56 protein-coding genes (2 of these 56 cut by a window edge) are annotated in these 55,473 nt (G+C 71.4%); 22 read left to right on the top strand and 34 right to left on the bottom strand.

All coding sequences use genetic code 11. The features are described from left to right. Positions 1-1,075: the 5' portion of an MDR family MFS transporter gene (locus tag IE244_RS24975; protein WP_191875787.1), read on the bottom strand. Its footprint begins 494 nt before the window's first position; only the first 1,075 of its 1,569 coding nucleotides appear in the window; the start codon lies at positions 1,073-1,075; its stop codon lies beyond the left edge, outside the window. 125 nt (positions 1,076-1,200) lie between these two features. On the opposite strand from IE244_RS24975, the gene IE244_RS24970 reads away from it, so the two are divergent. Then, positions 1,201-1,812 (top strand): TetR/AcrR family transcriptional regulator, encoded by a 612-nt coding sequence (locus IE244_RS24970; RefSeq protein WP_191875786.1) that lies wholly within the window; start codon positions 1,201-1,203, stop codon positions 1,810-1,812. Here IE244_RS24970 and IE244_RS24965 read toward each other — a convergent pair. Next, the gene (locus IE244_RS24965; RefSeq protein WP_191875785.1) at positions 1,802-2,353 is read right to left on the bottom strand and encodes a M23 family metallopeptidase; all 552 of its coding nucleotides are present in this window, start codon (positions 2,351-2,353) and stop codon (positions 1,802-1,804) included. The two genes, IE244_RS24970 and IE244_RS24965, sit on opposite strands and share 11 nt — an antisense overlap. Before the next feature lie 373 nt (positions 2,354-2,726). On the opposite strand from IE244_RS24965, the gene IE244_RS24960 reads away from it, so the two are divergent. Continuing rightward, complete coding sequence (locus IE244_RS24960; RefSeq protein WP_191875784.1) at positions 2,727-3,365, top strand: HAD family acid phosphatase; 639 nt, start codon at positions 2,727-2,729, stop codon at positions 3,363-3,365. Between the two features lie 90 nt (positions 3,366-3,455). Here IE244_RS24960 and IE244_RS24955 read toward each other — a convergent pair whose 3' ends face one another. Then, entirely contained in the window at positions 3,456-5,981 is a 2,526-nt protein-coding gene (locus IE244_RS24955) for an ATP-dependent Clp protease ATP-binding subunit (protein ID WP_191875783.1), read from the bottom strand. 430 nt (positions 5,982-6,411) lie between these two features. Here IE244_RS24955 and IE244_RS24950 point away from each other — a divergent pair, with 430 nt between their 5' ends. Beyond that, entirely contained in the window at positions 6,412-7,080 is a 669-nt protein-coding gene (locus IE244_RS24950; protein ID WP_191875782.1) for an SCO3374 family protein, read from the top strand. On the opposite strand, the gene IE244_RS24945 is transcribed toward IE244_RS24950, so the two are convergent. The 10 genes from IE244_RS24945 to IE244_RS24900 form a co-directional block, all read right to left on the bottom strand. Further along, a complete protein-coding gene (locus IE244_RS24945) occupies positions 7,059-7,394 on the bottom strand; it encodes a histone-like nucleoid-structuring protein Lsr2 (RefSeq protein WP_191875781.1) in 336 nt (111 codons plus the stop codon). The genes IE244_RS24950 and IE244_RS24945 overlap by 22 nt on opposite strands. Before the next feature lie 204 nt (positions 7,395-7,598). Then, positions 7,599-8,132, bottom strand: a complete 534-nt coding sequence (locus IE244_RS24940) for an amino-acid N-acetyltransferase (RefSeq protein WP_191875780.1) — start codon at positions 8,130-8,132, stop codon at positions 7,599-7,601. Positions 8,133-8,141: 9 nt separating this feature from the next. Continuing rightward, entirely contained in the window at positions 8,142-8,606 is a 465-nt protein-coding gene (locus IE244_RS24935; protein ID WP_191875779.1) for a BlaI/MecI/CopY family transcriptional regulator, read from the bottom strand. A gap of 160 nt (positions 8,607-8,766) precedes the next feature. Then, positions 8,767-8,946 (bottom strand): hypothetical protein, encoded by a 180-nt coding sequence (locus tag IE244_RS24930; protein ID WP_031165094.1) that lies wholly within the window; start codon positions 8,944-8,946, stop codon positions 8,767-8,769. A gap of 81 nt (positions 8,947-9,027) precedes the next feature. Continuing rightward, positions 9,028-9,702, bottom strand: a complete 675-nt coding sequence (locus tag IE244_RS24925; protein ID WP_191875830.1) for a hypothetical protein — start codon at positions 9,700-9,702, stop codon at positions 9,028-9,030. A 202-nt stretch (positions 9,703-9,904) separates the two neighbouring features. Beyond that, positions 9,905-10,702 (bottom strand): type III pantothenate kinase, encoded by a 798-nt coding sequence (locus tag IE244_RS24920; RefSeq protein ID WP_031165090.1) that lies wholly within the window; start codon positions 10,700-10,702, stop codon positions 9,905-9,907. A gap of 5 nt (positions 10,703-10,707) precedes the next feature. Beyond that, the gene (nadC, locus tag IE244_RS24915; protein WP_031165088.1) at positions 10,708-11,685 is read right to left on the bottom strand and encodes a carboxylating nicotinate-nucleotide diphosphorylase; all 978 of its coding nucleotides are present in this window, start codon (positions 11,683-11,685) and stop codon (positions 10,708-10,710) included. A gap of 28 nt (positions 11,686-11,713) precedes the next feature. After that, positions 11,714-13,411, bottom strand: coding sequence for an L-aspartate oxidase (locus tag IE244_RS24910; RefSeq protein WP_191875778.1), 1,698 nt, complete (start codon positions 13,409-13,411; stop codon positions 11,714-11,716). Further along, complete coding sequence (gene panC / locus IE244_RS24905) at positions 13,408-14,400, bottom strand: pantoate--beta-alanine ligase (RefSeq protein WP_191875777.1); 993 nt, start codon at positions 14,398-14,400, stop codon at positions 13,408-13,410. The genes IE244_RS24910 and panC overlap by 4 nt, the downstream gene beginning before the upstream one ends. After that, positions 14,397-15,344, bottom strand: a complete 948-nt coding sequence (locus IE244_RS24900; RefSeq protein WP_031165082.1) for a Rossmann-like and DUF2520 domain-containing protein — start codon at positions 15,342-15,344, stop codon at positions 14,397-14,399. The genes panC and IE244_RS24900 overlap by 4 nt, the downstream gene beginning before the upstream one ends. 182 nt (positions 15,345-15,526) lie before the next feature. Between IE244_RS24900 and IE244_RS24895 the strand changes: the two genes are divergently transcribed. Continuing rightward, complete coding sequence (locus IE244_RS24895) at positions 15,527-16,708, top strand: threonine aldolase family protein (protein WP_191875776.1); 1,182 nt, start codon at positions 15,527-15,529, stop codon at positions 16,706-16,708. 260 nt (positions 16,709-16,968) lie between these two features. Here IE244_RS24895 and IE244_RS24890 read toward each other — a convergent pair whose 3' ends face one another. Next, positions 16,969-17,175, bottom strand: a complete 207-nt coding sequence (locus tag IE244_RS24890) for a hypothetical protein (protein ID WP_031165078.1) — start codon at positions 17,173-17,175, stop codon at positions 16,969-16,971. A 185-nt stretch (positions 17,176-17,360) separates the two neighbouring features. Here IE244_RS24890 and IE244_RS24885 point away from each other — a divergent pair, with 185 nt between their 5' ends. After that, positions 17,361-18,464, top strand: a complete 1,104-nt coding sequence (locus tag IE244_RS24885) for a DUF5937 family protein (RefSeq protein WP_191875775.1) — start codon at positions 17,361-17,363, stop codon at positions 18,462-18,464. A 92-nt stretch (positions 18,465-18,556) separates the two neighbouring features. On the opposite strand, the gene IE244_RS24880 is transcribed toward IE244_RS24885, so the two are convergent. Next, complete coding sequence (locus IE244_RS24880; protein WP_191875774.1) at positions 18,557-19,228, bottom strand: response regulator; 672 nt, start codon at positions 19,226-19,228, stop codon at positions 18,557-18,559. Positions 19,229-19,324: 96 nt separating this feature from the next. Further along, positions 19,325-20,530, bottom strand: a complete 1,206-nt coding sequence (locus tag IE244_RS24875) for a sensor histidine kinase (RefSeq protein WP_191875773.1) — start codon at positions 20,528-20,530, stop codon at positions 19,325-19,327. A 118-nt stretch (positions 20,531-20,648) separates the two neighbouring features. Between IE244_RS24875 and IE244_RS42175 the strand changes: the two genes are divergently transcribed. Then, positions 20,649-21,944, top strand: a complete 1,296-nt coding sequence (locus IE244_RS42175; RefSeq protein WP_308436284.1) for an SAM-dependent methyltransferase — start codon at positions 20,649-20,651, stop codon at positions 21,942-21,944. Between the two features lie 59 nt (positions 21,945-22,003). Here the strand turns inward: IE244_RS42175 and IE244_RS24860 are convergent, their stop codons facing one another. After that, positions 22,004-23,155 (bottom strand): NADH-quinone oxidoreductase subunit D, encoded by a 1,152-nt coding sequence (locus tag IE244_RS24860; RefSeq protein WP_191875772.1) that lies wholly within the window; start codon positions 23,153-23,155, stop codon positions 22,004-22,006. A gap of 31 nt (positions 23,156-23,186) precedes the next feature. Between IE244_RS24860 and IE244_RS24855 the strand changes: the two genes are divergently transcribed. Continuing rightward, positions 23,187-23,690, top strand: coding sequence for a PH domain-containing protein (locus tag IE244_RS24855; protein WP_191875771.1), 504 nt, complete (start codon positions 23,187-23,189; stop codon positions 23,688-23,690). Beyond that, complete coding sequence (locus tag IE244_RS24850; RefSeq protein WP_191875770.1) at positions 23,687-25,066, top strand: PH domain-containing protein; 1,380 nt, start codon at positions 23,687-23,689, stop codon at positions 25,064-25,066. The genes IE244_RS24855 and IE244_RS24850 overlap by 4 nt, the downstream gene beginning before the upstream one ends. 55 nt (positions 25,067-25,121) lie before the next feature. On the opposite strand, the gene IE244_RS24845 is transcribed toward IE244_RS24850, so the two are convergent. Next, positions 25,122-26,744 (bottom strand): hypothetical protein, encoded by a 1,623-nt coding sequence (locus IE244_RS24845; RefSeq protein ID WP_191875769.1) that lies wholly within the window; start codon positions 26,742-26,744, stop codon positions 25,122-25,124. Between the two features lie 97 nt (positions 26,745-26,841). After that, positions 26,842-27,969 carry an alpha/beta hydrolase gene (locus IE244_RS24840; RefSeq protein WP_191875768.1) on the bottom strand — a complete coding sequence of 376 codons (1,128 nt, stop codon included), beginning with the start codon at positions 27,967-27,969 and terminating at the stop codon, positions 26,842-26,844. A gap of 227 nt (positions 27,970-28,196) precedes the next feature. Between IE244_RS24840 and IE244_RS24835 the strand changes: the two genes are divergently transcribed. The 6 genes from IE244_RS24835 to IE244_RS24810 all read left to right on the top strand — a co-directional run bounded on the left by IE244_RS24835 (position 28,197) and on the right by IE244_RS24810 (position 33,437). Further along, the gene (locus tag IE244_RS24835) at positions 28,197-30,014 is read left to right on the top strand and encodes a phosphatidylglycerol lysyltransferase domain-containing protein (protein WP_191875767.1); all 1,818 of its coding nucleotides are present in this window, start codon (positions 28,197-28,199) and stop codon (positions 30,012-30,014) included. 144 nt (positions 30,015-30,158) lie between these two features. After that, complete coding sequence (gene folP / locus IE244_RS24830) at positions 30,159-31,130, top strand: dihydropteroate synthase (protein ID WP_191875766.1); 972 nt, start codon at positions 30,159-30,161, stop codon at positions 31,128-31,130. Then, positions 31,127-31,660, top strand: coding sequence for a nuclear transport factor 2 family protein (locus IE244_RS24825; protein ID WP_191875765.1), 534 nt, complete (start codon positions 31,127-31,129; stop codon positions 31,658-31,660). Before folP ends, IE244_RS24825 begins: the two co-directional genes overlap by 4 nt. A 248-nt stretch (positions 31,661-31,908) precedes the next feature. After that, complete coding sequence (folB, locus tag IE244_RS24820) at positions 31,909-32,268, top strand: dihydroneopterin aldolase (protein ID WP_031165050.1); 360 nt, start codon at positions 31,909-31,911, stop codon at positions 32,266-32,268. Then, entirely contained in the window at positions 32,265-32,876 is a 612-nt protein-coding gene (gene folK, locus IE244_RS24815; RefSeq protein ID WP_191875764.1) for a 2-amino-4-hydroxy-6-hydroxymethyldihydropteridine diphosphokinase, read from the top strand. Before folB ends, folK begins: the two co-directional genes overlap by 4 nt. A gap of 72 nt (positions 32,877-32,948) precedes the next feature. Further along, complete coding sequence (locus IE244_RS24810) at positions 32,949-33,437, top strand: DUF3180 domain-containing protein (RefSeq protein ID WP_031165046.1); 489 nt, start codon at positions 32,949-32,951, stop codon at positions 33,435-33,437. A 37-nt stretch (positions 33,438-33,474) separates the two neighbouring features. Here IE244_RS24810 and folE read toward each other — a convergent pair whose 3' ends face one another. The 6 genes from folE to dacB all read right to left on the bottom strand — a co-directional run bounded on the left by folE (position 33,475) and on the right by dacB (position 41,287). After that, positions 33,475-34,080, bottom strand: coding sequence for a GTP cyclohydrolase I FolE (folE, locus tag IE244_RS24805; protein ID WP_191875763.1), 606 nt, complete (start codon positions 34,078-34,080; stop codon positions 33,475-33,477). A 131-nt stretch (positions 34,081-34,211) separates the two neighbouring features. Continuing rightward, positions 34,212-36,251 (bottom strand): ATP-dependent zinc metalloprotease FtsH, encoded by a 2,040-nt coding sequence (gene ftsH, locus IE244_RS24800; RefSeq protein ID WP_191875762.1) that lies wholly within the window; start codon positions 36,249-36,251, stop codon positions 34,212-34,214. A gap of 216 nt (positions 36,252-36,467) precedes the next feature. Beyond that, the gene (gene hpt, locus IE244_RS24795; RefSeq protein ID WP_031165039.1) at positions 36,468-37,028 is read right to left on the bottom strand and encodes a hypoxanthine phosphoribosyltransferase; all 561 of its coding nucleotides are present in this window, start codon (positions 37,026-37,028) and stop codon (positions 36,468-36,470) included. Positions 37,029-37,143: 115 nt separating this feature from the next. After that, positions 37,144-38,202, bottom strand: coding sequence for a tRNA lysidine(34) synthetase TilS (gene tilS, locus IE244_RS24790; RefSeq protein ID WP_191875761.1), 1,059 nt, complete (start codon positions 38,200-38,202; stop codon positions 37,144-37,146). A 191-nt stretch (positions 38,203-38,393) separates the two neighbouring features. Next, positions 38,394-39,527 (bottom strand): Rv3626c family coenzyme F420 biosynthesis-associated protein, encoded by a 1,134-nt coding sequence (locus IE244_RS24785; protein WP_191875760.1) that lies wholly within the window; start codon positions 39,525-39,527, stop codon positions 38,394-38,396. A 140-nt stretch (positions 39,528-39,667) separates the two neighbouring features. After that, positions 39,668-41,287: a D-alanyl-D-alanine carboxypeptidase/D-alanyl-D-alanine endopeptidase gene (gene dacB, locus IE244_RS24780; RefSeq protein ID WP_191875759.1), complete on the bottom strand. Its 1,620-nt coding sequence runs from the start codon at positions 41,285-41,287 to the stop codon at positions 39,668-39,670. Between the two features lie 79 nt (positions 41,288-41,366). On the opposite strand from dacB, the gene IE244_RS24775 reads away from it, so the two are divergent. Further along, positions 41,367-41,858 (top strand): inorganic diphosphatase, encoded by a 492-nt coding sequence (locus IE244_RS24775; protein ID WP_030342671.1) that lies wholly within the window; start codon positions 41,367-41,369, stop codon positions 41,856-41,858. Positions 41,859-41,988: 130 nt separating this feature from the next. After that, positions 41,989-43,644, top strand: coding sequence for a threonine/serine exporter family protein (locus tag IE244_RS24770; RefSeq protein WP_191875758.1), 1,656 nt, complete (start codon positions 41,989-41,991; stop codon positions 43,642-43,644). Between the two features lie 3 nt (positions 43,645-43,647). Here the strand turns inward: IE244_RS24770 and IE244_RS24765 are convergent, their stop codons facing one another. After that, the gene (locus IE244_RS24765) at positions 43,648-44,601 is read right to left on the bottom strand and encodes a DedA family protein (protein WP_373305772.1); all 954 of its coding nucleotides are present in this window, start codon (positions 44,599-44,601) and stop codon (positions 43,648-43,650) included. A gap of 150 nt (positions 44,602-44,751) precedes the next feature. On the opposite strand from IE244_RS24765, the gene IE244_RS24760 reads away from it, so the two are divergent. Next, entirely contained in the window at positions 44,752-45,117 is a 366-nt protein-coding gene (locus tag IE244_RS24760; protein WP_191875756.1) for a YbjQ family protein, read from the top strand. A gap of 28 nt (positions 45,118-45,145) precedes the next feature. On the opposite strand, the gene IE244_RS24755 is transcribed toward IE244_RS24760, so the two are convergent. Next, positions 45,146-45,907 carry a MerR family transcriptional regulator gene (locus IE244_RS24755; RefSeq protein ID WP_191875829.1) on the bottom strand — a complete coding sequence of 254 codons (762 nt, stop codon included), beginning with the start codon at positions 45,905-45,907 and terminating at the stop codon, positions 45,146-45,148. Between the two features lie 158 nt (positions 45,908-46,065). On the opposite strand from IE244_RS24755, the gene IE244_RS24750 reads away from it, so the two are divergent. After that, complete coding sequence (locus IE244_RS24750) at positions 46,066-47,355, top strand: ion channel protein (protein ID WP_191875755.1); 1,290 nt, start codon at positions 46,066-46,068, stop codon at positions 47,353-47,355. Between the two features lie 23 nt (positions 47,356-47,378). Beyond that, entirely contained in the window at positions 47,379-48,788 is a 1,410-nt protein-coding gene (gene gad, locus IE244_RS24745) for a glutamate decarboxylase (RefSeq protein ID WP_191875754.1), read from the top strand. 94 nt (positions 48,789-48,882) lie between these two features. On the opposite strand, the gene IE244_RS24740 is transcribed toward gad, so the two are convergent. The 3 genes from IE244_RS24740 to IE244_RS24730 all read right to left on the bottom strand — a co-directional run bounded on the left by IE244_RS24740 (position 48,883) and on the right by IE244_RS24730 (position 51,936). Then, entirely contained in the window at positions 48,883-49,440 is a 558-nt protein-coding gene (locus tag IE244_RS24740; protein WP_191875753.1) for a DinB family protein, read from the bottom strand. Between the two features lie 108 nt (positions 49,441-49,548). After that, positions 49,549-51,009 carry an aldehyde dehydrogenase family protein gene (locus IE244_RS24735; RefSeq protein ID WP_191875752.1) on the bottom strand — a complete coding sequence of 487 codons (1,461 nt, stop codon included), beginning with the start codon at positions 51,007-51,009 and terminating at the stop codon, positions 49,549-49,551. Between the two features lie 90 nt (positions 51,010-51,099). Further along, a complete protein-coding gene (locus tag IE244_RS24730) occupies positions 51,100-51,936 on the bottom strand; it encodes a Sco1979 family transcriptional regulator (RefSeq protein WP_506005172.1) in 837 nt (278 codons plus the stop codon). A 352-nt stretch (positions 51,937-52,288) separates the two neighbouring features. Between IE244_RS24730 and IE244_RS24725 the strand changes: the two genes are divergently transcribed. Further along, a complete protein-coding gene (locus tag IE244_RS24725) occupies positions 52,289-52,759 on the top strand; it encodes an ATP-binding protein (protein WP_031165011.1) in 471 nt (156 codons plus the stop codon). 113 nt (positions 52,760-52,872) lie between these two features. Here IE244_RS24725 and IE244_RS24720 read toward each other — a convergent pair whose 3' ends face one another. The 4 genes from IE244_RS24720 to IE244_RS24705 form a co-directional block, all read right to left on the bottom strand. Beyond that, positions 52,873-53,142 (bottom strand): DUF397 domain-containing protein, encoded by a 270-nt coding sequence (locus IE244_RS24720; RefSeq protein WP_191875751.1) that lies wholly within the window; start codon positions 53,140-53,142, stop codon positions 52,873-52,875. A gap of 146 nt (positions 53,143-53,288) precedes the next feature. After that, a complete protein-coding gene (locus tag IE244_RS24715) occupies positions 53,289-53,762 on the bottom strand; it encodes an SRPBCC family protein (RefSeq protein ID WP_191875750.1) in 474 nt (157 codons plus the stop codon). Continuing rightward, positions 53,759-54,106: an ArsR/SmtB family transcription factor gene (locus IE244_RS24710; RefSeq protein ID WP_191875749.1), complete on the bottom strand. Its 348-nt coding sequence runs from the start codon at positions 54,104-54,106 to the stop codon at positions 53,759-53,761. Before IE244_RS24710 ends, IE244_RS24715 begins: the two co-directional genes overlap by 4 nt. A gap of 7 nt (positions 54,107-54,113) precedes the next feature. After that, the gene (locus IE244_RS24705) at positions 54,114-54,488 is read right to left on the bottom strand and encodes a VOC family protein (protein ID WP_191875748.1); all 375 of its coding nucleotides are present in this window, start codon (positions 54,486-54,488) and stop codon (positions 54,114-54,116) included. Between the two features lie 275 nt (positions 54,489-54,763). On the opposite strand from IE244_RS24705, the gene IE244_RS24700 reads away from it, so the two are divergent. Continuing rightward, entirely contained in the window at positions 54,764-55,249 is a 486-nt protein-coding gene (locus tag IE244_RS24700) for a hypothetical protein (RefSeq protein ID WP_229854316.1), read from the top strand. A gap of 112 nt (positions 55,250-55,361) precedes the next feature. Further along, positions 55,362-55,473, top strand: the 5' end (the start) of a protein-coding gene (locus IE244_RS24695) for a DUF4232 domain-containing protein (protein WP_191875747.1). The gene runs 404 nt beyond the window's last position; 112 of the gene's 516 nt are visible here — the first part of the coding sequence; the start codon lies at positions 55,362-55,364; its stop codon lies off the right edge, out of view.

Here is a 55,473-nt window from a genome sequence, read left to right as displayed (position 1 = left end):
CCATCAGCGACAGCAGGTACAGCCCGACGATCATCAGCGCGCCGCCGGCGACCGGGAAGATCTTGTAGCGGCCGCTGTTGGTGGTCACCCGGCCCGCGACCATCGAGGTCACCAGCATCGCGCCGAGCATCGGCAGGAGCAGCAGACCGGAGTTGGTCGCGGAGGCGCCCTGCACCGACTGCTGGTACAGCGGCAGGTAGAGCGTGGCGCCGAACATCACGAAGCCGGTGATGAAGCCGATGAGGGACATCAGCGTGAAGTTGCGGCTCCCGAACATGTGCAGCGGCACCACCGGCTCGGCGGCCTTGGTCTGCCAGAACACGAACCCGATCAGAGCGGCGACACCGATGCCGATCAGCTCCATGATCCGCGCGGAGGTCCAGGCGTACTCGCTGCCGCCCCAGGTGGTGACCAGCACGATCGCGGTGATGCCGACGGTGAGCAGGGCGACGCCCAGGTAGTCGATGCGCGCCTGCGCCCGCTTCTTGGGCAGGTGCAGCACGGCGCTGACCAGCGCGAGGGCGACGGCACCGAGCGGCAGGTTGATGTAGAAGGACCAGCGCCAGCCCCAGTTGTCGGTGATGGTGCCGCCGACCAGCGGGCCGCCGATCATCGCCAGCGCCATGACGCCGGCCATCATGCCGGTGTACTTGCCGCGCTCCCGCGGCGGGATCAGGTCACCGATGATCGCCATGACGCCGACCATCAGACCGCCGGCGCCGAGGCCCTGCACGGCCCGGAAGCCGATCAGCTCGCCCATGTTCTGGGCCATGCCGCTGAGCGCCGAGCCGATCAGGAAGATCACGATCGAGCTGAGGAAGGCGCCCTTGCGCCCGTACATGTCGCCGACCTTGCCCCAGATCGGGGTCGAGGCCGCGGTGGCCAGGGTGTACCCGGTGACCACCCAGGACAGGTGCTCCAGGCCGCCCAGCTCGCCCACGATCGTCGGCATCGCGGTGCCCACGATCATGTTGTCGAGCATCGCGAGCATCATCGCGATCATGAGCGCGAGCAGGACCACCCGTACGCTCCTGGGCCGTTTGCCCTCCGTGCCGCTTTCCACCGTGTCCGCCATCTCTTCCACTTCCCCCTACCGCGGCCACTTACTTGCCGCCCGGCTAGTTGACTACACTGGGAAAAGTAGACCCGCTACTAGCCGGGCGTCAAGTAAGTTTCCGCGGAAGCGCGAGGAGTACGAGGATGGGCGTCACCATGGACGGCACCAAGCAGCAGCGCCGCGGCAACACCCGCCAGCGCATCCAGGACGTGGCGCTCGAACTCTTCGCGGAGCAGGGCTACGAGAAGACCTCCCTGCGCGAGATCGCCGAGCGTCTCGACGTCACGAAGGCGGCCCTGTACTACCACTTCAAGACGAAGGAAGAGATCATCGTCAGCCTCTTCGAGGACCTGACGAAACCGATCGAGGACCTGATCGAGTGGGGCCGCAGCCAGCCGCACACCCTTCAGACCAAGCAGGAGATCATACGGCGCTACAGCGAGGCGCTGGCCGGCGCGGAGCCGCTGTTCCGCTTCATGCAGGAGAACCAGGCGACAGTACGGGAACTGCGCATCGGCGAGGCCTTCAAGGACCGGATGCGGGGCCTCAGGGACATCCTGATCGACCCCCGGGCCGAACTCGTGGACCAGGTGCGCTCCGTCAGCGCGATGTTCACGCTGCACGCGGGGATGTTCGTGATGCAGGACCTGGAAGGCGACCCCGGGAAGAAGCGCGAGGCCGTTCTCGAGGTCGCCCTGGACCTGGTCACACAGGCGCACGAACACGCCTGCGAGAAGGACCAGGTCAGAGACTGACGCCCTTGGCGCGCAGGAACGCGACCGGGTCGACGGCGGAGCCGTAGTCCGGGGTCGTACGGATCTCGAAGTGCAGGTGCGGGCCGGTGGAGTTGCCGGTGGAGCCCGAGAGGCCGATGTGCTGGCCGGTCCTGACGATCTGACCGGCCCTGACGTCGATCCGGGACAGGTGCGCGTACTGCGAGAAGGCGCCGTTGGCGTGCTTGATGACGACGGCGTTGCCGTACGCGGGGCCGTCACCGGCGCCGTCCGGGCCGGCCTTGACGACGGTGCCGCCGTGCGCGGCCACGACCTCGGTGCCGGTGGGCACGGCGAAGTCCTGCCCGCTGTGCTTGGCGACCCAGTGGCTGCCGGCCTGCATGAAGCCGGCGGACAGCGTGTACGACCTCACCGGGTCGACCCAGGCGGCGGCCGACGGGGCGGCGGCGCTCGCGACCCCGGTCCCCAGCACGGCCGCGGCACCGATACCGGCAGCCAGGGCGGCCACGCGGGTGCGGAGCGGGGACGTACGGGAAGAACGGGACGTGGCGCGCGGGGACATCGAAACCTCGTGGACTCGGGGACAAAACCGCCACCCCGCGAACAGACGTCCGGCGAGGTGGCCGTTCTTTGGTAACCGATCACCTCATCCAGCCCAAAACGCCTTGTCTACGACGCGACACCGTTCTCTTCCGCGCGGTTCCGGGACGAAAGTCCTTTTCGCGCTGATGACCAGTCCCACTATCGCGGCTAGTAAGGGATATTTCGCCTGTGCCGCTTATCACCGGCCGGCCAACCCGACGATCACAGAAATGTGACGCACACCCCTAGGCGCCTACCGTCCAGTAACCCTACGGTTCCTCTCGCGCCACCCTCACCTCAGATCATGCCCCTGACATTCAGGCACGTGTACGAACGTGAGAGGACCCCCACCGATGACCAGACGCCCCTGGGCGCGCCGCATATCCGCGACCGCCGTCTCCGTGGCCGCCCTGGCCGCGCTGGCCGCCCCGGCCGAGGCCGCGACCGCGAGCAGCACCGCCGGCGGCACCGCCCCCGCGACCACGGCCTCCGCCGCCAAGGTCGACTACGCCACCTGGCAGAAGGACTGCCAGGTGGTGATGGACCAGGCCCTGCCGTACCTGAAGGAGCGCATCGCCGCCGCCCGGCCGGGCGAGAAGCAGGCGATCGTCTTCGACATCGACAACACCACACTGGAGACCGACTTCGGCTTCAGCTACCCGCAGCCGGCCAACAGGCCCGTGCTGAGCGTCGCCAAGTACGCCCAGGAACACGGCGTCTCGCTGTTCTTCGTGACGGCCCGCCCGGGCATCATCTACCTGCCCACCGAGTACAACCTCGCGTACGACGGCTACGACGTCTCCGGCCTCTACGTCCGCGGCCTGTTCGACCTTTTCAAGGACGTCGCCGCCTACAAGACCGCCCAGCGCGTCGACATCGAGAACAAGGGCTACTCGATCATCGCGAACATCGGCAACAGCGCCACCGACCTGTCCGGCGGCCACGCCGAGAAGACCTTCAAGCTGCCGGACTACAACGGTCAGTTGTCGTAACCGCGGTCGTCACCGGGGATTCCCGGGCATGCGGAAGGGGCCGGTGCCCAAAGGCACCGGCCCCTTCCGTTCGGTCGGTCCGCAGGAGGCTTACGCGTCCTTGCTCAGGTTCGGTCCGGCACCGCCGGCCGCCTGCTCGATCGGCGGGACGTCGGGCAGCGCCGACTTCTCCTCACCCCGGAAGGTGAAGGTCTGGGTCTCGCCCTCGCCCTCGGTGTCCACGACCACGATGTGACCGGGGCGCAGCTCGCCGAAGAGGATCTTCTCCGACAGCGTGTCCTCGACCTCGCGCTGGATCGTGCGACGCAGCGGACGCGCGCCCAGCACCGGGTCGTAGCCCTTCTTGGACAGCAGTTCCTTGGCGGACTGGGACAGTTCGATGCCCATGTCCCGGTCCTTCAGGCGCTCGTCCACCTTGCTGATCATCAGGTCGACGATCCGCAGGATGTCCTCCTGCGTCAGCTGCGGGAAGACGACCACGTCGTCGACGCGGTTGAGGAACTCGGGGCGGAAGTGCTGCTTGAGCTCGTCCGACACCTTGTTCTTCATGCGCTCGTAGTTGGTCTTCGTGTCACCCGCGGCGGCGAAGCCCAGGTTGAAGCCCTTGGAGATGTCCCGGGTGCCGAGGTTGGTCGTCATGATGATGACCGTGTTCTTGAAGTCCACGACCCGGCCCTGGGAGTCGGTCAGGCGACCGTCCTCCAGGATCTGCAGCAGCGAGTTGAAGATGTCCGGGTGGGCCTTCTCGACCTCGTCGAAGAGGACGACGGAGAACGGCTTGCGGCGGACCTTCTCGGTCAGCTGGCCGCCCTCTTCGTAACCCACGTATCCGGGCGGGGAACCGAAGAGACGCGAGACCGTGTGCTTCTCGCTGAACTCCGACATGTCGAGGGAGATCAGGGCGTCCTCGTCGCCGAAGAGGAACTCGGCGAGCGCCTTGGACAGTTCGGTCTTACCGACACCGGACGGGCCGGCGAAGATGAACGAACCACCCGGACGCTTCGGGTCCTTCAGGCCCGCGCGCGTACGACGGATCGCCTTCGACAGCGCCTTGACGGCGTCGTTCTGGCCGATGACCCGCTTGTGCAGCTCCTCCTCCATGCGGAGCAGGCGGCTGGACTCCTCCTCGGTCAGCTTGAAGACCGGGATGCCGGTGGCCGTGGCGAGGACCTCGGCGATCAGCTCGCCGTCGACCTCGGCGACGACGTCCATGTCGCCGGCCTTCCACTCCTTCTCCCGCTTGGCCTTGGCGGCCAGGAGCTGCTTCTCCTTGTCGCGCAGGGAGGCGGCCTTCTCGAAGTCCTGCGAGTCGATCGCGGACTCCTTGTCCCGGCGGACGGCGGCGATCTTCTCGTCGAACTCGCGCAGGTCCGGCGGAGCGGTCATCCGGCGGATGCGCATCCGCGAGCCGGCCTCGTCGATCAGGTCGATCGCCTTGTCCGGCAGGAAGCGGTCGGAGATGTACCGGTCGGCCAGGGTGGCGGCCTGGACCAGCGCCTCGTCCGTGATGGAGACGCGGTGGTGCGCCTCGTAGCGGTCGCGCAGACCCTTGAGGATCTCGATCGTGTGCGGCAGGGACGGCTCGGCGACCTGGATGGGCTGGAAGCGGCGCTCCAGGGCCGCGTCCTTCTCCAGGTGCTTGCGGTACTCGTCCAGGGTGGTCGCACCGATGGTCTGCAGCTCGCCGCGGGCCAGCATCGGCTTGAGGATGCTCGCCGCGTCGATGGCGCCCTCGGCGGCACCCGCACCGACCAGCGTGTGCAGCTCGTCGATGAACAGGATGATGTCGCCGCGGGTGCGGATCTCCTTGAGGACCTTCTTCAGGCGCTCCTCGAAGTCACCGCGGTAGCGGGAGCCGGCGACCAGGGCGCCGAGGTCCAGCGTGTAGAGGTGCTTGTCCTTGAGCGTCTCGGGCACCTCGCCCTTGACGATGGCCTGGGCGAGGCCCTCGACGACGGCGGTCTTGCCGACGCCGGGCTCACCGATCAGCACCGGGTTGTTCTTGGTACGGCGGGACAGCACCTGCATGACCCGCTCGATCTCCTTCTCGCGCCCGATGACCGGGTCGAGCTTGGACTCACGAGCGGCCTGGGTGAGGTTCCGGCCGAACTGGTCCAGGACGAGGGAGGTCGAGGGGGTGCCCTCGGCCGGTCCGCCGGCGGTGGCGGTCTCCTTGCCCTGGTAACCGGAGAGCAGCTGGATGACCTGCTGCCGCACCCGGTTGAGGTCTGCACCCAGCTTGACCAGGACCTGGGCGGCGACGCCCTCGCCCTCACGGATCAGGCCGAGCAGGATGTGCTCCGTGCCGATGTAGTTGTGGCCCAGCTGAAGGGCCTCGCGGAGCGACAGCTCCAGGACCTTCTTGGCACGGGGGGTGAAGGGGATGTGCCCGGACGGGGCCTGCTGGCCCTGGCCGATGATCTCCTCCACCTGCTGGCGGACCGCCTCAAGCGAAATGCCGAGGCTCTCCAGGGCCTTAGCGGCGACACCTTCGCCCTCGTGGATGAGACCCAGGAGGATGTGCTCGGTGCCGATGTAGTTGTGGTTGAGCATCCGGGCTTCTTCCTGAGCCAGGACGACAACCCGCCGCGCGCGGTCGGTGAACCTCTCGAACATCGTTAATCGCTCCTCAGAGCGGTCAGGCAGTGGGGGGAACTTCCCCTCCCTGTCCTTCCGCAGCTTAGTCCCGCAAGCGGGGACCGCTCATTCCAACTGCCGACACCGTCCTTGGCCTCCTGACCCCGAACGCCGACATCTGCTCCAACCCGATGGTGCGAGACGATGTTCCCGCAGGCCAGGCAGTTACCCCACTCGCCAGTACGCCGATGGCGAACGCGAGACGGCCCATCCTGCGTGTCGCCCCCTCCCACTAGGGATGTCTTACCCGCTGGGACTGACACTCCATGCCGCGCGCACCCGTTCACTCCGCTATGGGCGAACAACCTCGCGCCTCCCCGCACCCCCACACGCCCCCCGTTTCGCGACTCTGCGCGATCGTCGGGGAACCCAGCGTAACTCGCTGGTCGCTTCCGCGGTTGCGCTGGGCATGGTTGGCTCGTTCCCTGCGGCCTCAACGGTCCCCCTTCCCCGGCGCCCCTTGGATCCGGGCGTACCGGATGCGTGCGATCTCCCGGCCGGCCCGGATGCCCGGGCCCGTCACTGGTACGAGAACGATCTGGGGTGGGCGACCGTGCCCGGACGGCCGCTGCGGCTGCTGACGGGGCTGCGGTTCGACGTCCTGGACGTGCCGGCCGAGGCGGGCGCGGGTGCGCTCCGGCATCTCGCGCCGGGCTCCGCGGTGGCGCTTCGGGGCGACCGGATGCAGGTGCTGGTGGCCGCGGGCAGCGCGGAGGAGCTGCCGGGGCTGCTGGACTGGCTGGAATGGAGCGCCGTGACGCTCGATCTGCGGGTGCTGGGCGTGGGCGGCGCGATCCGGGCACCGGCCCCACCGGGGGCCGTCCCCGCGGGGCGCACGGCACCGAAGGCCGTCCGCTCTGCGCAGGGGGCCGCCGTGTGGCTGCGGCCCCCTGGGCCTGGAGGCGAGGCCGAGGCCTCGCTGCCGACGATGCCGGCCGTGGGGCGCGAGGGGAGCGCCCCCGATCTCGTACGACTGGTGGACACGATGGCAGCGCACTGTCACCGGGTCCGGCTGCGGCGCCTGCGCGCCGGGCTGCCGACCGCCTGCCTGCGGGATCAGCCGTTGGCCTTCTCGTAGGCCTCGCGAATGGACGCGGGAACACGGCCGCGGTCGTTGACCTCGTAACCGTTCTCCTTCGCCCAGGCGCGGATCGCCGCGGTGTCCTGGTTGCCGCTCGCGGCGGCGCGCACCTTTCCACGCCCGCCCGAAGCACGGCCTCCGGTACGACGACCACCCTTCACATAGGGCTCAAGAAGGCCGCGCAGCTTGTCCGCATTGGCCGTCGTGAGATCGATCTCGTACGTCTTGCCGTCCAGCGCGAACGTCACGGTCTCGTCCGCCTCGCCGCCGTCGAGGTCGTCGACAAGAAGGACCTGAACCTTCTGTGCCACCGGATTTCCTTTCATCGATAACGTTGAGGGCCAGGGGTGTGTGGCGTCCCGCCGTTTCGCCGCCCCTGTTATATGCAGTACTGCAGTACGTCGGAAAGCAAACCGCTTTTGCCGGAAAAACACAAACCCCTGGCAGAGGACCGACGGACCGCCCCTGCCCGGAAACATGCGCGTTTCGGACATAGGGAACCTGGGCAATGACGATCACAGATGCAGAAGCATCCGGCTGTTGCCCAAGGTGTTCGGTTTCACTCGTTCGAGACCCAGGAACTCCGCGACGCCCTCGTCATAGGAACGCAACAGCTCCGCGTAGACATCGGTGTCGACCGGCGTCTCGCCGATCTCGACGAAGCCGTGCTTCCCGAAGAAGTCCACTTCGAAGGTGAGGCAGAAAACCCGGCGAACGCCGAGCCAGCGCGCGGTCTGCAGCAACTTCTCCAGCAACTGATGACCGACGCCCGCGCCCTTGAGGCCGGGCTTCACCGCGAGAGTGCGGACTTCCGCGAGGTCCTCCCACATGACGTGCAGCGCGCCGCAGCCGACCACCTCGGCGTTGTCGTCGCGTTCCGCGACCCAGAACTCCTGGATGTCCTCGTAAAGGGTGACCGTGGCTTTGTCGAGCAGGATGCTGTCACGGACGTAGGCGTCGAGGAGGCGGCGTACGGCCGGCACATCGCTGGTCCGGGCGCGGCGGACGGTGATGGCTTTTGCGGAGACTTCGGGACGCTCTGCTGACATGAGCGGACGCTATCGCCCGTCCGCGCCCTCGGCCGAGCCGGGGTTCTCCTCTTGCCGGGCTTCGGGTGCTTCCTGTTGCGCGGGTTCCCCTTGCGCGGCTCCCCCGTGAGCGGCTTCCTGTTGCCGGGGTTCGGGGGTTCGGGGGGTTTCCGGGCCCTGGACGATGCGTACGGCGTCCCTGAGGGCCTGGCGCTGTTCCTCGCTCATCATCCCGAAGAAGGCGACGAGAGCGGCGGCCGGGTTGTCGCTCTGCGACCAGGCGTCGTTCATGAGGGCGGCGGCGTACGCGGCGCGCGTCGAGACGGCCTCATATCGATAGGCCCGGCCTTCCGCCTCGCGGCGCACCCAGCCCTTCTGATGGAGATTGTCCAAAACGGTCATCACGGTGGTGTACGCGATGGAGCGTTCCTGCTGGAGGTCTTCCAGGACTTCTCGAACGGTCACCGGGCGGTTCCACTTCCACACCCGCGTCATGACCGCGTCTTCGAGTTCTCCCAATGGGCGAGGCACAGCTCAGAACAATAGTGGGAGATCCCGGCAATGGCCTGTCGGACGTACACTAAGCCGCGAATAGGAACAAAAAGGGCGTGTGACTCGGAGTCATACGCGGGATAGCGGCGGCCCGCGGGAGCGCTCAGGCGTCGCCGCGGGCGGGGGCCTGGCGCGCACCCTCCGCGCGCGCGAGGGCGGCGTCGACGGCGGCATCCTCCTTGGCCTTGGCGGCCCCGCCCTGGGTCTTCACGATCACCCTGACCACACCGATGAAGAACACGGCCATCACGACCGGAGGCACGAGCGCGGAGACGTAGTCCATGGCACCAGAGTATCCACGCCCCAAACGCCCGAAAGGCACGGGGTACGCGCGCGGACCCGAACCGGCCGGGGGCCGGGACGGTCAGCCGGCGGCCAGTTCGCGGGACTCGGCCGGGGGTGCCGGCTTGCGGCGCGGGAAGACCTCGCCCGGCGTGGGGATGGGCCGCTTCGGCGTGGCGGGCTCCGGAGCGGGCCGCTCCGCGGGCGTCGGGGCGGGCTTCGGCGCCGGCTTCGACGCGGGGTCCTGGGCGGGCTCCTGCGCGGGCTCCTGCGCGGGCTCCTGCGGCTCCTCGGCCTGCCGGGCCCCGGGCCCCGCCCCACCGCCCGGCAGGGCCATCAGGCGGGTCCGGGAGGGCGGTACGGCGGGTGCGGGCACCTTGCGCGCGCCCTGCGCGAAGCGGGCCCGCACGTCCTGCTCCGCCAGTGCCCGGCAACGGTCCAGCAGCACGGCCGCCGCCGGGCTCCCGTGCAGCGCCCGCAGTGCGGCGAGATCGTCCGGCGTCGGCCGGTGCCCGGCCCCGAGCGCCTCCTCCAGGAGGGTGAGATAGCCGGCGGCGGTGCCCGGCAGCGCGGCCCGGTACCGGCCCAGGTCGGCCACCAGGAAGGCGCGCAGTCTCGCCCCCTCGCGCATCGCCTCGTCGAGCGACTCTGCGAGCCGGCAACAGTCCTTGACGTCCTCGGCGGACGCTTGGCCGGGGTGAAGGGCGAGGGCGAGGGCGCGGCGGAGCACACGCAGCTCCTCCACGCCGAACGCCATGCCGCCGCGGGATCCGTATGGCGTGGGCATGCGGCGACGCTACCGCTAATCGGACAAAAGTGACGGATCTGGATGTTTTTTCGACGCGTGTCGCTCCTGGTTTCCCCCGACCGGGGCCACGCGCACGGGAGAAACGAGGAAACCGGCGCTCCGCGAGGGCGCCGGCCACCTCACACGGCGCGCCCCGAGGGCGCCGGTCACCTCACAGACGCGACACGTTCCGCTCGTACACCAGGCGCAGCCCGATCAGCGTCAGCCACGGCTGGTGCTCGTCGATCACCGAGGACTCCCCCAGCACCATCGGCGCGAGCCCGCCCGTGGCGATCACCGTCACGTCGTCGGGATCATCGGCCAGCTCCCGCGCCATGCGGCTCACGACCCCGTCGACCTGCCCGGCGAAGCCGTACACGATGCCGGCCTGCATGGCCTCGACCGTGTTCTTGCCGATCACGCTGCGCGGCCGGGCCACCTCGATCTTCCGCAGCTGCGCGCCCTTGACGCCGAGCGCCTCCACGGAGATCTCGATGCCGGGCGCGATGACGCCGCCGACGTACTCCCCGCGCGCGGAGACCGCGTCGAACGTGGTCGCCGTACCGAAGTCGACGACGATCGCCGGGCCGCCGTACAGGTCGACGGCCGCGACCGCGTTGATGATCCGGTCCGCGCCGACCTCCTTGGGGTTGTCGGTGAGGATCGGCACGCCCGTCTTGACGCCGGGCTCGACGAGGACGGCGGGTACGTCGCCGTAGTAGCGCCGGGTGACCTCGCGCAGTTCGTGCAGCACCGACGGGACGGTCGCGCAGATCGCGATGCCGTCGATGCCGTCGCCCAGCTCCTCGCCGAGCAGCGGGTGCATGCCCATCAGGCCCTGCAGCAGCACCGCCAGCTCGTCCGCCGTCCGGCGCGCGTCGGTGGAGATGCGCCAGTGCTCGACGATGTCCTCACCGTCGAACAGGCCGAGGACGGTGTGCGTGTTGCCGACGTCGATCGTGAGCAGCATGGCCGTTACTCCGCCTCGCGCAGATCCAGGCCGATGTCCAGGATCGGCGAGGAGTGGGTGAGCGCGCCGACGGCCAGGAAGTCCACGCCGGTGTCGGCGTACACGCGCGCGACGTCGAGCGTGAGCCGGCCGGAGGCTTCCAGGAGGGCCCGGCCGTGGACGATCCCGACGGCCTCCGCGCACTCGTCGGGCGTGAAGTTGTCCAGCAGGATCAGGTCGGCGCCCGCGTCGACCACCTCGCGCAGCTGGTGCAGGGTGTCGACCTCGACCTCGATCGGCACCTCCGGGAACTGCTCCCGTACGGCCTTGAAGGCCTGCGCGACGCCACCGGCGGCGACCACGTGGTTGTCCTTCACCAGGGCCGCGTCGGACAGCGACATGCGGTGGTTGACGCCGCCGCCGCAGCGCACGGCGAACTTCTCCAGCGAGCGCAGTCCGGGGGTCGTCTTGCGGGTGTCCCGCACCCGCGTCTTGGTGCCCTCCAGCGCGTCCGCCCACGCGCGCGTGGCGGTCGCGATGCCGGACAGGCGGCACAGGATGTTCAGCGCGCTGCGCTCGGCGGTCAGCAGGTCACGCGTGCGCGTGGTGACCGACAGCAGCTTCTGCCCGGCCTCGACCCGGTCGCCGTCCTCGACGTGCCGCTCGACCTCGAACTCGTCCGCGCAGACCACGGACAGCACGGCCTCGGCGACCCTCAGGCCCGCCACGACGCCCGCCTCGCGCGCGGTGAAGTCGCCGGTGGCCACCGCCTCCTCGGAAATGGTCGACACGGTCGTCACGTCCACGCCGCCGTCCAGGTCCTCCTGGATCGCCACGTTGGCGATGTCCTCGACCTCTACGGGATCGAGCCCGGCGGCGGCCAGCAGCTCGGCGAGCGCGGGGTCGAGCCCGCTCTCCAGGTACTCCTCGTCGCCGTCCGCGCCACAGGCACAGCCGTCGCCGCAGCCACCGGTGGGGGCGAGGGGAAGGTCGTCGGTGCTCACGTCTGTCACTGCTCCTGGGGCGCTGGGATTACCGGGTAGGGGGGAAGTCTGCGGTGTCGGTGGTGTGCACGGCCAGGGACCGGTCGGGGTTCAGCCGTACGACGATGTGGCGCCGCCAGCGGGTGTCGTCGCGCTCCGGGTCGTCCTCGCGCCAGTGGCAGCCGCGGGTCTCCTCGCGCAGCCGCGCGGCGGCGACCAGGACGCGGGCGACGCACAGGAGGTTGGTGGCCTCCCAGGTGTCGACGCCGGGCTCGGCGGTCTTGCCGTTCTCCTCCAGCGCTTCCCGGGCCTCGCTGTGCAGCTGCTGGAGCTGCCCGGCGGCTTTCGCGAGGGAGTCCTCCGAGCGCAGCACGCCCGCGCCCTCGGTCATGATCCGCTGGATGGCGAACCGGGCCTCGGGGGCGAGCAGCGGGTGCTCCGGCTTCTCGGGGTCCGGGACGGGCTGGGGCACGCGCGCGTGGAGGCCGTTCTCCGCCTGCGCGGCGGCGATGTCGGCGGCGATCCGCTCGGCGTAGACGAGGCCTTCGAGGAGGGAGTTGGAGGCGAGCCGGTTCGCGCCGTGTACGCCGGTGCAGGCGACCTCGCCGCACGCGTACAGGCCGGGCACGGTCGTGCGTCCCTGCGCGTCGGTGCGGACGCCTCCGGAGGCGAAGTGGGCGGCCGGGGCGATCGGGATGGGCTCCGTGACCGGGTCGATGCCGTTGGCGCGGCAGGCGGCCAGGATGGTCGGGAAGCGGTGTTCCCACATCTCGGCGCCGAAGTGCCGGGCGTCGAGGAACATGTGCTCGGCGTCCTGCTCCAGCATCCGCCGCAGGATGCCCTTGGCGACGATGTCCCGCGGCGCCAGCTCGGCCAGCTCGTGCTGCCCGACCATGAAGCGCACGCCGTCGGCGTCGACCAGGTGGGCGCCCTCGCCGCGCACCGCCTCGGACACCAGCGGCTGCTGGCCCTCGGCGTCCGGACCGAGGAACAGCACGGTCGGGTGGAACTGGACGAACTCCAGGTCGCTGACCTCGGCGCCCGCGCGCAGCGCCAGCGCGACGCCGTCACCGGTCGACACCGACGGGTTGGTGGTCGCGGTGAACACCTGCCCCATGCCGCCGGTCGCGAGCACCACCGCGGGGGCGTGCACGGCGCCCACGCCGTCGTGCTGGCCCTCGCCCATCACGTGCAGCGTGACACCGGCCGTACGGCCCTCGGCGTCGGTGAGCAGGTCCAGCACGAGCGCGTTCTCGATGGTGCGCAGCCCACGCGCGCGTACCGCCTCCACGAGCGCCCGGGAGACCTCCGCGCCGGTCGCGTCGCCACCCGCGTGCGCGATCCGGCGCCGGTGGTGGCCGCCCTCGCGGCCGAGGTGGATGTCGCCCTCGTCGTCGGTGTCGAAGTGGGCGCCGGTGGAGATCAGCCGCCGCACGGCGTCGGGGCCCTCGGTGACGAGGATCCGTACGGCCTCCTCGTCGCACAGGCCGGCGCCGGCGACCAGGGTGTCCCCGAGGTGCTGTTCGGGCGTGTCGCCCTCACCGAGCGCGGCGGCGATGCCGCCCTGCGCCCAGCGGGTGGAGCCGTCGTCCAGGCGGGCCTTGGTGACGACGACGGTCGTCAGGCCCGCGGCCTGGCAGCGCAGGGCCGCGGTCAGGCCGGCCACCCCGGAGCCGACGACGATCACGTCCGCGGAGATGGACCACCCGGGAGCGGGTGCGTGCAGTCGTATGCCTGTGCTGGTCACGAGGCGGCTCCGAAGGTGAGAGGGAGGTTGTCGATCAGCCGGGTCGTGCCGACCCGGGCGGCGACGGCGAGAACGGCCTCGCCGGTGAAGTCGTCGCCGATCTCGGTGAAGTCGGACGGGTCGACGAGGGCCAGGTAGTCCAGTTCGAGCGGCGGGGCGAAACGCGCGGCCTCGTCCAGCACCTGCCGTGCGGCCGCGCGGACGGCCGCGGGACCGCCGGGGGACGCCGTGGCGACCGCGTGCGCGTCGGCGGCGGCGCGGGACTCCCCCAGGGCGCTCAGCGCCTCGGCGCGCGCGTGCGTGGAGGGCACTTCGCGGGCACGCGCGCGCAGCGCCTCCTGCGCGGCGTGCCGGTCCCGGCCGGCGAACAGCGCCCGGGACAGCGCGAGCGCGGTACGGCGCTCGTCGGGCGAGAGGTAGCGGTTGCGGCTGGACAGGGCGAGCCCGTCCTCCTCGCGCACGGTCGGTACGCCGACGATCTCCACGCCGAAGTTCAGGTCTCGCACCATGCGCCGGATCAGGGCCAGCTGCTGGGCGTCCTTCTGGCCGTACAGGGCAACGTCGGGGCGGGTGAGGTGCAGCAGCTTGGCGACGACGGTGAGCATGCCGTCGAAGTGGCCGGGCCGCGAGCCGCCCTCCAGGCGTTCCCCCATGGGACCGGCGGTGATCCGGACCTGGGGGTCGCCGCCCGGGTAGACCTCGTCCACTGAGGGCGCGAACACCGCGTCCGCGCCGGCCTGAGCGGCGATCTTCAGGTCGGCGTCCAGGGTGCGCGGGTAGCGGTCCAGGTCCTCGCCCGCGCCGAACTGCAGCGGGTTGACGAAGACGGTGACGACGACCTCGCCGTCCGGGCCGGCGATCTCACGCGCCGTGCGGATCAGGGTGGCGTGGCCCTCGTGCAGCGCGCCCATGGTCATCACGACGGCACGGCGGCCGCGGCGCACGCGCGCGTGCAGCTCGCCGGCGGTGCTCAGCAGGGCGGTGGTCATCGGTCGTTCCCCTCGGTGCCGTGAGTGCCGTTCGTGCCACGGGTGCCGTCGGCCAGCACGCCGAGCAGGTCCTCGGCGAGTTCGGGCTTCAGCAGGCCGTGCGCGAGCGCCCGGTCGGCGGTCGCGCGGGCCATCGCGACGTAGCCCGCGACGGTCTGCGGGGCGTGCCTGCGCAGCTCGGTGATGTGCGCGGCGACCGTGCCGGCGTCCCCGCGCGCGACGGGCCCGGTGAGCGCCAGGTCGCCGGAGCGCAGAGCGTTGTCCAGGGCGGCGCCGAGCAGCGGGCCGAGCATCCGGTCGGGCGCCGCGACGCCCGCCGTGCGCAGCAGCTCCATCGACTGGGCGACCAGGGTCACCAGGTGGTTGGCGCCGAGCGCGAGGGCCGCGTGGTACAGCGGGCGGTTCTGCTCGCTGATCCACTCGGGCTCGCCGCCCATCTCGATGACGAGGGCCTCTGCCGCCAGCCGCAGTTCCTCGGGCGCCGTGACGCCGAACGAGCAGCCGGCGAGGCGCTGGACGTCGACGGGGGTGCCGGTGAAGGTCATCGCCGGGTGCAGGGCCAGCGGCAGGGCGCCCGCGCGCAGGGCCGGGTCGAGGACCCCCGCGCCGTACCGGCCGGAGGTGTGCACGAGCAGCTGTCCGGGCCGTACCGCGCCGGTCTCGGCGAGGCCGGTGACCAGGCCGGGCAGGACGTCGTCGGGAACGGTGAGCAGCACCAGGTCGGCGCGCTCCAGGACTTCGGCGGGCGGCACCAGCGGCACGTCCGGGAGCATGGTCTCGGCACGCCGCCGGGAGGCGTCGGAAACACCGGAGACGGCCACCGGGCGGTGCCCGGCGAGCTGGAGGGACGCCGCGAGCGCCGGGCCCACGCGGCCGGCGCCGACGACACCGACGGTGAGCCGCGCGGGGCGGTCCTTGAGGTCTGGCTGGTGGACTGTACTCACGCGACGGAGGCCTTCCCGTTCCAGTCCGCTCTGGGTACCGGACGATTTCTCGTCATGTTAACGCTATCTCGATCCGGAGCCGACTGGTTGTCCACAGGCTGTGGGTTACACCACGCCGTCACGCCGGTCTGCCGTACGGAACTCCGCTGCCGCGCGCGAGCGGGCACGGCATGATCCCGGGCATGAGCGATACGGCTGAACAGGACACGACCGACACGGCTGGGCAGGACCGGCGGAAGTCGGTGTACGAGCGGCGGTCGGCCGCCCTCAGGACGGCGCGGCGCGCGCTGTGGCGGCCCGCCTTCCAGGAGACGATCCGGGAACGGCTGGACTGGCTGATGCGGACGGCCCCGCAGGTCCACGACCTGGACGAGCGGTCGGACATCTACGGCGACCGGATCGTGACCGCCCTGGAGGAGCGGGTCGCCGGCCTGCTCGGCACGGAGGCCGCCGCCTTCTTCCCGACCGGCACGATGGCCCAGCAGGTGGCGCTGCGCTGCTGGGCGGCCCGCACCGGCGACCCCACCGTGGCCCTGCACACCCTCGCCCACCCCGAGGTCCATGAACGCGATGCGTTCAGCCAGGTCAGCGGCCTGCGCCCGGTACGGGTGACCAGCGAACCCCGGCTGCCCACGGCCGCCGAGATACGCGACTTCCCCGAGCCCTTCGGTGCGCTGATGCTGGAACTGCCGCTCCGCGACGCCGGTTTCGTGCTGCCCACGTGGGAAGAGCTGACCGAGGTCGTCGAGGCGGCGCGGGAGCGCGACGCGGTGGTGCACTTCGACGGCGCGCGCCTGTGGGAGACCACCGTCCACTTCGGCCGCCCCCTGGAGGAGATCGCGGGCCTCGCCGACACCGTCTACGTGTCCTTCTACAAGTCCCTCGGCGGCTTCGGCGGCGCCGCGCTGGCCGGCCCCGAGACACTCGTCGAGGAGGCGCGGACCTGGCGCCACCGGTACGGCGGGATGGTCTTCCAGCAGTTCCCGACCGTGCTGTCGGCGCTCGCGGGACTGGAGACGGAGCTGCCCCGGCTGCCCGGGTACGTGCGGCACGCGCGCGTGGTGGCCGGCGCGCTGCGCGAGGGCTTCTCCGCCGCCGGGCTGCCCTGGGCACGCGTCGCCCCCCAGGAGCCGCACACGCACGAGTTCCGGGTCTGGCTGCCGTACCACCCCGACGTGTTGGCCGAGGCCGCGGTGCGGCAGGCGGAGGAGACCTCGGTGGTGCTGTTCACCGGCTCCTGGGACCGGGGCGGACCGGACCTGGCGTTCACGGAGGTCACCGTCGGCGCGGCGGGCCTGGAGTGGACCACGGACGACGTACGGGCGGCCGTGGCCGACTTCGTGACCCGCCTGCCCGCGGGCTGACCGCGGCGACGGGGCATGCCGGCGCCCGCGGTCACGGGACGCGCGGGCGCTGGACGCGTTGATGCGGGAGAGCCGGCGCGCGCAACCCCGGAGCCCCGGGAGCGCGAAGGGCCGGAGTGCCGGAGTGCGCGGGCGGCGCGCGGGGCAACGCGTGGGGGCGGCGCGTGGGGGCGGCGCGTGGGGGCGGCGCGTGGGGGCGGCGCGTGGGGGCGGCGCGTGGGGGCGGCGCGTGGGGCGGCGCGTGGATCAGAACGCGCTGATCAGAGGGCGCGTGGGCGCAGCCACCGGCGCAGGGCGTACCGCACGCGCCCTCGCGCCGGGCGCCCGGCGATGACCGCGTCGAAGCGCCGGCGGTCCCGCAGTTCACGCAGCACGCCGACGTCGTGCCGGCCTGGCGCGGGCGGCTCCGGCTCGCCGAGCACGCGGGCGCGATGGCTGTCGAGGAGGTACTGCTGGGTGATGCTCATGGCGGATCGCCTTCTCGGAAGATCTCGGGACATGGACTGGTCACCGACCGCTCGATGACCGTTCGGGCTCCGCGGCCGCCCCGGTGCTTCCACACTGCCCCCGGCCGGGGGCGGTTGTCCCGTGGATTGACGGCTGCCGTCAATCCACGGCGGCGCTGTCAGTGGCCGGGTGCACGATGGAGGACATGAGCGTGACCATCGACATCACCGGCCTGCCACCGGAGCGGGTCTCCGTCGTGCCCTCCCCGCTGGCGGAACTGGGGATGGCCCTGCACGCCCTGAGCGAGCCCGGCCACCACCCCGACCTCCAGGGCTGGGCGACCGCCGTCTCGTCCCGTCTGGATCCCTGCCTGGCCGACCGGCTGTGCGAGGCGGACTTCCTGTGGCGTACGACGTTCTCGGACGTCTTCGCCCCGTTCGCGGGCATCCCCGGCGGCCGCACGCTCCCCGGCGCCACGCTCGCCGAGGAGCTGGACCTGCTGGACAAGCTGACGGACGAACAGTTCGTGCACGCCGCCCTGGAGTTCACCTGCCAGCTGCGCTACGACGTCCAGGATCCCGGCCCCCTGGCCGACCCGGAGCTGCGCCGCCGCTCCCTGGAGCTGGCCGCCGCACGCGGTGGCGCGCAGGAGCGCTTCACGCACCGGCTGCTGGACGACCCGCCGGCCGTCCGGGCGTGGTTCCGGCAGCTGATGCTCGACTGCGACCAGGCCTTCTTCGCCGACACCTGGGCCCGGCTGCAGCCCCAGCTCGCCGCCGACGCCCGGCACAAGAGCGAACTGCTGCGCCGCAAGGGCCTCGCCGAGGCCCTGTCGTCCCTCTCGGGAGCCATCTCGCTGGACCAGGAGGCCGCGCTCATCACGGTCGACAAGCTCCTGGTGGGCCGCACCGCCACCGGCGACGGCGGCCTGGTCCTCGTCCCGACGAGCATGGGCTGGCCGCACCTGATGGTCCTGCACCGGTACGGCTGGCAGCCCTCGATCACCTACCCCGCGAGCGGCACGCGCCCGCAGGCCCCGTCCGTCGAGCAGCTCACGCGCCGGCTGGAGGCCCTGGCCCACCCGGTGCGGATGCGGCTGTGCCGGCATCTCGCCCGGGCCGCGCACACCACCGGTGAACTGGCCGACGCCCACGGCATGTCGGCCCCCGAGATATCCCGGCACCTCACGGTGCTGAAGAAGGCGGGCCTGGTCACCGACTGCCGCCGGGGGCGGTACGTCCAGCACCAGCTCGACCTCGCGGCGGTGGCCCGGCTGGGCAGCGACTTCATCGAGGGCGTCCTGCGCTGAAGCCGGGCCCGTACACCCCCCGTGTCCCGCACCGAGGCCGGCGCCGTACGCCTCCGGTGTCCTGCACCGAACCCCGGGGCCGTACGGCACGCTCAGCCGTGCCCACCCGCGCGCACCAGCCCCGTCTCGTAGGCCAGCACCACGACCTGGACCCGGTCACGCAGACCGAGCTTGGTCAGGATGCGGCCCACATGGGTCTTCACGGTCGCCTCGCTCAGCACCAGCCGGGCCGCGATCTCACCGTTGGACAGGCCCTGCGCGACCAGCACCATCACCTCGCGCTCCCGGTCGGTGAGCCGCTCCAGTTCCTTGTGCTGCGGCTCCTTGCCGGCGGAGGGCAGCATCGGCGCGAAGCGGTCCAGCAGGCGCCGGGTGGTGGACGGCGCCACGACCGCGTCGCCGCTGTGCACGGCACGGATCGCCCCCAGCAGATCACCGGGCGGCACGTCCTTGAGCATGAATCCGGAGGCACCCGCCTTCAGCCCGGAGAAGGCGTACTCGTCCAGGTCGAAGGTGGTCAGGATCAGCACCTTGGGCGGGTCGGACTCCATGCAGATCCGCCGGGTGGTCTCCACCCCGTCCAGCTTCGGCATGCGCACGTCCATCAGGACGACGTCGACGGCCGTGGACCGCAGCACCTGCAGGGCCTCGACGCCGTCGCCCGCCTCCGCGACGACCTCCATGTCCGGCTGGGCGGCGAGCACCATCCGGAATCCGGTGCGCAGCAGCACCTGGTCGTCGACGAGCATCACGCGGATCGTCATCGGGCCTCTTTCGTTCGGGGCGGTGGATCGTGCTTCAGGGGGGTCACAGGTGGTGGCGAGGGTGTTACAGGTGTCAACCGGGGGCGTGCGGCCGCGTCAGTGCGCCGGTTTGAGCGGCAGCAGGGCGCTGATGCGGAATCCTCCGCCCGGACGCGGGCCGGCGTCCAGGGTGCCACCGACCATGCCGACCCGCTCGCGCATACCGATCAGGCCGTGTCCCTGGCCGTCGGCGCCGCCCTCCTCGTACAGCTCGTGCGGGGCGCCCTTGCCGTCGTCCTCGACGAGCAGGCCGAGCCCGTCGTCGAAGTAGACCAGCCGGACGCTCGCGCCCGCGTGGGGGCCGCCGTGCTTGCGGGTGTTGGTGAGCGCCTCCTGCACGATCCGGTACGCGGTCAGCTCCACGCCGCTGGGCAGCGGGCGCGGGGTGCCCTCCACCTTGAAGTCGATCGGGAGACCGGAGCTGCGGCACTGCTCGATCAGGTCGTCGATCTGCTCGACGTCCGGCTGGGGGACGTACTCTCCGCCCTCCTGGTGCTCGCCGGTGCGCAGCACGCCCAGCAGGCGGCGCATCTCGGCGAGGGCCTGACGGCCGGTGGAGGAGATCGTCTCCAGGGCCTTTCTGGCCTGGTCGGGCGCGGCGTCGAGGACGTAGGCGGCACCGTCCGCCTGCACCACCATCACCGACACGTTGTGCGCGACGACATCGTGCAGCTCACGCGCGATACGGGCGCGTTCGGCGGCCACGGCGACCTTCGACTGCGCCTCGCGCTCCTTCTCCAGCCGGGCCGCGCGCTCCTCCAGCTGGGCGAAGTAGGCGCGCCGGGTGCGCATGGAGTCACCGAGCACCCAGGCGAGCGCGAAGGGCACCGTCTGGAAGACCGCGATGGCGACCTGCCCGAAGAAGCTGGAGTGCTCGGCCGGCCAGCGGATCTGCGCGAGGGTCGCCGCGACGAGGCTGGTGGCGAGCGCCAGCCGGGAGGCCCAGCGCGCGCCGACCGCCGCCACCGTGTAGGTGATCACCAGCATCGCGAAGTCGGCGACGGTCGGCTCGACGTCCAGCACCAGCTGGGCCAGGCCCGTCGCGAGGGCGACCAGCAGCATCGGCTCCGGGAAACGGCGGCGCAGCGCGACGACGGCGCACAGGACCACGGACACGGCCATCCCCGCGGCGCGTGTCCCGTGGTGACCGGTCGTCCCGCTGAGGTTGACCACGCTCACGCCGGACGGCCCGAGCAGGACGACGGCCCAGAAGGTGTCGACCCAGGTCGGGTGGCGGCGGAGGAAGTCGTAGACGCGCTGCACGTAACCCAGAGTAGGGAAACCAGATGCGTGCAGGGGTCAACCGGAGGGCCGATCCACGCTGGGCGCGTGTACTCCGCAAGGTGGAGGAAGTGATCATCTGTGCGCCTAGTCTGTTGCGGTGACGGATGAGACGGGACGGGAAGCGGAACGGTCTTCCGGCGCGGGGCACGGCGACCACGACCGGTGGGACGGCCCGCGTGGCTGGCGTGCGGCGACGGAGGAGGCGCTGTACGGCCCCGGCGGCTTCTACCGCCGCCCGGAGGGCCCGGCCGGACATTTCCGCACGTCCGTGCACGCCTCCGCGCTGTTCGCGCAGGCCGTGGCCGGCCTGCTGTGCCGGGTGGACGAGGCGCTGGGACGGCCCCCGGCGCTGGACTTCGTCGACATGGGAGCCGGACGCGGCGAACTGGTCACCGGCGTGCTCGCCGCTCTGCCCCCCGACGTGGCCGCACGCGCGCGTGCGTACGCCGTGGAACGCGCCGACCGCCCGGCCGGCCTGGACGAACGGATCACCTGGCTGGACGCGCCGCCGGCCGCCGTCACGGGGCTGCTGTTCGCCAACGAGTGGCTGGACAACGTGCCCGTGGACGTCGCCGAGGTGGACCCCGCGGGGCTGCCCCGGCTGGTGCTCGTCACCGGCGACGGCGACGAGCGGCTCGGGGAGCCGGTGACCGGCGCCGAGGCGGACTGGCTCGCGCGCTGGTGGCCGCTGCCGGCCGAGGAAGGGCTGCGCGCGGAGATCGGGCTGCCCCGGGACCTGGCATGGGCCTCGGTGGTGGACCGGGTGGTGCGCGGGCTCGCGGTGGCCGTGGACTACGCGCACACCCTGGACACGCGCCCTCCGTTCGGGACGCTCACCGGCTTCCGTGCGGGACGCGCGACGACGCCCGTGCCGGACGGGTCGTGCGACATCACGGCGCACGTCGCGCTGGACGCGTGCGCGGCGGCTCCCACGGCGCACACGCCCTCGGGCACGCCCGGAGAGGCGGCGCGCACAGCTCACGACACGGTCTGCGCACCCACGGAGGAGGCGCGCACGCTCCCCGACACGGCTCGCGCTCCCTCGGACACGCCCGCCGTGCCGCCGGGTACGGCTCGCGCATCCCGGAACACGGCGCCCACGCCTTCGGACACGCCTCCGAGCCCGGCGCGCAGGCCCTCAGACACGGCGCAGGCGCCCTCCTCCACAGCGCGCGCCCTGCCAGCCGCGCGCCTGCTCACGCAACGCGCCGCCCTGCACGCCCTCGCCATCACCGGCGCGCGCCCCCCGCTCGCGTTGGCCTCCACGGACCCCACCGCCTACGTGCGCGCCCTCGCGAGCGCCGGGGAGGCCGCCGAACTCACCGCCCCGGGCGGCCTCGGCGACTTCGGCTGGCTGCTCCAGCCGGTCGGAATCCCGCACCCGCTCGCCTGAGCCGACCGCCACCGTGCACACGGCCGGCCGTGTACCCGCGGCCGTGTGCCCCGGCCTACCTACTTGTCGATGTCGCCGACCACGAAGAACATCGAGCCCAGGATCGCCACCATGTCCGCCACCAGCGTCCCCGGCAGCAGTTCGGTCAGCGCCTGGATGTTGTTGTACGACGCCGAGCGCAGCTTCAGCCGGTACGGCGTCTTCTCGCCCTTGCTGACCAGGTAGTAGCCGTTGATGCCGAGCGGGTTCTCGGTCCACGCGTACGTGTGCCCCTCGGGCGCCTTCAGCACCTTCGGCAGCCGCTGGTTGATCGGCCCGGGCAGAAGCACGGCGAGCCGGTCCAGGCAGGCGTCGGCGAGGTCCAGCGCGTTGTGCGTCTGCTCCAGCAGGACCTCGAAGCGGGCGAGGCAGTCGCCCTCGCTCCGGGTGACGACCTTCAGGGTGTCCTGCAGGTCGCCGTACGCCAGGTACGGCTCGTCGCGGCGCAGGTCGAAGTCGACGCCCGAGGCGCGCGCGATGGGCCCGCTCACGCCGTAGGCGTGCACGGTCTCCGGCGTCATCGCGCCCACCCCGCGGGTGCGCCCCCGGAAGATCTCGTTGCCGAGCACCAGGTCGTCGAAGACGTCCATGCGCGAACGCACGTCGGCGACCGCGGCACGCGCGCGTGCGGTCCAGCCGGCCGGCAGGTCCTCCTTGAGGCCGCCGACGCGGTTGAACATGTAGTGCATGCGCCCGCCGGAGATCTCCTCCATGACGTTCTGCAGCACCTCGCGTTCCCGGAACGCGTAGAACACCGGGGTGATGCCGCCGAGCTCCAGCGGGTAGGAGCCGAGGAACATCAGGTGGTTCAGCACCCGGTTCAGCTCGGCCAGCAGCGTGCGCGTCCACACCGCCCGCTCGGGCACCTCCATGCCGAGCATCCGCTCCACGGCCAGGACCACGCCCAGCTCGTTCGAGAAGGCCGACAGCCAGTCGTGGCGGTTGGCGAGCACGATGATCTGGCGGTAGTCGCGCGCCTCGAAGAGTTTCTCGGCTCCGCGGTGCATATAGCCGATCACCGGCTCCGCGCGCACGATGCGCTCCCCGTCCAGCACGAGCCTGAGCCGCAGCACGCCGTGCGTGGACGGATGCTGGGGTCCGATGTTGAGCACCATGTCGGTGCTTTCCGCGGCGCCGCCGATCCCGACCGTGGTCTCCGTCGTAGGAGTCATGGCCCCAGTTTCCCCTACGTACGCTGGGCCCATGGAGACGGGGAGCCCGGATGAGACCGGGATACCGGGGGCCGAGCTGGTGTGGCGGGGGCTGCAGCCCGCTCTGATACGGGTGCGCCGGCTGCTCGTGGTGGTGTGGACGGCGGTGCTCGCGGTCGCCGTCGGGTTGCCGCTGGGTCTGCTCGTGGGGCCCGTGTGGGCCGCCTTCGCGCTGGCGCCGCTGGCCCTGGGCGCGTGGGGCTGGCGGCTGGTGGAGCGCAACTGGCGCTCGTGGCGCTACACCGAGCGCGCGGACGACCTGCTGATCAGCCGCGGTGTCCTGTGGCGCGAGGAGACGGTGGTGCCGTACGGACGGATGCAGCTGGTCGAAGTCACCTCCGGGCCCGTCGAGCGGCGCTTCGGGCTGGCTCACGTGCAGCTGCACACGGCGGCCGCCGCGACCGACGCCACCATCCCCGGCCTGGACCCGGCCGAGGCGGAGCGGCTGCGCGACCGGCTCACCGAGCTGGGCGAGGCCCGATCGGCGGGCCTGTGACGACCCCCGACCACGGCGACGCCGTACCCGCCGCGGAACCGGCGCAGACGGCACAGGCCGCGCATGCCGGGCATACAGCGGAGCGCGCGGCCGTGACCGAGCGCCGGCTGCACCCCGTCACGCCCTTCCGGCGGGCGTGGGCGCCGATCACCGTGCTCGCCGGCTGGGCGGTGCACGACCCGAACGCGACGCAGCAGCAGCTGGAACGGCTGACCACCACCGTGCTGCTGCTGGGACTCGCCGTCCTGGTGCCGGTGGCCGGCCTCTACGGCTTCCTGTCCTGGTGGTTCACGCACTTCGCGGTCACCGACACCGAACTGCGCATCCGCACGGGCCTGTTGTTCCGGCGCACCGCGCACATCCGCCTGGAGCGCATCCAGGCCGTGGACGTCTCCCGTCCCCTCCTCGCGCGCGTGGCGGGTGTCGCCAAGCTGCGGATCGACGTCGTGGGCGCCGACGACAAGGACGAACTGGCCTTCCTGGGCGAGCGGGAGGCACGCGCCCTGCGCGCGGAACTGCTGGCGCGTGCGGCGGGTTTCGCTCCCGAGACGGCGCGTGAGGTCGGCGAGGCGCCGGCGCACGAGCTGCTGCGCGTCCCTCCGCGAGCTCTGGCGCTCTCCCTGGCGCTGACGGGCGCCACCTGGGGCGCGTGGTGCGCCGCGGTCGTCGTACCGACCGTGCTGTGGCTCACCACCCACAACCTGTGGACGGTCCTCGCGACCGCCCTGCCGCTGCTCGGCGCGGCCGGCGCGAGCAGCGCGGGACGGTTCGCCGGCGAGTTCGACTGGAAGGTGGGCGAGTCGCCGGACGGGCTGCGCATCGACCACGGGCTGCTCGACCGTACGCACGAGACGGTCCCGCCCGGGCGGGTGCAGACCGTGCGGATCGTGGAGCCGCTGCTGTGGCGGCGGCTCGGCTGGGTGCGGGTGGAGCTGGACGTGGCCGGGTCCGCCAACTCGGTGCTGGTGCCGGTCGCCCCGCGCCCGGTCGCCGAGTCGGTCGTCGCGCGCGTGCTGCCCGGTGTGACGGTGCCCCAGACGCTGAGCAGGCCCCCGCGCCGGGCCCGCTGGTGCGTTCCGGTGTGGTGGCGCGGCCACCGCCTCGCGGTCACCGACACCGTGTTCGCCACCCGGCACGGCCTGTTGCGCCGTCGGCTCTCGCTGGTCCCGCACGCCAAGGTGCAGAGCGTACGGCTGAGCCAGGGCCCCTGGCAGCGCCTCTGGCGGCTCGCCGAGGTCCATGTGGACACCGGGGCCGACAAGACCGTGACGGCCCGTCTGCGGGACGCCGAGGAAGCCGCGCGGCTCCTGCACGCCCAGGCGGAGAGTTCCCGCACGAGCCGCCGGGACGCCCGTCCGGACCGCTGGATGACATGAGGCCCGGCTCCCTCACGGGAAGCCGGGCCCTGTCGTCCTCGTGACCGGTGATCGCTCAGGAAGCCGCGCTGCGCAGCCCCTGCACGTCGATCTGCTCGGTCTCGTCGTGCGCGGTGAGGTCGATGACCTGGCCGGCACCGAGCGACTGCGCGTCGGCCTGCTTGAACCCGGCCTCGGACTCGGCCTTGTGCACGGCGAGCGCCTCCTCGCCGACGACGTCGGCGAGATCCTCGTTGTGCACGGAGTCCAGCGCGGCCTTCGGTCCGCCCTTCTGGGTGCCGAAGAAGTCGAACCCGCCCTCGACCGCTTGGCGCCGCGCGGGCGCGGACGGTACGACGGCCACCGCGGTCGGCACCGTGAAGTGCCCGGCGGCAGGTTGTCCGACAGGCTTGGCGGGCTCGGCCGGTGCCATGGGTTCGGCGGCCGCGCGCGCGTGCCCGCCGGCCGCCACGGGCTGCCCCTGCGCCTCGTCCTCCTGGGCGGCCGGCGCACCGGCCTCACCGCGAGCGGCGTCGGTGCCGTCCGTCACGCCGCCTTCCACCACGCCGTCCCGGGCGTCCTGGGCGGCGGCTCCCGCCGCGGCGACGGAGCCGGCCACGCCCGCAGCGGACCTGCGACCGCCGGTCCTGCCCGCCGGGACGGCCTCCGCAACGGCGCCGGCTTCGGCCGCTTCGGGCTCGCCGGTGCCGGACTCGTGGGGCTCGGGGGTGCCGAAGGCCTCGGGGGTCTCGCGGATCTCGGAGGTCTCGGCGATCTCGGGAACAGCCGAACGCACAGCGGTGTCCCCGGCGGCTATCTCCTCGGCAGCTATGTCGTCGGCAGCCGTGCCCTCGGCAGCCGTGCCCTCGGCAGCCGTGTCCTCAGCAGCCGTGCCCTCGGCAGCCGTGTCCTCAGCTGCCGTGCCCTCGGCTGTCGTGCCCTCGGCTGCCACGGCCTCGGCAGCCGCGGTCTCGGACACCGCGGGCGTCGACGCTTCGGCGGCTTCCGTCCCGGCGTCGGCCGGCGCTTCGCCGCCGAACCGGGCCAGGGCCGTGAGGGCCTGCCGGTACAGCCGGCCGCCCTCGGGCGAGAACACCGCGCAGGCGGTCGGCTCGTCCCCGGAGTCCTCCCGGTCCTCCCCGGCGATCGCGGCCGGCTCCGCGGCCTCGTCCGCCTCCGCCACCCCGGCCGGCACGGGCTCGGCGCGGCGCGCGGGCGGCAGCGCGGGCGGGGACGACGGCTCGGCGGCCTCGATCTCCAGCAGCCGGCGCCCTTCCAGGGCGGTCGCGCGCTCGGTCTCCGCCGTGGCGTACCGGCGCAGCAGGGCCGCGTGCTCGTTGCGCAGGCCGGCCAGCTCCGCGCGCTTGGCGCGCAGCCGCTGCTCCAGCTTGGCGCGCAGCTCGCGCGACTCCTCCAGGTCGGTCTCCAGTTCGGCGACCCGCTCCTCGTACCGCCATTCGTCGCCGACACGCGCGCGTGTCAGCTCGGCGACCCGTTTGCCCGCCTGTGCGTCCCAGCGGCGCATCACGACCGCGCCGACGACCGCCGTCGCGGCGGCGGCTGCGGCCAGTGCGCGCAACACCGTGGTCTCGGAGAACACCCAGGGACCCAGCGCGCAGACGACGGAGACACCGGCGATCGCCGACGGAGGCAACAGCCGGTGCAGGGGTGGTGAATGGCGGTGGCGTCCACGTGGCATGGCCAGAAACTTACCGCGCGTAGGCGAATCGCGGACCCCCGCCCCGTAAAAACACGGCCACATCACCGGCTTCACGGGGCGTCAGGCGTTCGCCGGCTCAGCGGTCGGTGAGCCGCCCGCTCATCCACTGCAGCGCCGCCGGGATCTCGCGCCGCCAGGTGTTGAAGTTGTGCCCGCCGCTGTCCAGGATGATCGACGAGATCCGGGTCAGCTTCGTGGCCTGCACGCGCGCGATGAACTGCAGCGTGTCCTTGTAGTTGTGCTCGCCGACCTTGCTGCTGGTGACGAGCAGCGAGGTGTCCGGCGCCTGCTCGTGCTGGAGCATCCAGTGCAGGTCGGCGCGGTTCTGCAGCTTCTTGTCGCCGTGGAAGAGGTCGCCGGTGGTGGGGTCGATCGGCGCCTTGTAGTAGGGCGACAGGCCCGCGGCGGCCGCGTACACGTCGGGGTGGTGCATGGCGAGCTTCAGCGCGCAGTAGCCGCCCGTGGAGTCGCCGATGACGCCCCAGCTGCCGGGCCGCTTGCCGACCCGGTAGTGCGTGAGGACGGCCTCCGGCAGGTCCTGCGCAAAAAACGTTTCTGTCTGCGGTCCACCCGGGACGTCCACGCACTCGGTGTCCCGGGGCGGCGCCACGGTGGGCCGCATCATCACCAGGATCATCGGCTGCGCCCGCCCGTCCTTGGCCAGCTGCTGTGCCGTGTGCGGGTAGTGCAGCTTGTCCACCAGCGCCTGCGCCGTACCCGGGTAGCCGGTCAGGACGACCGCCGCCGGGAACGTACGCGTGCGGTACTGCGGCTGGAAGTACTCGGGCGGCAGGTAGACGAACGCCGGCGTGGCGATGTGGCTCCTGCGGCCGACGATGTCCACCTTCTGTATCTGCCCGGTCGTCTGCGGGTCGTGGCCGCGCGCGCCCTGCACGTCGGACGACGAGAGCACCTGGACCGGGCCACCGGTACCGCCGCCCGCGGCGTGGTCGACGACGACGCCCTGATCGGTCTCCTGGCCGAACAGGTCCGCCCAGCTGGCGTAGAAACCGAAGGCCTGATTGGCGGCCAGGCCCACGGAGGAGAAGAGCGCCAGCTGGGTGGCGAGCAGCAGTCCGACCCTCCCGCTGACGGTCCGCCAGCTCTGCCGGGCCAGCCGCGGCCACAGCCACACCGTGCCGACGAACAGGACGGCGGCGAAGAAGATCGCCAGTACCAGCACCTTGTTGCTCGTGAGACCCATGGGCTGTTTCCTGCCTGCGCTTTCCGCCCGGCACCCGCCCACGCTTCGTCGCGAGGGCTTGCCCGGGGCTTTCCTTGGCCTTTGACCCGACTTTCCGGTGGGGAGTGAACCTCTCTCCCCAAGACACCGTCCTAGAGGGCGCAATGTCGCCGGATGCCCGATCGGGCCCGGGTTCAAGGTCTCTCGCAGAACTACGGGATGCGATGTCTGTCAGGATAGATGGGGAAATGTCGGGCGGGGTTCCGGGCCGATCAAGCCGGGCGCGGCGCATACTGCGCGGTCCGCGCCCCGAGGCCGTCCCCGCCCTGGTCGGCAGGGCGGCCGCGCTCGTGGGCGTCCTGGACATCGCCGCGGGTGTCTTCCCGCGCTTCCGGCACAGCCGTATGCACGCTATCGCGGAGGTGCTGCCGGGCTCGTTCGGCCCCTTCGCCGCGGCGCTCTCGCTCAGCTCCGGCGTGCTGTTGCTGCTGCTCGCGCACGGGCTCAAGCGGCGCAAACGCCGGGCGTGGCGCGCCGCGGTCGCGCTGCTGCCGGCGGGCGCGGTGGCCCAGGTCGCCTACCGCCACTCGATCCTCGGCGTGCTGATCGCGGTCGCGCTGCTCGTTCCCCTCCTGCTGCACCGAAGCGAGTTCGCGGCGCTGCCCGACCCGCGCAGCAGGTGGCGGGCGCTCGCCAACTTCGTGCTCATGAGCGCCGGTTCGCTCCTCCTCGGGCTCGTCATCGTCAGCGTCCACCCGCACCGGACGATCGGCGACCCGAGCCTGGCCGACCGGCTGACGCACGTCATCTACGGACTGTTCGGCTTCGAGGGCCCGGTCGACTACCAGGGCAACACGTCCTGGACCGTCGCCTTCTCCCTCGGCGCCCTCGGCTGGATCACCGCCGCCACCACCATCTACCTGGCGTTCCGCCCCGAACACCCGGCCGCGCGCCTCACCGAGGAGGACGAGTCCCGCCTGCGGGCCCTGCTGGAGAAGCACGGGCGCCGTGACTCCCTCGGCCACTTCGCCCTGCGCCGCGACAAGGCGGTCGTGTTCTCCCCCAGCGGCAAGGCCGCGGTCACCTACCGCGTCGTCTCCGGCGTGATGCTCGCCAGCGGCGACCCCATCGGCGACGTCGAGGCCTGGCCCGGCGCCATCGAGCGCTTCATGGACGAGGCCAAGGCGCACTCCTGGACCCCGGCCGTCATGGGCTGTTCGGAGACGGGCGGCGAGGTGTGGACCCGTGAGACCGGCCTCGATGCCCTGGAACTGGGCGACGAGGCGGTGGTGGACGTCGCGGATTTCTCCCTCGCCGGACGCGCGATGCGCAACGTCCGACAAATGGTCAAGCGCATCGAGCGAGCCGGCTACGAAACGCGGGTACGGCGCATCCGTGACCTCGGCGACACCGAGCTGGAGCGCATCCGCCGGGCGGCGGAGGACTGGCGGGGCACCGACACCGAGCGCGGCTTCTCCATGGCGCTCGGCCGGATCGGCGACCCCGTCGACGGCGACTGCCTGATCGCCACCGCCCACAAGTCCGACGAGCAGCCCGGCGAGTACGGCGACCTGAAGGCGGTCCTGCACTTCGTGCCCTGGGGCAACGACGGCGTCTCGCTGGACCTGATGCGCCGTGACCGCAGCGCGGACCCCGGCATGAACGAGCTGCTGATCGTCGCCGCCCTCCAGTCGGCCCCGAAGTTCGGGATCAGCCGCGTCTCGCTGAACTTCGCGATGTTCCGCTCCGCCCTCGCGCGGGGGGAGAAGATCGGCGCCGGTCCCGTGCTGCGCGCCTGGCGCGGACTGCTGGTGTTCCTCTCGCGCTGGTTCCAGATCGAGTCGCTGTACAAGTTCAACGCCAAGTTCCAGCCGCGCTGGGAGCCCCGGTTCGTGGTCTACCGGCACTCCGCCGACCTGCCCCGCATCGGCTTCGCCGCCATGCAGGCGGAAGGCTTCGTGGACCTCGCCGTGCCGCTCCCGCGCTTCCTGCGCCGGCGCAGGGCGGCGGCCGCCGAGCGCACCTGCGCGCACGCCGTGGCGGACCGCGAGGTCCACGCGGCCTGACGCGCCACAGGACGCACCCGACGCCTGATGACCCGACGGTGTGACCAAGACGCGCCCGGGCGGGAGCCCCGCCCCCTGAGGCACCGGGGCTCCCGCCCGGGCCGCGGCGCGTTGGCGGCACCCTCCTGGGCCTACGCTGAACGTATGAACAACCTCAGCGGGCGCGGCCAGGTGGCGGGCCTTCCGGCATGGGACCGGTGCGCGGTCATGGGTGTCGTCAACGTGACCCCCGACTCCTTCTCCGACGGAGGCCGCTGGTTCGACACGTCCGTCGCCGTCAAGCACGGCCTGGACCTCGTCTCCGAAGGCGCGGACCTGGTCGACGTCGGCGGCGAGTCCACCCGTCCCGGCGCCACCCGCGTGGACGAGGCCGAAGAACTCAGGCGCGTCATCCCGGTCGTGCGCGGCCTCGCCTCCGAGGGCGTCGTCGTCTCCGTCGACACCATGCGCGCCTCCGTCGCCGAGCAGTCCCTCGCGGCCGGCGCCGCCCTCGTCAACGACGTCAGCGGCGGCCTCGCCGACCCCGCGATGATCCCGGTCGTCGCCGACGCGGGCGCCCCGTTCGTCGTCATGCACTGGCGCGGCTTCCTCAAGGGCGGCAACGTCAAGGGCGTCTACGACGACGTCGTCACCGAAGTCATGGACGAGCTGCACGCGCGCGTGGAGGCCGTCCTCGCCGGCGGCATCGCCCCCGACCGGATCGTCGTCGACCCCGGCCTCGGCTTCTCCAAGGAGGCCGAGCACGACCTCACCCTCCTCGCCCACCTCGACCGCCTGCGCGCCCTCGGCCACCCGATGCTCGTGGCCGCCTCCCGCAAGCGGTTCCTCGGCCGCGTCCTCGCCGGCCCGGAGGGCGCGCCCCCGCCGGCCCGGGAGCGCGACGCCGCCACGGCCGCGGTCTCCGCGCTGGCGGCGCATTCCGGCGCGTGGGCGGTGCGCGTCCACGAGGTCCGCGCCACCGCGGACGCCGTACGGGTCGCGCGCGCCATGGAGCAGGCGCGTGCAGGGGGCCGCGCAGCGGGATCAGCGCCGGGCGCACGAGGCGTGGAAGGAGCGCGTGAAACGGGACACACGCTGGGCGATAAAGGTGAGCGCACGGCGGACGGAACCCGGTGAGCGCCCCCCATACCGACGTCGAGCAGGTGGAGGCCGCCAACACCGCCTTCTACGAGGCGATGGAACGCGGTGACTTCGAGGAACTGTCCGCGCTCTGGCTCACCCCCGCCGACCTGGGCGTCGACGAGGAGTACCACGACCCGGCGGACACCGGCGTGATCTCCTGTGTGCACCCCGGCTGGCCGGTGCTCACCGGCCGCGGCGAGGTCCTCCGGTCGTACGCCCTGATCATGGCCAACACCGACTACATCCAGTTCTTCCTCACCGACGTGCATGTCTCCGTCACCGGCGACACCGCGCTCGTGACCTGCACGGAGAACATCCTCAGCGGCGGCCCGGCCCCGGCGGACGGCGCGGAACTGGGACCGCTGGTCGGCCAGCTCGTCGTCGCCACGAACGTGTTCCGGCGCACGCCGTCCGGCTGGAAGCTCTGGTCCCACCACGCCTCGCCGGTCCTGGCGGAGAGCGACGACGAGAACGGCGAGAGCGGCGTCAATGGCGTGAATCCCGACGACGGACCGCTCGCCTGAGCGGGTACCCGTCTCCGCAGGAGCAAGAAGTGGTTGGAATCACCTACCCCGGGGTAGGAGCCGCTACCAGCCCATGACGGGGCCGTGTTTCCCCGGGGAAACACGAGGTGAACCCTCGTGGTCCCGGCCCGGGCCCGCGCCCCGCAGCCCGGGTTTGTCAGTGCCCGCAGGTAGATTCGTCTGAGGCCGGTGTGCCGCCCGCACGCGGTACGGACCGGTCCTTCCCGACGATTGCAGGAGTGATTCGCGTGGATCGTGTCGCGCTGCGCGGCCTCAAGGCCCGCGGGCACCACGGGGTGTTCCCCAAGGAACGCGAGGAGGGCCAGACCTTCATCGTCGACCTCGTCCTGGGGCTGGACACCCGGCCGGCGGCGGCCGACGACGACCTGGCGAAGACCGTGCACTACGGCATCGTGGCCGAGGAGGTCGTGGCCGTGGTCGAGGGCGAGCCGGTGAACCTCATCGAGACCCTCGCCGAGCGGATCGCCCAGACCTGTCTGAAGCACGAAGGGGTCCAGGAGGTCGAGGTCTGCCTCCACAAGCCGGACGCGCCGATCACCGTTCCCTTCGACGACGTGACCGTCACCATCACCCGGAGCCGAGTATGACCCGACCTTTCCTCCAGGGTCACAGCGACCCGACCGTCCAGCCGGTACCCGCCTCGGTCGTCGAGCAGGTCGACGCCGCCGACACCACCCTGCAGAACCCGAAGTGGGCCGTCATCTCCATCGGGGCCAACCTCGGCAACCGCCTGGAGACCCTGCAGGGCGCCGTCGACGCGCTTGAGGACACCCCTGGCGTCCGTGTGAAGGGCGTCTCCCCGGTGTACGAGACCGAGCCCTGGGGCGTCGAGCCCGGCAGCCAGCCGTCGTACTTCAACGCGGTCGTGGTCCTCAAGACGACCCTGCCCCCGGCCTCCCTGCTGGAGCGGGCGCACGCCATCGAGGAGGCGTACAAACGCGTCCGTGACGAGCACTGGGGCCCCCGCACCCTGGACGTCGACATCGTCGCCTACGCCGACGTCACCTCCGACGACCCGCACCTCACCCTGCCCCACCCGCGCGCCCATGAGCGTGCGTTCGTGCTCGCGCCCTGGCACGACGTGGACCCGCAGGCCCAGCTTCCCGGCCACGGCACCGTGGCCGATCTGCTCTCGGCCATCACCCGCACGGGAGTCGAACCCCGCGAGGACCTGGAACTCCGACTGCCCGAGTAGTCGTTAAGGTCAAGACGACAAGGTCATGAGCGGCCGCCGTCCGGGCCGGCCCGGGGGAGCTGAAGGGACACCGTGAGAGAGCTGCGCATCAGGGTGCTGGCGGGTGTGTTCGTCGTGGCCGGCGTCCTGTCCTGGGCGGGCGCCCGCCTCTGGAACTCGATCGGGACCCTCCCCAGCGTCCCCCTGGCCGCCCCCATCGTCCTCGCCCTGATCGCGGTGGTGCTGCTCGCCACGGCGCTCTCGCTGCGCGCCCGGTTCAAGGCCCAGCGCGAGCGCCGCCCCGGCGCGAAGGGCGTCGACCCGCTGATGGCCGCCCGCGCGGTCGTCTTCGGCCAGGCCAGCGCCCTGGTCGCCGCCCTCGTCGCCGGTATGTACGGCGGCACGGGCGTCTTCCTGCTGGAGCTGCTGGACATCCCGGCCCGCCGCGACCAGGCCTTCTACGCCGGCTTCTCGGTCCTCGCGGGCATCGCGGTCATAGCGGCGGCCCTGTTCCTGGAGCGGGTGTGCAAACTCCCCGAGGACGAGGACCAGAACCACCCTGGAGCGGAACCGGCGGCCTGACCGCCGGTCTCCCGAAGCACCGGTTCAGAGCGCCGGTTCAGTGCGCCATGATCAGGCTCATGGCCTCGTTCCGCGTCGCCGCGTCCCGCAGCTGACCGCGCACGGCGGACGTTATGGTCTTCGCCCCCGGCTTGCGGATGCCGCGCATGGACATGCACATGTGCTCGCACTCCACGACCACGATGACACCGCGCGGCTCCAGGATCTCCATCAGGGAGTCCGCGATCTGGGTGGTGAGTCGTTCCTGCACCTGCGGCCGCCGCGCGTAGACGTCGACCAGCCGGGCCAGCTTGGACAGGCCGGTGATCTTCCCGGTGACGGACGGGATGTAACCGACGTGGGCGACGCCCCGGAACGGGACCAGATGGTGCTCGCAGGTGCTGTACACCTCGATGTCCTTCACGAGCACCATCTCGTCGTGCCCCAGGTCGAACGTCGTCGTCAGCACGTCCTCGGCCTTCTGCCACAGCCCCGCGAAGATCTCCCTGTACGCACGCGCCACCCGCGCCGGCGTCTCCCGCAGGCCCTCCCGGTCCGGGTCCTCGCCGACCGCGATCAGCAGTTCCCGTACGGCGTTCTGGGCGCGCTTCTCGTCGAACTCGCCGATCTGGCCCTCGCCGTCCAGCGTCACCGGGTCGGTCATCTGGTTCCTCGTTCCTGTGCTTCACGCATAGCGGCGGCCATGCGTCTGTCTGCGGACATACGAACGCCGCGCCCACCAGGCTAAACCTGGCAGGCGCGGCGTTCATTCCAGGCCGGTTGGCCGAAACGCGGTCAGCTCTCCGGGCGGTCCTCCGGAGCCTGGTCCGTGACCGGAGCCGACTCCGTGGCGGTGGACTTGACCGTGCTGATCGCGGCCGTCGCGCCGTTCGCGCCGTTGGTCAGTGCCAGCTCCTTGGGGGAGAGCACCGGCGGGCGGGTGGACGGGGTGCGGCGGGAGGAGCCGGTCCAGGCGGGCCGCGGCGGGCGCTTGACGATGGGGGCGAAGATCTCGGCGATCTCCTCCTTGCCCAGGGTCTCCTTCTCCAGCAGGTGAAGGACGAGCTGGTCGAGCACGTCGCGGTTCTCGACCAGGATCTCCCAGGCCTCGTTGTGCGCGTTCTCGATGAGCTTCTTGACCTCTTCGTCCACCAGCGCGGCGACCTCTTCCGAGTAGTCACGCTGGTGAGCCATCTCACGGCCGAGGAAGGGCTCGCTGTTGTCGCCGCCGAACTTGATGGCGCCGAGCCGCTCCGTCATGCCGTACTGCGTGACCATCGCACGGGCCAGGTTGGTGGCCTTCTCGATGTCGTTCGCGGCACCGGTGGTCGGGTCGTGGAAGACCAGTTCCTCGGCGGCGCGGCCACCCAGCATGTAGCCGAGCTGGTCGAGCATCTCGTTGCGGGTGGTCGAGTACTTGTCCTCGTCGGGCAGCACCATCGTGTAGCCGAGGGCGCGGCCGCGGGACAGGATCGTGATCTTGTGGACCGGGTCGGAGTTCGGGGAGGCCGCCGCGACCAGGGCGTGACCGCCCTCGTGGTACGCGGTGATCTTCTTCTCCTTGTCCGACATGATCCGGGTCCGCTTCTGCGGGCCCGCGACCACACGGTCGATCGCCTCGTCCAGCGCCCTGTTGTCGATCAGCTTCTGGTCGCCACGGGCGGTCAGCAGCGCCGCCTCGTTGAGGACGTTCGCCAGGTCGGCACCCGTCATACCGGGGGTGCGGCGGGCGACGGCGGCCAGGTCGACGTCGGGGGCGACCGGCTTGCCCTTCTGGTGGACCTTGAGGATCTCCAGGCGGCCCTGCAGGTCCGGCGGGTCGACCGCGATCTGGCGGTCGAAGCGGCCGGGACGCAGCAGCGCCGGGTCGAGGATGTCGGGGCGGTTCGTGGCGGCGATGAGGATCACGCCGCCCTTGACGTCGAAGCCGTCCATCTCGACCAGCAGCTGGTTCAGGGTCTGCTCGCGCTCGTCGTGACCACCGCCGAGGCCGGCGCCGCGGTGACGGCCGACCGCGTCGATCTCGTCGACGAAGACGATCGCCGGGGCGTTGGCCTTGGCCTGCTCGAACAGGTCACGGACCCGGGAGGCACCGACACCGACGAACATCTCGACGAAGTCGGAACCGGAGATCGAGTAGAACGGGACGCCCGCCTCGCCGGCCACGGCACGCGCGAGCAGCGTCTTACCGGTACCCGGGCGGCCGTAGAGCAGCACACCCTTGGGGATCTTGGCGCCGACGGCCTGGAACTTGGCCGGCTCCTGCAGGAACTCCTTGATCTCGTGGAGCTCCTCGACGGCCTCGTCACAGCCGGCGACGTCGGCGAAGGTCGTCTTCGGGGTGTCCTTGGTGATGAGCTTGGCCTTCGACTTGCCGAAGTTCATCACCCGGGAGCCGCCGCCCTGCATCTGATTCATCAGGAACAGGAAGACGACCACGATCAGGACGAAGGGCAGCAGGGAGAGCAGGACGCCGACGAACGGGTTCTGCTTGGACGGCGAGACCGTGTAGCCGTCCGGGATCCGCTTCTGCTCGTACTTGGTCTGGAGCTGGCTGGCGATGGTCACGCCCTGGTCGCCGATGTAGCTCGCCTGGATCTTCGAGCTGCCGTCGACCTTCTGGCCGTCCTTGAGGGTGACCTTGACGGTCTGCTCGTCGCCTGTGGTCAGTTTGGCCGACTGGACCCTGTTGTCATTGATCGCCGCAACGACCTGGCCGGTGTCCACCGTCTTGTAGCCGCCGGACGAGCCGACGACCTGCATCAACACGACCACGGCAAGGACGGCCAGCACGATCCACATGACCGGCCCACGGAAGTATCGCTTCACGTCCATCCATACGGAGCGGTGCCGCCCCGTCCCTCCTGCCATAGTGAGTTTGATAAGACAGTTCTTCTGACGGTACCCCAGCGTGGTGGTCCGAAGCCGCACGAAGTCGCTTCGACGGCTGGGAAACCCGTCTCTGCATGCTTCAACGGCGCGGAACCCGCCGGGGTTCCCGATCGTCCTACAAGCTTGAGCCGAGTGGCTCAGCCCACGACCCGGTCCGGCTCAGCCGCCGTAGACGTGGGGCGCGAGCGTACCGACGAACGGCAGGTTGCGGTACTTCTCGGCGTAGTCGAGGCCGTAGCCGACGACGAACTCGTTCGGGATGTCGAAGCCGACCCACTCGACGTCGATGGCGACCTTCGCGGCGTCCGGCTTGCGCAGCAGGGTGCACACCTTCAGGGACGCGGGCTCCCGGGAGCCGAGGTTGTTGATCAGCCACGACAGGGTCAGGCCGGAGTCGATGATGTCCTCGACGATCAGGACGTGCTTGCCCTTGATGTCGGTGTCGAGGTCCTTGAGGATCCGCACGACACCGGAGGACTGGGTGCCCGCGCCGTAGGAGGACACGGCCATCCAGTCCATGGTGACGGGGGTGGACAGCGCCCGGGCGAGGTCGGCCATGACCATCACGGCGCCCTTGAGGACGCCGACGATGAGCAGGTCCTTGCCCGCGTACTCCGCGTCGATCTTCGCGGCCAGCTCGGCCAGCTTCGCGTCGATCTCTTCCTTGGTGATGAGCACCTGCTGGAGGTCGGCACCCATGTCTTTCGCGTCCACCCGCATCACTTTCGGTCGTCCCGCAGTTACGGCCGTAGGCCACGGCCTCCGGCTTCGGCCGTGTGCACGGCCACCGGCTGCCCGGACCGGTCGCCGGAGGGTCGCTCCGCGGGACCGGGATTCAGCCTTGCCGAATCACCAGTCTGCCACCCTGCCGCTGGGCGACGACTTTGCCCGGGAGATTGATGGCTCCCTGGCCGCGCCAGCCGGTGATCAGACGGTCGACTTCCTCGATGTGGCGGGCGAACAGCGAACCGGCCGGTGCGCCGGCCTCGATGGCGGCGCGGCGCAGGATGCGGCGGCGCACGGCGGACGGGAGGGCGTACAGCTTGGCGCACTCCAGCAGGCCTGCCGCGTCCCGTACGGAGGCCTCCGCCTGGCTGGCCCAGGTGTCGAGGGCGTCGGCGTCGTCACGGGAGAGCTGGGCGGTGCGGGCGAGCGCCTCCACGACTCCTTTGCCCAGGGCCTTCTCCAGGGCGGGCAGGCCCTCGTGCCGGAGCCGGGAGCGGGTGTAGGCGGGGTCGGCGTTGTGAGGATCGTCCCAGACGGGGAGGGACTGGACCATGCATGCCTTGCGGGCGGTCTGCCGGTCGAGCCCCAGGAAGGGGCGCCGGTAACGGCCGGCGGCCCCCGAGACCGCCGCCATGCCGGACAGGGAGCGGATGCCGGAACCGCGGGCGAGGCCCAGCAGGACGGTTTCGGCCTGGTCGTCGCGGGTGTGGCCGAGCAGGACCGCGGCGGCGCCGTGGCGTTCGGCGACGGCGTCGAGGGCGGCGTAGCGGGCGTCGCGGGCGGCGGCTTCCGGTCCGCCGTCGCGGCCCACGGTCACGGCGACGGACTCGACCGGGGCGAGGCCGAGTTCACGCAGGCGCAGGACGACCTCGTCGGCGCGGAGGTCGGAGCCGGGCTGGAGGCCGTGGTCGACGGTGACGCCGCCGGCGCGGATGCCGAGCTTGGGCGCTTCGAAGGCGAGGGCCGAGGCGAGCGCCATGGAGTCGGCACCGCCGGAGCAGGCGACGAGCACGAGCGGGGAGGGGAGCCGCTCGGCTGTGCGGTCCGGGCGCGCGCCGACGGCCTGCCGGGCGCCGTGCACGGCGAGGCTGTGGTGGTGGTTGAGGATGTCGTGGAGGACGCGGCGGACCGCCAGGCGTATCGCCGCGACCGCAGGATGGGGACCCATGTCCGGTTCCCTTCATGAAGTTTTCGGGGGGTGAGCCCGAGCCGGTCACTCAGAGTGTGTAGATGGTGACAGAAGCGGGACGTTCCCCGAGCATTGCACGCCTACGCATGGCTCACGGTCCCTCGGACGGGTGATTGGAGGGGCGTTCGCCTGCCGTCGGCCGGATTCCACTCACGACGTGTCCATGCCGTTCACGACTCGGCCTTGCGGTGCACCCGCGCGACCCAGTCCGCCGGTTTCGCGATCTCCGCCTTGGTGGGGAGGGTGTTGGGCGAGGTCCACACGCGGTTGAAGCCGTCCACGCCGACCTGTTCGACGGCGGCCCGCACGAACCGTTCACCGTCCCGGTACTGCCGGAGTTTGGCATCCAGGCCCAGCAGCTTGCGCAGGGCGAGGTCGAGGCGGGAGGCGCCCTTGGCGCGGCGCTGCTGGAACTTCTCGCGGATCTCCGAGACGGTCGGTACGACGCTGGGCCCGACGCCGTCCATGACGTAGTCGGCGTGCCCTTCCAGCAGGGACATCACGGCGGTGAGGCGGCCGAGGATCTCGCGCTGGGCGGGGGTCTGGACCAGCTCCACGAAGGACCGTCCGCCGTCCTCCTCCTCGCCCTCGGGGCGGCCTCCGGCGAGGGACTGCGCGGCTTCCCTGATCCGCTCCAGGAAGGTCATGGGGTCGACGTCGGTCTCCGCCAAGAACGACTGGATTTCGCCCTCCAGGTGGTCGCGCAGCCAGGGCACGGCCGTGAACTGGGTGCGGTGGGTCTCCTCGTGCAGGCACACCCACAGGCGGAAGTCGTGCGGGTCGACGTCCAGTTCACGCTCGACGTGGACGATGTTGGGGGCGACGAGGAGGAGGCGGCCCCCGCCGTTCTCGCCCGCGGGCAGGTCGCGGGTGGCGGGGGCGAAGGTCTCGTACTGGCCGAGGACGCGGGAGGACAGGAACGACAGCAGCATGCCGAGTTCGACGCCGGTGACCTTGCCGCCGACGGTGCCGAGGACCGCGCTGCCGGGATTGCCGGAGCGGCGTTCCTGCATCTTCTCCAGGAGCGGCTTGAGGATCTCGCGGAAGCCGGCGACGTTGGCGCGGACCCAGCCGGGGCGGTCGACCACGAGGACGGGGGTGTCGTGGGTCTCCTCGGTGCCCATACGGGTGAAGCCCCGGACGTGTCCCTCCGACGCTTTGGCGTGCCTGCGCAGCTCCGCGACGACGGCGCGGGCCTCGTCGCGACTGACGTCCGGACCCGGTCGTACGAGCCGTGTCGCGGTTGCCACCGCGAGGTTCCAGTCGACCATCCCGGGAGATGCGGTGCCACCGAAGCCAGTCATGTTGACAACCGTACGGGACCGTTCCCCGTCGGGGCAGGCGGTGACGGGCGGAACGACTGCCCACGGCGGCACGGCGGTGCGGCACGGCACCGCGCGGTGCGGCCGTGGGCTGCGGCGGCGGGCTGCGGCGGCGGGTGCGCCTACCGGCAACCGCATCCCGCCAGCGCCGTCGCCGTCGTGTCCAGCGCCGCCTGGGCCTGCAGCGGGTCGGTGGTGCCGGAGGCCAGGAAGGCGAAGGCCAGGAGGCGGCCGTCGGCGTCCACGACCGTGCCGGCCAGGGTGTTGACGCCGGTCAGGGTGCCGGTCTTGGCGCGGATGACGCCGGCGGCGCCGTCGGTGTAGCGGTGGGTGAGGGTGCCGGTGAAGCCGGCCACGGGCAGGCCGGTGAGGACCGGGCGCAGGCCGGGGCGGCCGGGGTCGCCGGCCGTGACCAGCAGGGCGGTGAGGAGGTCGGCGGTGAGCCTGTCGTCACGGCTGAGGCCGCTGCCGTCGTGGAAGGCGGCGCCGGACATCGGCAGGCCCAGCTTGGTCAGCCGCGCGGAGATCGCCCTGGCACCGCCGTCGAAGCTGCCGGGTTCGCCGCTGGCCAGGGCCGTCTGGCGGGCCAGCGCCTCGGCGATGTCGTTGTCGCTGTTGGTCAGCATGCGCTCGACCAGGGCGGACAGCGGCGGGGAGGAGACCGCGGCGAGGGTCTCCGCGCGCGTGCTCGCCTTGGAGGGGCCGGGGGCCGTGGTGGCGATGCCGGCGTCCTTGAGGAAGGCCGCGTACTTGCCGGCCGCGTCCTTCGCCGGGTCGGCCACGCGGTGCGCCGGACCGCTGACGGAGTCGTTGACGCGCCCCTCGTCGACGGTCAGGGCGCTGACGGGCGCGAGGTTGTCGTTCACACCGATGGGGTGCAGGGCGGGGCCGGAGTAGAGGGTCGTGTCGTAGGAGAGCGTGACCTTGTGGACGCCGCGCTTGTGGAGCGCCTTCGCGGTGTCCGCGGCCAGCGTGCGCAGGTCCGCCCAGTCGCCGCCCCCGGCCTTCCCGCGGGCGGTGAGGGTGGGGTCACCGCCGCCGACCAGGACGAGTTCGCCGGTGTCGGGTTCGAGCGCGGCCCGGGTGGTGAGGCGGTGGTCGGGGCCCAGGGCGGACAGGGCGGCGACGGCGGTGGCGATCTTCGTGGTCGACGCGGGGGTGAAGCCCTTGCCGGCCTCGGTGCCGTACAGGCGCTTGCCGGTGGCCACGTCGACGACGGCGGCCGCGTGGTCGCCGCCCAGCGCGGAGGCGCCCAGGAGGCGCCCCAGGGCGCCCGAGAGGGCCTTTCCGCCCGGCGGGGCCGTTCTGGTGTCCACGGCGGCCGTACGCGCGTCCAGGCCCGCCAGGACGGGCGCGGCGCTCGGCGCGGGCCGGGTCCCCGGCGCCGTACCGGATCCCGCCGCGGCGGAGCCATCGTGATCTGCGCCACCTGGCCGCTCCAGGGCGGTCGCCCGGTCCCGCTCCGCCGTACGCTGACCGTTGGCGTCCCAGGGGCCCGCCGCGGTGACCACACCGGCGGCGAGCGCGAGGCCGGCGGTGGCGGCGCCCGCGGTGTACTGCCAGGTCCTGGCCGCCTGCCGACGGGGCGGGCGCGGGGACCGGGGCCGCAGGGCCCGCGTCAACCGTGCGATCCGCGGCTTCGCGGCCGTCGCGGCCCGCGCCAGACGCGGTCGTACGGCGTCCGCGATCCGCTCGACCTGCGGTCTCGCAGCCCGCCAAGGCCTCAGCTCTGGCACGACCACCAGCCCCTTTCGCGATCACACACCTGCGTGAGGGACACTTAACCACCAGAACTATGTGCTGATCATGGAGGAGCCACCGGTGGAGTTCGACGTCACGATCGAGATCCCGAAGGGTTCGCGCAACAAGTACGAGGTGGACCACGAGACCGGTCGGATCCGCCTGGACCGTCGTCTCTTCACCTCGACCGCCTACCCGACCGACTACGGCTTCGTCGAGAACACCCTCGGCGAGGACGGCGACCCGCTGGACGCGCTGGTCATCCTGGACGAGCCGACCTTCCCGGGCTGCCTCATCCGCTGCCGCGCGATCGGCATGTTCCGCATGACGGACGAGGCGGGCGGCGACGACAAGCTGCTGTGCGTCCCGGCCACCGACCCGCGTGTGGAGCACCTGCGCGACATCCACCACGTGTCGGAGTTCGACCGCCTGGAGATCCAGCACTTCTTCGAGGTGTACAAGGACCTGGAGCCCGGCAAGTCGGTCGAGGGTGCCAACTGGGTGGGCCGCACGGACGCCGAGGTGGAGATCGAGCGGTCGTACAAGCGCTTCAAGGAGCAGGGCGGCCACTGAGCCCCGCTCGTCGGAACGGGCCGTACGCGTGCGTGCGGCCCGTTCCGCGTTCATGTGCGCGTAGGGCCCGTCCGGGTACCTGTGCGCATACTGAGCCGAACGGAATGTGTTGTTCAGGGAGCGGTGCGAGGTGACGGAGGCGGAGGACCGCAAGCCCCGGTCGGACGAGGCGCGGTACGACCCGGAGATCACGTCCGAGTTCGCCATTCCCGTGGGTCTGGACGTCCCGAGGACGGTCGGTGAGCCGGAGACGACCTCCGAGTTCGCGGTGCCGGAGGGGCTGCAGACACCGCAGCCGCCGAGTGCCGAGCCGGAGGGGTCGGCGTTCAGCCCGCCGCGCACCTACAGCGCCAAGGACGCCCCGACGGCGTTCACACCGGCCACCGGGGTCCCGCTGGTCAGCCTGGTCAAGGACGCCCCCTGGCAGGACCGGATGCGCACGATGCTGCGCATGCCGGTGGCCGAGCGGCCCGCGCCGGAGCAGGTGCAGCGGGAGGACGAGGTCGGCCCGGCCGTCCCGCGCGTGCTCGACCTGACCCTGCGTATCGGGGAGCTGCTGCTGGCCGGCGGCGAGGGCGCGGAGGACGTGGAGGCCGCGATGTTCGCGGTGTGCCGCTCCTACGGGCTGGACCGCTGCGAGCCGAACGTCACCTTCACCCTGCTGTCGATCTCGCACCAGCCGTCGCTGGTGGAGGATCCGGTGACGGCCTCGCGGACGGTACGGCGGCGGGGCACCGACTACACGCGGCTGGCGGCCGTGTTCCGGCTGGTGGACGACCTGACGGACCCCGAGACGCATGTCTCGCTGGAGGAGGCCTACCGGCGGCTGGCGGAGATCCGCCGCAACCGGCACCCCTACCCGGGCTGGGCGCTGACCCTGGCCAGCGGTCTGCTCGCCGGTGCGGCCTCCGTCCTGGTCGGCGGTGACCTGATCGTGTTCGTCGCCGCGGCCGTCGGCGCGATGCTCGGCGACCGGCTGGCCTGGCTGTGCGCGGGCCGCGGGCTGCCGGAGTTCTACCAGTTCACGGTGGCCGCGATGCCGCCCGCGTCGATCGGGGTGGCGTTCGCGCTGGCGCACGTCGACGTGAAGGCGTCCGCCGTCGTCACCGGTGGACTGTTCGCGCTGCTGCCCGGACGGGCGCTGGTGGCGGGCGTGCAGGACGGCCTGACGGGCTTCTACATCACCGCGTCGGCGCGCCTGCTGGAGGTCATGTACTTCTTCGTCGGCATCGTCACCGGCGTGCTGATCGTCCTGTACTTCGGCGTGAAGGTCGGCGGCAAGCTGAACCCGGACGCGGCGCTCGTCATCAACGAACGGCCGCTGGTGCAGATCGCGGCGTCCATGCTGCTGTCGCTGACGTTCGCGGTGCTGCTCCAGCAGGAACGTTCGACCGTGCTGTGGGTGACGCTCAACGGGGGCGTCGCGTGGTCGGTGTACGGCGCGATGCACTACGTCGCCGACATCTCGCCGGTGGCGTCCACGGCCGTCGCGGCGGGACTGGTCGGGCTGTTCGGGCAGCTGCTGTCGCGGTACCGGTTCGCCTCCGCCCTGCCGTACACGACGGCGGCGATCGGGCCGCTGCTGCCGGGTTCGGCCACCTACTTCGGTCTGCTGAACATGGCGCAGAACGAGGTGAACAAGGGGCTGGTGTCGCTGGCGAACGCGGCGTCGCTGGCGATAGCCATCGCCATCGGGGTCAATCTGGGGTCGGAGGTCTTCCGGCTGTTCCTCAGGATCGGCTCCGCCGGGAAGCGGCGGGCCGCCAAGAGGACCAGGGGTTTCTGAGGGTCACCGGGCGCGGTGGTTGCCCTGGCCGTAGTCGTACGGGTACGCGTTCGGGTCGTACTGCTGGGCCTCGCCGTAGGGCTGCTGCCGGGGCTCGCCGTAGTTCTGCTGCTGGGGGTACTGCTGCCGGCCGTAGTACTGGTCGTCGTAACCGCCCTGGTTCCAGTACTGCTGTTCCTGCTGCGGGGGCTGCTGGGGCTGCTCGTACGGCTGCTGGTACGGCTGCTCGTAGGGGCCGCCGTACGGCTGGTCCGGCTCGATGCGGCGCAGCTGGGTGGTCTCGGTGTCCATGACCGGGGGAGCCGGGCGGGACGCCTCCGGTGCCGGCCGCGGGGCCTTCTTCTGCTTGCCGCGGGCGCGCAGCAACTCGATCGCGACCGGGATCACGGAGACGAGGACGATCAGGATCAGGATCGCCTCGATGTTGTTCTTGACGACGCCGATGTTGCCGAGCCAGGAGCCGAGCAGGGTGACGCCGGCGCCCCACAGCACACCGCCGATGACGTTGAAGATCAGGAACGAGCGGTACTTCATGCCGCTGACGCCGGCGATGATCGGCGTGAACGTGCGCACGATGGGCACGAAGCGGGCCAGGACCAGGGACTTCGGGCCGTACTTCTCGAAGAACTCGTGCGCCTTGGTGACGTTCTCCTGCTTGAACAGGCGCGAGTCGGGGCGGTTGAACAGGGACGGGCCGACCTTCTTGCCGAACATGTAGCCCGCCTGGTCGCCGAGTATCGCGGCGAGGCAGATCAGGGCGATCGCACCCCACAGCGGGAAGTCCAGCTGGTTCGACGTGATCAGCAGGCCGCAGGTGAACAGGAGCGAGTCACCCGGCAGGAAGAAGCCGATGAGCAGTCCGGACTCCGCGAAGACGATGAGCAGCAGGCCCCAGATGCTGTAGGTGCCGAGCAGGTAGTTGGGATCGAGCCAGCTCGGGCCGAGGGCGAGTGTCATCACGGGTCCGGGCTCCAGGGGGTCAGGGCGGCTGCGGCGGCTGGTCTTCGGGGGAGTGCCGCACAAAGCTATCAACGTGAGGGGACCGCCCCAGGTTCCACCGGTGTCCCCGGGATGCGCTGTGGGATGACTGCGAGAAAGCTGTGACGCATGGGACTCGATGACTACGGCGGCGGCCAGGGGCCCCAGCCGGACGTGCTGGTCGTGACGACGAACGACGTGCCCGGGTACCGGGTGCAGACGGTGCTGGGCGAGGTGTTCGGACTCACGGTCCGCTCCCGGCATCTCGGCAGTCAGATCGGCGCCGGGCTGAAGTCGATGATCGGCGGCGAGCTGAAGGGGCTGACCAAGACGCTCGTGCAGACCCGCAACCAGGCCATGGACCGCCTCGTGGAACAGGCACGCGCGCGTGGTGCCGACGCGGTGCTTGCGTTCCGGTTCGACGTGACCGAGGCCGCGGACGTCGGCACCGAGGTGTGCGCCTACGGCACGGCGGTGGTCCTGGCCCGGGAGTGACCCCCGTGCACGCCCGGGCCGGGACCGGTCAGGAGGTGTGCCGGTCGGCGTTGGCGAGGATCGCCGCACGCAGGTGCTCGGCGAGCCCGGGGTGCATGGAGTCGTAGAACGCCTTGAAACGCTCGTCGGAGACGTACATCTCCCCGAAGCACCGGTGCATCTCGTACGGGACTTCGAAGTACCACCTGCTGATGTGCCGCCGGTGTTCCTCGGCCAGCTCCATGGCCGCCTCCCCGGCCGGCCGCTCGCCGGCGGCGACCAGGGCCGCGTACCGCACGCCCCAGTCGTCGACCTCGGCCTTGATGCGCTTCCAGTCCTCCTTGCTGTAGGCGGCGGCGCGGCGCTGCGACTCGGCGTACGCCTCGGTGTCGCCCCAGCGCGCCTCCGCCTCCTCGCGGTACTGCTCGGGGTCCTTGTCCCCGAAGACCTCGAACCGCTCCTGCGGCGTCAGGTTGATGCCCATCGTGCGTGCCTCCATGGCGTGCTCCACGGCCGCGGCCATCTTCTGCAGCTTCTCGATCCGGGCGGTCAGCAGTTCGTGCTGGCGGCGCAGGTGTGCGCGCGGGTCCACGTCCGGGTCGTCGAGCAGGGCCGCGACCTCCTCAAGCGGGAAGCCGAGCTCCCGGTAGAACAGGATCTGCTGGAGCCGGTCGAGGTCGGCGTCGTTGTAGCGCCGGTGGCCGGCGTACGTGCGCTCGCTGGGTACGAGCAGACCGATCTCGTCGTAGTGGTGCAGGGTGCGCACCGTGACGCCGGCGAACCCCGCGACCTGTCCCACGGAGTAGCTCACTTTCCGCTCCTTGTCGTCCTTGTCGTCCTTGTCGTCGGTACGCCGTCCACGCTGAGGCCTCACGTCACGTGAGGTGCAAGCCGGTTTCCGCGCGTTCCGCGCGAGACGCCCAGGACGTTCGGGATGTTGTGCGCATTTTGTCCGCTTATGGTGAGCCCGTGGCCCAGGAACCCCACGCGTCACAGGCGCCGTCCACCGCCCCTACGGCTCCGGCGCGGTCCCTGCTGCCCTTCATCCTGCCCGCCGCGGTCGTGGGCGTGGGCGCGAGCCTGGCCTTCATCGGGGTCAGCGCGGTGGCGGAGCAGCTCCAGCGCGTGCTGTGGGGGCCGCTGCCGGGCGCGCTCGGGGTGGGCCCCTACTCGGTGCTGTGGATCTTCGTCATGCTCGTGGCGACCGGGATCGCGGTCGGGCTGGTGGTCTGGAAGGTGCCCGGCCACGCCGGTCCCGACCCGGCCACCGTGGGCCTGAACGCCCCTGCCATGGCGCCGGTCGTGCTGCCCGGCCTGGTGCTGGCGACCGGACTGATGCTGGCCGGCGGTCCGAGCCTCGGCCCGGAGAACCCGATCATCGCCGTGAACGTGAGCCTCGCGGCCTGGCTCGGCGCCCGGCTGATGCCCCGGACGCCGGGCAGCCTGTGGCCGGTGCTGGCCGAGTCGGCGACGATCGGCGCGCTGTTCGGCACGCCGGTGGCGGCGGCGCTGGTCATCTCCGAGGCGCTGGCCGGACGCCCGATGCGCGGCCGGCTGTGGGACAACCTGTTCGCGCCGCTGACCGCCGGCGCGTGCGGGGCGATCACCACCACCCTGGTGTCCCATCCGACCTTCGACCTGGGGCTCCCGCCCCTGGGCCACCCGGACGCGAAGGACGTCCTGGCGGCCCTCGTGACCGCCTCGGCGGCCGCGCTGCTCGGCATGTGCGCCGTGTACGCCTTCCCGTACGTCCACGCGGCCTTCCGGCGGCTGCGGCACCCGATGCTGATGCTTCCGGCCGGCGGGGTCGTACTGGCCGCCCTGGGGGCGCTGGGCGGCCGTCTGACGCTGTTCAAGGGGCTGTCGGAGGTCGGGGAGCTGGCCCACGACCCGGCGGCCTGGTCGGCGGGGCAGTTCGCCGTGATGGCGGTGGTGAAGCTGGCCGCGCTGCTCGTCGCCGCGTCCTGCGGCTTCCGGGGCGGCCGTATCTTCCCGGCGGTCTTCGTCGGCGCCGCCCTGGGCCTGTGCGCCCATGCGCTCGTTCCGGCCGTGCATCCGGCGCTGGGCGTGGCCACAGGCGTCCTGGGCATGCTCCTGGCGGTCACCCGGCAGGGCTGGGTGAGCCTGTTCACCGCCGCCGCCCTGGTCGCCTCCCCCGCGATCCTCGCCCTGCTGTGCATCGCGTCGCTGCCGGCCTGGCTGCTGGTGACGGGGCGTCCGCAGATGCAGCTGCGCGAGGACGGCACCCCACTCCGCTGAAAACCTTCCCTGGAGGCACGTTCATGGCCCTGCACAGAGGTCCCGAGAAGCACGACGAGCGGACGATGTCGGTCAACCCGTTCTTCGGCGAGGCCGATCCGGTCGGCGGCATGGCCGAGGCCCCGCCCACGCACCGGCTCCCGGACGCGCCGATGCCCCCCTCCACGGCGTACCAGCTGGTGCACGACGAGCTGATGCTGGACGGCAACTCCCGGCTGAACCTGGCCACCTTCGTCACCACCTGGATGGAACCGCAGGCCGGGGTGCTGATGGCGGAGTGCCGGGACAAGAACATGATCGACAAGGACGAGTACCCGCGCACGGCCGAGCTGGAGCGGCGCTGTGTGGCGATGCTCGCCGACCTGTGGAACGCGCCGGACCCGTCGGCGGTGGTGGGCTGTTCGACGACCGGGTCCAGCGAGGCGTGCATGCTCGCCGGGATGGCGCTGAAGCGGCGCTGGACGCGGCGCAACGCCGACCGCTACCCCGGCGACGCACGGCCCAACCTGGTCATGGGCATCAACGTCCAGGTCTGCTGGGAGAAGTTCTGCAACTTCTGGGAGGTGGAGGCACGGCTGGTACCCATGGAGGGCGACCGGTTCCACCTGGACCCACAGGCCGCCGTCGAGCTGTGCGACGAGAACACCATCGGGGTGGTCGGCATCCTCGGCTCGACGTTCGACGGCTCCTACGAGCCCATCGCGGAGCTGTGCGCCGCCCTGGACGCCCTGCAGGAGCGCACGGGGCTCGACGTCCCGGTGCACGTGGACGGCGCGTCCGGCGGCATGGTGGCGCCCTTCGTGGACCCGGACCTGGTCTGGGACTTCCGGCTGCCGCGCGTGGCCTCGATCAACGCCTCGGGGCACAAGTACGGGCTGGTGTACCCCGGGGTCGGCTGGGCGCTGTGGCGGGACCGGGAGGCGCTGCCCGAGGAGCTGGTGTTCCGGGTCAACTACCTGGGCGGGGACATGCCGACCTTCGCGCTCAACTTCTCCCGGCCCGGTGCCCAGGTGGTGGCGCAGTACTACACGTTCCTGCGCCTGGGCCGCGAGGGCTACCGCGCGGTGCAGCAGTCGACGCGGGACGTGGCCACCTCGCTCGCCGGGAAGATCGCGGCACTCGGCGACTTCCGGCTGCTCACACGCGGCGACCAGCTGCCGGTGTTCGCGCTGACCACGGCCGACGACGTCACGTCGTACGACGTCTTCGACGTCTCCCGGCGGCTGCGCGAGGGCGGCTGGCTGGTGCCCGCGTACACCTTCCCGGCGCACCGCGAGGACCTCTCCGTGCTGCGGATCGTGTGCCGCAACGGCTTCTCGCACGATCTGGCCGACCTGTTCCTGGAGGACCTGACCCGCCTGCTGCCCGAGCTGCGCCGGCAGCCGCACCCCCTGACCCGCGACAAGCAGGCGGCCACCGGCTTCCACCACTAGGGCCCGGCGAGGGGCCGCGGAAGGGCCGGACGCCCGGTCCGCCGCCGACGGAGGGCGCTCGCCCGCCCCGTTCCCCGCCCCCTAGTGCCGGCGATCACCCCCAGGAGGCGCCCTGTTCCTGGGCCTCCTGGGCCACCAGCTCGAAGGCCGTCCTGCCGTCCAGGGACTCGCGGATGATGTCGGCGTGGCCGGCGTGCCGGGCCGTCTCCCGGATCAGGTGCAGACACAGCCAGCGCAGCGAGACCCGGGCCTGCGGCGGGAACCAGGGGTCGGGCGGCAGCGGGAAGGTGTCGTCCAGGCTCGGCGCCGAACGGATGAGCTTCTCCGTCTCGGCGGCGACCTCCTCCCAGTACGCCAGCTGCCCGGCGACCGTCTCGTCGTCGGTCAGCCGGAAGCAGTCCTGCCAGTTCGACTCGTCACGCCGGACCGCCGGCTGCTCCTGCTTGGCGCGTGCGACCCAGCCCTGCTCGACCTCGGCGACATGCTTGACCAGGCCACCCAGGGAGAGCTCGCTGGCGCTGGGGCGGGTGCGGGCCTGTTCGTCGGTCAGGCCGAGCACGGCCCGGCGGATCCCGCCGCGCTGCTCCTCGATGAACGCCAGCAGCGCTCCTCGCTCGTCGCCCTTCGCCTCCGCAGGCACGTGCTTGACCATGACGGCCGCCTTTCATCGGTTCACCGGGGCTCTCGCCCTGACACCGATGACGTTACGGACCCTTGCGGTCAGGTGCTGTCCGCAAGGGCACTCGTCGGCCGGAATTCGTCAGAACGGGAACGCGCTGCGGCCGTGCTGCACCGAGATCCACTTGACGGTCGTGAACGACTCCAGCGTCGTCTCGCCGTTGAGGCGGCCGATGCCGGAGTGCTTCTCGCCGCCGAACGGCACGATCGGCTCGTCGTGGACCGTGCCGTCGTTCACATGGAACATGCCGGTGTCGATCTGCTTGGCGAAGGCGACACCGCGCTCGATGTCACCGGTGTGGACGGCGCCGCTGAGGCCGTAGGGGGTGTCGTTGACGATGCGCAGCGCCTCCTCCTCGCCGTCGAACGGGATGAGGAAGACCACCGGGCCGAAGACCTCCTGCTGGAGCAGCACGGAGTCGGCGGGGAGGTCGGTCAGCACGCTGGGCTCGACCAGGTTGCCGGAGGTGCCGCCCCGCACCAGGGCGGTGGCGCCCTCGGCGACCGCCTGCTCGACGGTGCCGGAAATGGCGTTCGCCTGCTGGGAGTTGATGACCGGGCCGATGACGGTCTGCGGGTCGCGCGGGTCGCCGACCTTCAGCGACTTCACCTTGGCGACGAACTTGCCGGTGAACTCCTCGGCGATCGAGCGGTCCACGAGCACGCGGTTCGCGGCCATGCAGACCTGGCCCTGGTGGACGAAACGGCTGAAGACCGCCGCATCCACCGCGTAGTCGAGGTCGGCGTCGTCCAGGACCACCAGCGCGCTGTTGCCGCCCAGTTCGAGCACCGAGCGCTTGAAGTTGGCCGCACAGACGGTGGCCACGTGCCGGCCGACCTTGTCGGAGCCGGTGAAGGAGATGACCTTCGGGACCGGGTGCTCGATGAACGCGTCGCCGATCTCGGCGATGTCGGTGACGACCACGTTGAGCAGGCCGCCGGGCAGCCCGGCCTCCTCGAAGATCTTCGCGATCAGGGTGCCGCCCGCGATCGGGGTGTTCTGGTGCGGCTTGAGGACCACGCCGTTGCCGAGCGCGAGCGCCGGGGCGACCGACTTCAGCGAGAGCAGGAAGGGGAAGTTGAAGGGGCTGATCACACCGATGACACCCACCGGTACCCGGTAGACGCGGTTCTCCTTGCCGTCGACCGGGGAGGGCAGGATCCTGCCCTCGGGGCGCAGCGCCAGGTGGATCGACTCGCGCAGGAACTCCTTGGCGAGGTGCAGCTCGAAACCGGCCTTCACGCGCGTGCCGCCCAGTTCCGCGACGATCAGGTCGGCTATCTCCTGCTCACGGTCCTCTATGAGTCTGAGCGCCCGATCGAGGACCGCCCGGCGGGCGTAGGGGTTGGTCGCCGCCCACTGCTTCTGGGCACGGGCGGCGGCCCGGTAGGCCTGGTCCACCTCGTCGACCGTGGCCACCGTGATCGAGGCCAGCTTCTCGTCGTCGTACGGGTTGAAGTCGATCACGTCCCAGGAGCCGGTGCCCGGACGCCACTCGCCGTCGATGTACTGCTGGGCCAGGTCGGTGAAGTAGGACGACATGTGATCCCTCAATCACTAGCGGAGTCAGATCCAGGTCACGGTCTGATCGCACGTCATCGTACTGGCGTTTCAAGGGAGTTGAAGGAGTCCTCAGGACAGTTGCAGAAGTCCTCGCAGCAGGTCCCGGCTCTCGTCGGGGCCCGGGCTGTCCTGCTGCAACTCCTTGAGCGCCTGCTCGTACTGGGCGACGTCCTCGCGCTTGTCCAGGTAGAGGGCGCTGGACAGCTGCTCCAGGTAGACGACGTCGGACAGGTCGGCGTCGGGGAAGCTGAGGATGGTGAAGGCACCGCTCTCGCCGGAGTGCCCGCCGAAGCTGAACGGCATGACCTGCAGCCGTACGTTGGGCCGCTCGGAGATCTCGATGAGGTGCTGCAGCTGGCCGCGCATGACCTCGCGGTCGCCGTAGGGGCGGCGCAGGGCGGCCTCGTCGAGGACGATGTGGAACTCGGGGGCGTTGTCGGAGAGCAGGCACTTCTGCCGTTCCAGGCGCAGCGCGACCCGCCGCTCCACGTCGGCGGCGCTCGCGCCCTTCATACCGCGCCGGACCACCGCGCGGGCGTACTCCTGGGTCTGCAGCAGGCCGTGGACGAACTGCACCTCGTAGACGCGGATGAGGGACGCGGCGCCCTCCAGGCCCACGTAGGTGGGGAACCAGCTGGGCAGGACGTCGGTGTAACTGTGCCACCAGCCGGCCACGTTGGCCTCGCGGGCGAGGGAGAGCAGTGACTCGCGCTCCGTCTCGTCCGTGATGCCGTACAGCGTCAGCAGGTCCTCCACGTCCCTGGTCTTGAAGCTCACCCGGCCCAGCTCCATCCGGCTGATCTTCGACTCGGAGGCTCGGATGGAGTACCCCGCCGCCTCGCGCGTGATCCCCCGAGCTTCACGCAGTCGCCTGAGTTGCGAGCCGAGCAGCATCCGCCGCACCACCGATCCGGGCTCTCCCGCGCTCACGTTCGCCGCCTCCCCAACCGTCTTCAGGGCCCGCAGTCTGCCACTAAAACACTTCGAGCAGTACTCGTCCGGTTACGGAAACGGAAAGAGGCGGCCCGTTTCTGCCCGCCTGTTTCGGGAAGAGGTCAGGACCACTGACGCCAACCGTCGGCAAGATGGCGGAAAAAATGGCCAAGAAGCGGTACGGGAAGTGCCATTTCGGTCGCGTGCACGTGCATCTGCCCTTGCATCTGCTGTGCGCATCCGAAACCATGGTGCCGCGCCACCGCTGCATCGCAACGACCGCGAACTCTCGGGAGTGCCTCGCATGGGGACGAATGGATCGACCATGCTCAAGCCGTTACGGCAGGGCCTTCCACCGCTGGATCCCGCAGCCGTGTCCGATGCCGCCTCCTGCGCCCTCCCCGCCCGGCTCGAAGCGGTGCGCGAAGCCCGGCGCTTCACCCGGGGCACCCTCGACCAGTGGGACGTCGGCGACCGCTTCGACGACATATGTCTCGTCGTCTCCGAACTCGTCACCAACGCGCTGCGCCACGCACTGCCGGACGCGGCGGGATGCCCCGACCGCGCCTCCGTACGGCTGCATCTGATGCGCTGGAGCGAGCGACTGGTGTGCGCGGTGCGCGACCCGAGCCACCAGACGCCGGTCCCGCGCGACTCGGACGACTTCTCCGCCGAGTCCGGACGCGGACTGTTCCTGGTCGACTCCTTCTCCGACAGCTGGGGCTGGCACCCGCTCGCGGGAACCCTGCACGGCAAGGTCGTCTGGGCGCTGTTCCGGCTCCGGCCGGCGGGCTGACGCGCGCGCAAGGCCGACGGGCGCCCGATGTCTACGCGCGTCGCGCCGGATCCTCCCGCACGGCCGACATCGTTGCCACCGGAGTCCCGCGCCCCTGGCAGGGAGCCAGGGCGTCAGCTCGTGATCAGATGGTCGAACTCGCCGTCCTTGATGCCGAGGAGCATGGCCTCGATCTCCGCGCGCGTGTAGACGAGCGCAGGGCCGTCGGGGAAGCGCGAGTTGCGTACGGCGACCTCGCCGCCCGGCAGTCGCGCGAACTCCACGCAGGAGCCCTGCGAGTTGCTGTGCCTGCTCTTCTGCCAGGCCACGCCGCCCAGTTGCGCGGCAGCCATGCCGTTGTACACGTCGTACCCCCCGTACACGCCGTCAACGTCGCGGTCCACAGGTCGCTCCCCGGTGGTGCACTGGCTGGTGTGGCCATAGATGCTGTAGTCAACTGACCCGGATCATAACCTTGTTCATGTGCAGATGCATGAGCAAATGCACGTGCACGCGCGGTACCCCCATGGTTACAGGTTTGACGTCCGCTTTACCGAAGCTGCTCCAGTGCCTGCCCCAGTGCGGGCAGGACATGCCCACGCCATCCCCCGTCCATGATCTTCCGCGCCATGAGCTGAGCCGGGTCGTCCGGATCGAATCCCTCGTGCACTAGGAAGAGACGCGTACCGCGGCCTTCCTGTTCCAGGGTCCAGGTGATGGTCCAGTCCGCGGGATTGGCCGGATCGGCGTCGGTCCAGCGGACGGACAGCATCCGCTCGATGTCGTAGGCCAGGACCCGCACCTCCACGACGCCGGAGAAACGGGAGTGGGGACGCGGGACGGAGGTCATCCGGTACCGGTGGCCGACCTCCAGCCGGAAGTCCTCGGCGCCGGGCATCTGCCAGCGGGCGAGCAGTCCGGGGTCGGTCAGGGCGCGCCACACCTTGGCCGGCGGGTGCGCGAAGAACTGGTCGACGCGGATCGTGGTCAGGTCGTCCGCATCACTGCCAGGTGCGGTGCTCATGAGGGGTCATCGTCGGGCATGCGGTCGAGCAGATCGCCGAGGCCCCGCAACCGCTCGCGCCAGAACCGCTCGTACGGGTGGAGCCAGTCCTGCACCTCGGCGAGCGGGGCCGCCTCAAGGCGGTAGATGCGCTGGCGTCCGGAGCGCTGTTCGGAGACGAGGCCGGCCTCCCGGAGCACCCTGAGGTGTTCCGAGAGGCTCGGGCGGCGCATGTCGAAGTGGTCGGCCAGGGCCTGGACGGGCTGCGGTCCGCACTCGCGCAGCAACCGCAGCACCTCGCGGCGGGTGGCGTTGGCGAGCGCGGCGAAGACGCGGTCCTCGGCGGCGGTACCCGTCCCGTTCATGGAGCGGTCAGAAGCCTTCCTTCTCCGTCAGCAGCATCAGGCCGTTGCCGTCGGGGTCCGTGAAGGAGGCCATGCGCCCCCAGGGGAGGCCGTCCGGCCCCTGTACGGGGATCCCGGACTCGGCGAGCCGGGCACAGTCCGCGTCGACGTCGGTCGTGACCAACATGATCCCCCGTGCGGAGCCGGGTGCGAAACCGCCCATGCCGGGTCCGGAGAGCGTGAAGACCGTCTGCGCCCCCTCGGGGGCCACCTGGAGCCAGCGGCCCTGGGGCGTGTCCCGGTCGGCGGTGACCGTGAAGCCGAGGACGTCCCGGTAGAAGCGCAGGGCGCGGTCCTGGTCGGAGACGGGGAGCGTGACGAAGGAGGCGTGCGTGATGGTCATGCCCGGAGAATAGGTAGGCGATCCCCTACGCGTCAACCGTAGGGACTTTCCTACCTATAGCTGTTCGGGGCGGTGCCGGCGCGGGACGCGAGCGCCACGCGTGGGCGCGAGCAGGCTCACAACGGATTCCTGCCCGGCGTCCGGAGGTCCTCTTGGTGACTGCTGGTAGCTTGCTGCGGGCCGCCCCGGCCGAGGGCGGCCGGCCGCTACAGCTTGGGAGCTTTCCGGTGACTTCTGCGACTGCAAGGAGCGCGACTGCCGCAGGGCGTTCGACCGTGAGGCGTTCGGCCGCCAGGCTGCGGACCGCGGCCGTGGCCGCGGGGCTGGCGGGCGCGGTCGCCGTGTTGACCGCGTGCAGCGGGGGCGGGGGCGGGAGGAGCGCCTCCTCGGCGTCCCCGAGCGCGACCGCATCCACCGCGGGCTCCGGCGCCGTGACCGGGGCCGCCGGCAAGCTCCAGGGCAGCTGGATCGCCACGAGCGGCGGCAAGATCGTCGCCCTGGTGATCACCGGGAAGAAGGCCGGGCTGTTCGTGACCGGCCGCAAGGCGTGGTGCCAGGGAGCCGCGGGCGAGGAGGCGGGGATGCAGATGATCCATCTGACCTGCCCCGACGGCGACAAGAGCCGGGCCACCGGCATGGTCGACTCGGTGGACGGCAAGGGCCTGACGGTGAACTGGTCGGGTGGCACCGGCCGGGAGACGTACACCAAGGCGGACGGCGGCAAGCTGCCGTCGGCAGCGCCTACCCGGGTGAAACAGTGACGTCGACGGGCCGTGCCACCTGAAGTGATGATTCCGCAGGGGTGCGCGCGCGAGGGCGGCGCACAGGCGCCATGATGCAGGGGCACCGTCACGACCTCGATGGGACCTGCTCATGCGCGCCATTCCGCTCACCGTCTCGGCCCTCGCCGCCGCCCTGCTGCTCACCGCCTGCGGCGGCGGCGGAACCAAGAGCGAGGGCAAGAACAGCTCGGCCTGCGTGATCG

This window comes from Streptomyces filipinensis, assembly GCF_014649495.1.
In the GTDB taxonomy this organism is placed as follows: domain Bacteria; phylum Actinomycetota; class Actinomycetes; order Streptomycetales; family Streptomycetaceae; genus Streptomyces; species Streptomyces filipinensis.
Note: the sequence above shows the minus strand (reverse complement) of the source record. Positions and strands in the feature narration are given on the sequence as shown.

Bases quoted from the DNA above. Each gene is read 5' to 3' on its own strand.
- IE244_RS24970 (WP_191875786.1), top strand. From the start codon at position 1,201: ATGGGCGTCACCATGGACGGCACCAAGCAGCAGCGCCGCGGCAACACC.
- IE244_RS24965 (WP_191875785.1), bottom strand. From the start codon at position 2,353: ATGTCCCCGCGCGCCACGTCCCGTTCTTCCCGTACGTCCCCGCTCCGC.
- IE244_RS24960 (WP_191875784.1), top strand. From the start codon at position 2,727: ATGACCAGACGCCCCTGGGCGCGCCGCATATCCGCGACCGCCGTCTCC.
- IE244_RS24955 (WP_191875783.1), bottom strand. From the start codon at position 5,981: ATGTTCGAGAGGTTCACCGACCGCGCGCGGCGGGTTGTCGTCCTGGCT.
- IE244_RS24950 (WP_191875782.1), top strand. From the start codon at position 6,412: ATGGTTGGCTCGTTCCCTGCGGCCTCAACGGTCCCCCTTCCCCGGCGC.
- IE244_RS24940 (WP_191875780.1), bottom strand. From the start codon at position 8,132: ATGTCAGCAGAGCGTCCCGAAGTCTCCGCAAAAGCCATCACCGTCCGC.
- IE244_RS24935 (WP_191875779.1), bottom strand. From the start codon at position 8,606: ATGACGCGGGTGTGGAAGTGGAACCGCCCGGTGACCGTTCGAGAAGTC.
- IE244_RS24930 (WP_031165094.1), bottom strand. From the start codon at position 8,946: ATGGACTACGTCTCCGCGCTCGTGCCTCCGGTCGTGATGGCCGTGTTC.
- IE244_RS24925 (WP_191875830.1), bottom strand. From the start codon at position 9,702: ATGGCGTTCGGCGTGGAGGAGCTGCGTGTGCTCCGCCGCGCCCTCGCC.
- IE244_RS24920 (WP_031165090.1), bottom strand. From the start codon at position 10,702: ATGCTGCTCACGATCGACGTCGGCAACACGCACACCGTCCTCGGCCTG.
- panC (WP_191875777.1), bottom strand. From the start codon at position 14,400: ATGACCACCGCCCTGCTGAGCACCGCCGGCGAGCTGCACGCGCGCGTG.
- IE244_RS24895 (WP_191875776.1), top strand. From the start codon at position 15,527: ATGAGCGATACGGCTGAACAGGACACGACCGACACGGCTGGGCAGGAC.
- IE244_RS24890 (WP_031165078.1), bottom strand. From the start codon at position 17,175: ATGAGCATCACCCAGCAGTACCTCCTCGACAGCCATCGCGCCCGCGTG.
- IE244_RS24885 (WP_191875775.1), top strand. From the start codon at position 17,361: ATGAGCGTGACCATCGACATCACCGGCCTGCCACCGGAGCGGGTCTCC.
- IE244_RS24880 (WP_191875774.1), bottom strand. From the start codon at position 19,228: ATGACGATCCGCGTGATGCTCGTCGACGACCAGGTGCTGCTGCGCACC.
- IE244_RS24860 (WP_191875772.1), bottom strand. From the start codon at position 23,155: ATGACTCCTACGACGGAGACCACGGTCGGGATCGGCGGCGCCGCGGAA.
- IE244_RS24855 (WP_191875771.1), top strand. From the start codon at position 23,187: ATGGAGACGGGGAGCCCGGATGAGACCGGGATACCGGGGGCCGAGCTG.
- IE244_RS24845 (WP_191875769.1), bottom strand. From the start codon at position 26,744: ATGCCACGTGGACGCCACCGCCATTCACCACCCCTGCACCGGCTGTTG.
- IE244_RS24840 (WP_191875768.1), bottom strand. From the start codon at position 27,969: ATGGGTCTCACGAGCAACAAGGTGCTGGTACTGGCGATCTTCTTCGCC.
- IE244_RS24835 (WP_191875767.1), top strand. From the start codon at position 28,197: ATGTCGGGCGGGGTTCCGGGCCGATCAAGCCGGGCGCGGCGCATACTG.
- folP (WP_191875766.1), top strand. From the start codon at position 30,159: ATGAACAACCTCAGCGGGCGCGGCCAGGTGGCGGGCCTTCCGGCATGG.
- folK (WP_191875764.1), top strand. From the start codon at position 32,265: ATGACCCGACCTTTCCTCCAGGGTCACAGCGACCCGACCGTCCAGCCG.
- folE (WP_191875763.1), bottom strand. From the start codon at position 34,080: ATGACCGACCCGGTGACGCTGGACGGCGAGGGCCAGATCGGCGAGTTC.
- ftsH (WP_191875762.1), bottom strand. From the start codon at position 36,251: ATGGACGTGAAGCGATACTTCCGTGGGCCGGTCATGTGGATCGTGCTG.
- hpt (WP_031165039.1), bottom strand. From the start codon at position 37,028: ATGCGGGTGGACGCGAAAGACATGGGTGCCGACCTCCAGCAGGTGCTC.
- tilS (WP_191875761.1), bottom strand. From the start codon at position 38,202: ATGGGTCCCCATCCTGCGGTCGCGGCGATACGCCTGGCGGTCCGCCGC.
- IE244_RS24785 (WP_191875760.1), bottom strand. From the start codon at position 39,527: ATGACTGGCTTCGGTGGCACCGCATCTCCCGGGATGGTCGACTGGAAC.
- IE244_RS24765 (WP_373305772.1), bottom strand. From the start codon at position 44,601: ATGACACTCGCCCTCGGCCCGAGCTGGCTCGATCCCAACTACCTGCTC.
- IE244_RS24760 (WP_191875756.1), top strand. From the start codon at position 44,752: ATGGGACTCGATGACTACGGCGGCGGCCAGGGGCCCCAGCCGGACGTG.
- gad (WP_191875754.1), top strand. From the start codon at position 47,379: ATGGCCCTGCACAGAGGTCCCGAGAAGCACGACGAGCGGACGATGTCG.
- IE244_RS24740 (WP_191875753.1), bottom strand. From the start codon at position 49,440: ATGGTCAAGCACGTGCCTGCGGAGGCGAAGGGCGACGAGCGAGGAGCG.
- IE244_RS24735 (WP_191875752.1), bottom strand. From the start codon at position 51,009: ATGTCGTCCTACTTCACCGACCTGGCCCAGCAGTACATCGACGGCGAG.
- IE244_RS24725 (WP_031165011.1), top strand. From the start codon at position 52,289: ATGCTCAAGCCGTTACGGCAGGGCCTTCCACCGCTGGATCCCGCAGCC.
- IE244_RS24715 (WP_191875750.1), bottom strand. From the start codon at position 53,762: ATGAGCACCGCACCTGGCAGTGATGCGGACGACCTGACCACGATCCGC.
- IE244_RS24710 (WP_191875749.1), bottom strand. From the start codon at position 54,106: ATGAACGGGACGGGTACCGCCGCCGAGGACCGCGTCTTCGCCGCGCTC.
- IE244_RS24705 (WP_191875748.1), bottom strand. From the start codon at position 54,488: ATGACCATCACGCACGCCTCCTTCGTCACGCTCCCCGTCTCCGACCAG.